Origin of the sequence: Acidovorax sp. NPDC077693 (genome assembly GCF_044542805.1) — a bacterium.
Lineage (GTDB): Bacteria > Pseudomonadota > Gammaproteobacteria > Burkholderiales > Burkholderiaceae_C > Acidovorax.
On sequence record NZ_JBITVD010000005.1, the window covers coordinates 202,873 to 260,030 of the forward strand.

Annotated in this window: 46 protein-coding genes, 2 tRNA genes and 2 pseudogenes (1 of these 50 running past the window's edge); 24 read left to right on the top strand and 26 right to left on the bottom strand. The window is 66.9% G+C overall.

From position 1 onward, the window contains the following. The 7 genes and pseudogenes from cysS to ACIGHN_RS08700 all read left to right on the top strand — a co-directional run. On the top strand, positions 1-1,202 hold a 1,202-nt coding region (gene cysS, locus ACIGHN_RS08670), incomplete at its 5' end, for a cysteine--tRNA ligase (protein WP_396504045.1). Between the two features lie 47 nt (positions 1,203-1,249). Further along, positions 1,250-1,924 (top strand): DNA-3-methyladenine glycosylase family protein, encoded by a 675-nt coding sequence (locus tag ACIGHN_RS08675; protein ID WP_396504046.1) that lies wholly within the window; start codon positions 1,250-1,252, stop codon positions 1,922-1,924. 106 nt (positions 1,925-2,030) lie between these two features. Next, positions 2,031-3,008, top strand: a complete 978-nt coding sequence (locus ACIGHN_RS08680) for an acetyl-CoA carboxylase carboxyltransferase subunit alpha (RefSeq protein WP_056418804.1) — start codon at positions 2,031-2,033, stop codon at positions 3,006-3,008. 169 nt (positions 3,009-3,177) lie between these two features. Beyond that, a pseudogene (locus tag ACIGHN_RS08685) lies at positions 3,178-5,029 on the top strand (methyl-accepting chemotaxis protein). A 189-nt stretch (positions 5,030-5,218) separates the two neighbouring features. After that, positions 5,219-6,184, top strand: coding sequence for a tRNA lysidine(34) synthetase TilS (gene tilS / locus ACIGHN_RS08690; RefSeq protein WP_396504047.1), 966 nt, complete (start codon positions 5,219-5,221; stop codon positions 6,182-6,184). 133 nt (positions 6,185-6,317) lie between these two features. Further along, a pseudogene (locus ACIGHN_RS08695) lies at positions 6,318-6,518 on the top strand (ACT domain-containing protein); the annotation flags it as partial. A 17-nt stretch (positions 6,519-6,535) separates the two neighbouring features. Next, positions 6,536-6,628 (top strand) — tRNA-Ser (locus tag ACIGHN_RS08700). 609 nt (positions 6,629-7,237) lie between these two features. Here ACIGHN_RS08700 and ACIGHN_RS08705 read toward each other — a convergent pair. Continuing rightward, positions 7,238-7,720, bottom strand: a complete 483-nt coding sequence (locus ACIGHN_RS08705; RefSeq protein ID WP_396504048.1) for a transposase — start codon at positions 7,718-7,720, stop codon at positions 7,238-7,240. 227 nt (positions 7,721-7,947) lie between these two features. Between ACIGHN_RS08705 and ACIGHN_RS08710 the strand changes: the two genes are divergently transcribed. Continuing rightward, entirely contained in the window at positions 7,948-12,771 is a 4,824-nt protein-coding gene (locus tag ACIGHN_RS08710; protein WP_396504049.1) for a tetratricopeptide repeat protein, read from the top strand. A gap of 601 nt (positions 12,772-13,372) precedes the next feature. Here ACIGHN_RS08710 and ACIGHN_RS08715 read toward each other — a convergent pair. Continuing rightward, a tRNA-Leu gene (locus ACIGHN_RS08715) sits at positions 13,373-13,457 on the bottom strand. A 40-nt stretch (positions 13,458-13,497) separates the two neighbouring features. Between ACIGHN_RS08715 and cysM the strand changes: the two genes are divergently transcribed. The 3 genes from cysM to ACIGHN_RS08730 all read left to right on the top strand — a co-directional run bounded on the left by cysM (position 13,498) and on the right by ACIGHN_RS08730 (position 15,323). Beyond that, entirely contained in the window at positions 13,498-14,400 is a 903-nt protein-coding gene (cysM, locus tag ACIGHN_RS08720) for a cysteine synthase CysM (RefSeq protein ID WP_056167059.1), read from the top strand. A 94-nt stretch (positions 14,401-14,494) separates the two neighbouring features. Further along, positions 14,495-15,061 (top strand): NUDIX hydrolase, encoded by a 567-nt coding sequence (locus ACIGHN_RS08725; protein ID WP_396504050.1) that lies wholly within the window; start codon positions 14,495-14,497, stop codon positions 15,059-15,061. Between the two features lie 34 nt (positions 15,062-15,095). After that, a complete protein-coding gene (locus tag ACIGHN_RS08730) occupies positions 15,096-15,323 on the top strand; it encodes a sulfurtransferase TusA family protein (protein WP_056167055.1) in 228 nt (75 codons plus the stop codon). A 345-nt stretch (positions 15,324-15,668) separates the two neighbouring features. Here ACIGHN_RS08730 and galU read toward each other — a convergent pair whose 3' ends face one another. Next, complete coding sequence (gene galU / locus ACIGHN_RS08735; protein ID WP_396504051.1) at positions 15,669-16,556, bottom strand: UTP--glucose-1-phosphate uridylyltransferase GalU; 888 nt, start codon at positions 16,554-16,556, stop codon at positions 15,669-15,671. A 99-nt stretch (positions 16,557-16,655) separates the two neighbouring features. Continuing rightward, entirely contained in the window at positions 16,656-19,553 is a 2,898-nt protein-coding gene (locus tag ACIGHN_RS08740; RefSeq protein ID WP_056412907.1) for a valine--tRNA ligase, read from the bottom strand. A gap of 364 nt (positions 19,554-19,917) precedes the next feature. Here ACIGHN_RS08740 and ACIGHN_RS08745 point away from each other — a divergent pair, with 364 nt between their 5' ends. Next, positions 19,918-21,774: a M48 family metalloprotease gene (locus ACIGHN_RS08745; protein ID WP_396504052.1), complete on the top strand. Its 1,857-nt coding sequence runs from the start codon at positions 19,918-19,920 to the stop codon at positions 21,772-21,774. 255 nt (positions 21,775-22,029) lie between these two features. On the opposite strand, the gene ACIGHN_RS08750 is transcribed toward ACIGHN_RS08745, so the two are convergent. Beyond that, positions 22,030-22,650 (bottom strand): VOC family protein, encoded by a 621-nt coding sequence (locus tag ACIGHN_RS08750; protein ID WP_056412913.1) that lies wholly within the window; start codon positions 22,648-22,650, stop codon positions 22,030-22,032. 375 nt (positions 22,651-23,025) lie between these two features. Between ACIGHN_RS08750 and ACIGHN_RS08755 the strand changes: the two genes are divergently transcribed. After that, entirely contained in the window at positions 23,026-24,729 is a 1,704-nt protein-coding gene (locus ACIGHN_RS08755) for an ATP-binding cassette domain-containing protein (RefSeq protein ID WP_396504053.1), read from the top strand. 134 nt (positions 24,730-24,863) lie between these two features. Here ACIGHN_RS08755 and ACIGHN_RS08760 read toward each other — a convergent pair whose 3' ends face one another. The 7 genes from ACIGHN_RS08760 to hemC all read right to left on the bottom strand — a co-directional run bounded on the left by ACIGHN_RS08760 (position 24,864) and on the right by hemC (position 31,704). Continuing rightward, positions 24,864-25,442: a YceI family protein gene (locus tag ACIGHN_RS08760; protein WP_396504054.1), complete on the bottom strand. Its 579-nt coding sequence runs from the start codon at positions 25,440-25,442 to the stop codon at positions 24,864-24,866. A gap of 202 nt (positions 25,443-25,644) precedes the next feature. Then, on the bottom strand, positions 25,645-26,220 hold the full coding sequence (locus ACIGHN_RS08765; protein WP_396504055.1) for a YceI family protein: 576 nt from the start codon (positions 26,218-26,220) through the stop codon (positions 25,645-25,647). A gap of 165 nt (positions 26,221-26,385) precedes the next feature. Next, complete coding sequence (locus ACIGHN_RS08770; protein WP_396504056.1) at positions 26,386-26,967, bottom strand: cytochrome b; 582 nt, start codon at positions 26,965-26,967, stop codon at positions 26,386-26,388. Between the two features lie 387 nt (positions 26,968-27,354). Next, positions 27,355-28,632 carry a heme biosynthesis HemY N-terminal domain-containing protein gene (locus ACIGHN_RS08775; RefSeq protein WP_396504057.1) on the bottom strand — a complete coding sequence of 426 codons (1,278 nt, stop codon included), beginning with the start codon at positions 28,630-28,632 and terminating at the stop codon, positions 27,355-27,357. Between the two features lie 160 nt (positions 28,633-28,792). Then, entirely contained in the window at positions 28,793-29,908 is a 1,116-nt protein-coding gene (locus ACIGHN_RS08780) for a uroporphyrinogen-III C-methyltransferase (RefSeq protein ID WP_396504058.1), read from the bottom strand. After that, positions 29,905-30,726 (bottom strand): uroporphyrinogen-III synthase, encoded by an 822-nt coding sequence (locus tag ACIGHN_RS08785; protein WP_396504059.1) that lies wholly within the window; start codon positions 30,724-30,726, stop codon positions 29,905-29,907. Before ACIGHN_RS08785 ends, ACIGHN_RS08780 begins: the two co-directional genes overlap by 4 nt. A gap of 12 nt (positions 30,727-30,738) precedes the next feature. Next, positions 30,739-31,704, bottom strand: a complete 966-nt coding sequence (gene hemC, locus ACIGHN_RS08790) for a hydroxymethylbilane synthase (RefSeq protein WP_396504139.1) — start codon at positions 31,702-31,704, stop codon at positions 30,739-30,741. Between the two features lie 197 nt (positions 31,705-31,901). On the opposite strand from hemC, the gene ppc reads away from it, so the two are divergent. Next, positions 31,902-34,691: a phosphoenolpyruvate carboxylase gene (gene ppc / locus ACIGHN_RS08795; protein ID WP_396504060.1), complete on the top strand. Its 2,790-nt coding sequence runs from the start codon at positions 31,902-31,904 to the stop codon at positions 34,689-34,691. A 61-nt stretch (positions 34,692-34,752) separates the two neighbouring features. Here ppc and ACIGHN_RS08800 read toward each other — a convergent pair whose 3' ends face one another. Then, complete coding sequence (locus ACIGHN_RS08800; RefSeq protein WP_396504061.1) at positions 34,753-35,046, bottom strand: hypothetical protein; 294 nt, start codon at positions 35,044-35,046, stop codon at positions 34,753-34,755. A 405-nt stretch (positions 35,047-35,451) separates the two neighbouring features. Between ACIGHN_RS08800 and ACIGHN_RS08805 the strand changes: the two genes are divergently transcribed. Further along, the gene (locus ACIGHN_RS08805) at positions 35,452-35,778 is read left to right on the top strand and encodes a hypothetical protein (RefSeq protein WP_396504062.1); all 327 of its coding nucleotides are present in this window, start codon (positions 35,452-35,454) and stop codon (positions 35,776-35,778) included. A gap of 40 nt (positions 35,779-35,818) precedes the next feature. Here ACIGHN_RS08805 and ACIGHN_RS08810 read toward each other — a convergent pair whose 3' ends face one another. Then, the gene (locus ACIGHN_RS08810; protein ID WP_396504063.1) at positions 35,819-37,195 is read right to left on the bottom strand and encodes an AI-2E family transporter; all 1,377 of its coding nucleotides are present in this window, start codon (positions 37,193-37,195) and stop codon (positions 35,819-35,821) included. A 193-nt stretch (positions 37,196-37,388) separates the two neighbouring features. Between ACIGHN_RS08810 and ACIGHN_RS08815 the strand changes: the two genes are divergently transcribed. After that, positions 37,389-38,135, top strand: coding sequence for a hypothetical protein (locus tag ACIGHN_RS08815; RefSeq protein WP_056412948.1), 747 nt, complete (start codon positions 37,389-37,391; stop codon positions 38,133-38,135). Further along, a complete protein-coding gene (locus ACIGHN_RS08820; RefSeq protein WP_396504064.1) occupies positions 38,132-38,710 on the top strand; it encodes a FlgO family outer membrane protein in 579 nt (192 codons plus the stop codon). The genes ACIGHN_RS08815 and ACIGHN_RS08820 overlap by 4 nt, the downstream gene beginning before the upstream one ends. Before the next feature lie 181 nt (positions 38,711-38,891). Here the strand turns inward: ACIGHN_RS08820 and flhC are convergent, their stop codons facing one another. The 5 genes from flhC to ACIGHN_RS08845 form a co-directional block, all read right to left on the bottom strand. After that, positions 38,892-39,458: a flagellar transcriptional regulator FlhC gene (gene flhC / locus ACIGHN_RS08825; protein WP_396504065.1), complete on the bottom strand. Its 567-nt coding sequence runs from the start codon at positions 39,456-39,458 to the stop codon at positions 38,892-38,894. A 55-nt stretch (positions 39,459-39,513) separates the two neighbouring features. Further along, positions 39,514-39,840 (bottom strand): flagellar transcriptional regulator FlhD, encoded by a 327-nt coding sequence (gene flhD / locus ACIGHN_RS08830; RefSeq protein WP_008902803.1) that lies wholly within the window; start codon positions 39,838-39,840, stop codon positions 39,514-39,516. 319 nt (positions 39,841-40,159) lie between these two features. Continuing rightward, a complete protein-coding gene (locus tag ACIGHN_RS08835) occupies positions 40,160-41,065 on the bottom strand; it encodes a sulfurtransferase (RefSeq protein WP_396504066.1) in 906 nt (301 codons plus the stop codon). A gap of 70 nt (positions 41,066-41,135) precedes the next feature. Next, the gene (locus ACIGHN_RS08840; RefSeq protein WP_056412959.1) at positions 41,136-42,047 is read right to left on the bottom strand and encodes a DMT family transporter; all 912 of its coding nucleotides are present in this window, start codon (positions 42,045-42,047) and stop codon (positions 41,136-41,138) included. A gap of 264 nt (positions 42,048-42,311) precedes the next feature. Further along, entirely contained in the window at positions 42,312-43,442 is a 1,131-nt protein-coding gene (locus ACIGHN_RS08845; RefSeq protein WP_396504067.1) for an aromatic ring-hydroxylating dioxygenase subunit alpha, read from the bottom strand. Positions 43,443-43,775: 333 nt separating this feature from the next. On the opposite strand from ACIGHN_RS08845, the gene ACIGHN_RS08850 reads away from it, so the two are divergent. From ACIGHN_RS08850 to ACIGHN_RS08870, 5 genes are all read left to right on the top strand, one after another. Continuing rightward, positions 43,776-44,018 carry an exodeoxyribonuclease VII small subunit gene (locus ACIGHN_RS08850; RefSeq protein ID WP_056412963.1) on the top strand — a complete coding sequence of 81 codons (243 nt, stop codon included), beginning with the start codon at positions 43,776-43,778 and terminating at the stop codon, positions 44,016-44,018. After that, positions 44,015-44,989: a polyprenyl synthetase family protein gene (locus tag ACIGHN_RS08855; protein WP_056412966.1), complete on the top strand. Its 975-nt coding sequence runs from the start codon at positions 44,015-44,017 to the stop codon at positions 44,987-44,989. Before ACIGHN_RS08850 ends, ACIGHN_RS08855 begins: the two co-directional genes overlap by 4 nt. Positions 44,990-45,080: 91 nt before the next feature. After that, a complete protein-coding gene (dxs, locus tag ACIGHN_RS08860) occupies positions 45,081-46,970 on the top strand; it encodes a 1-deoxy-D-xylulose-5-phosphate synthase (protein ID WP_396504068.1) in 1,890 nt (629 codons plus the stop codon). A gap of 354 nt (positions 46,971-47,324) precedes the next feature. Further along, complete coding sequence (locus tag ACIGHN_RS08865) at positions 47,325-48,407, top strand: TRAP transporter substrate-binding protein (RefSeq protein ID WP_396504069.1); 1,083 nt, start codon at positions 47,325-47,327, stop codon at positions 48,405-48,407. A 337-nt stretch (positions 48,408-48,744) separates the two neighbouring features. Next, complete coding sequence (locus ACIGHN_RS08870) at positions 48,745-49,827, top strand: TRAP transporter substrate-binding protein (RefSeq protein ID WP_056412974.1); 1,083 nt, start codon at positions 48,745-48,747, stop codon at positions 49,825-49,827. Positions 49,828-49,916: 89 nt separating this feature from the next. Here the strand turns inward: ACIGHN_RS08870 and ACIGHN_RS08875 are convergent, their stop codons facing one another. The 7 genes from ACIGHN_RS08875 to ACIGHN_RS08905 all read right to left on the bottom strand — a co-directional run bounded on the left by ACIGHN_RS08875 (position 49,917) and on the right by ACIGHN_RS08905 (position 55,677). Further along, the gene (locus tag ACIGHN_RS08875; protein ID WP_396504070.1) at positions 49,917-50,483 is read right to left on the bottom strand and encodes a dihydrofolate reductase family protein; all 567 of its coding nucleotides are present in this window, start codon (positions 50,481-50,483) and stop codon (positions 49,917-49,919) included. A 152-nt stretch (positions 50,484-50,635) separates the two neighbouring features. After that, a complete protein-coding gene (locus tag ACIGHN_RS08880; protein WP_082485763.1) occupies positions 50,636-50,845 on the bottom strand; it encodes a hypothetical protein in 210 nt (69 codons plus the stop codon). Between the two features lie 32 nt (positions 50,846-50,877). Beyond that, positions 50,878-51,291 (bottom strand): hypothetical protein, encoded by a 414-nt coding sequence (locus ACIGHN_RS08885; RefSeq protein ID WP_396504071.1) that lies wholly within the window; start codon positions 51,289-51,291, stop codon positions 50,878-50,880. 278 nt (positions 51,292-51,569) lie between these two features. After that, positions 51,570-52,061 carry a hypothetical protein gene (locus ACIGHN_RS08890; protein ID WP_235503937.1) on the bottom strand — a complete coding sequence of 164 codons (492 nt, stop codon included), beginning with the start codon at positions 52,059-52,061 and terminating at the stop codon, positions 51,570-51,572. Between the two features lie 37 nt (positions 52,062-52,098). Continuing rightward, complete coding sequence (locus ACIGHN_RS08895) at positions 52,099-53,637, bottom strand: TRAP transporter large permease subunit (RefSeq protein WP_396504072.1); 1,539 nt, start codon at positions 53,635-53,637, stop codon at positions 52,099-52,101. A 122-nt stretch (positions 53,638-53,759) separates the two neighbouring features. Then, positions 53,760-54,299 carry a TRAP transporter small permease subunit gene (locus ACIGHN_RS08900; protein WP_396504073.1) on the bottom strand — a complete coding sequence of 180 codons (540 nt, stop codon included), beginning with the start codon at positions 54,297-54,299 and terminating at the stop codon, positions 53,760-53,762. Positions 54,300-54,552: 253 nt separating this feature from the next. After that, on the bottom strand, positions 54,553-55,677 hold the full coding sequence (locus tag ACIGHN_RS08905; protein ID WP_396504074.1) for a substrate-binding domain-containing protein: 1,125 nt from the start codon (positions 55,675-55,677) through the stop codon (positions 54,553-54,555). 55 nt (positions 55,678-55,732) lie between these two features. Here ACIGHN_RS08905 and ACIGHN_RS08910 point away from each other — a divergent pair, with 55 nt between their 5' ends. Continuing rightward, complete coding sequence (locus ACIGHN_RS08910; protein WP_056412989.1) at positions 55,733-56,470, top strand: ABC transporter permease; 738 nt, start codon at positions 55,733-55,735, stop codon at positions 56,468-56,470. Between the two features lie 29 nt (positions 56,471-56,499). After that, positions 56,500-57,158, top strand: the 5' portion of a protein-coding gene (locus ACIGHN_RS08915; RefSeq protein WP_396504140.1) for a phosphate ABC transporter ATP-binding protein. It continues 94 nt past the right edge of the window; only the first 659 of its 753 coding nucleotides appear in the window; it begins with the start codon at positions 56,500-56,502; its stop codon lies off the right edge, out of view.

Genomic DNA, 57,158 nt, shown 5'->3' on the forward strand with positions numbered 1-57,158 from the left:
TGCGCGTGACCTACGTGCGCAACATCACCGACATCGACGACAAGATCATCAAGCGCGCGCTGGAGCGGGGCATCACCATCCGCCAGCTCACCGACGAGATGATTGCGGCCATGCACCAGGACATCGGCCTCTTGGGCATCGAGCCGCCCTCGATCGAGCCCCGCGCCACCGAGTACGTGCCCCAGATGCTCTCGCTCATCGGCCAGCTGGAAGGCAAGGGCCTGGCCTACCGCGCGAGCAATGGCGACGTGAACTACTCCGTGCGCAAGTTCGACGGCTACGGCAAGCTGTCGGGCAAGTCGCTCGATGAACTGCGCGCCGGCGAGCGCGTGGCCGTGCTGGACGGCAAGGAAGACCCGCTCGACTTCGTGCTGTGGAAGTCCTCCAAGCCCGAGGAGCCGCCCGAGGCCAAGTGGGACAGCGAATTCGGCTCCGGCCGCCCCGGCTGGCACATCGAGTGCTCGGCCATGTGCGGCGCCACGCTGGGCGAGACCTTCGACATCCACGGCGGCGGCGCCGACCTGCAGTTCCCACACCACGAAAACGAGATCGCCCAGAGCGAGGGCGCCACCGGCAAGCCGCTGGCCAAATTCTGGGTGCACAACGGCTTCGTGCGCGTGGACAACGAGAAGATGTCCAAGAGCCTGGGCAACTTCTTCACCATCCGCGACGTGCTCAAGACCTACGACGCGGAGACGGTGCGCTTTTTCATCGTGCGCGCCCACTACCGCAGCGCGCTGAACTACAGCGATGCGCACCTGGACGACGCCCGCCAGGCCCTGAAGCGCCTGTATACGGCATTGAGCCTGGTGGCACCTGCACAAGTCCCCGCCATCGACTGGACGAACCCCTACGCCGCCCGCTTCAAGGCAGCGATGGACGAAGACTTCGGTACGCCCGAGGCAGTGGCCGTTCTGTTCGACCTGGCCAGCGAGGTCAACAAGACCCGGTCGGCCGAACTGGCCGGTCTGCTCCAGGCCCTGGGCGCTTGCCTGGGGATTCTGCAGGGCGACCCCAAGGACTTCCTGCAGGCGGGTGCCGGTGCCAGCGGTGCCGACATCGAAGCGCAGATCGCCGCCCGCGCCGCCGCCAAGGCTGCCAAGAACTTTGCCGAGGCGGACCGCATCCGCCAGGCGCTGCTGGCGCAAGGCATCGTCCTCAAGGACTCCGCCGCCGGCACCACGTGGGAAGCAGCGCAGTGAGCCCGTGTCTGATGCGAAATATGCGCCTGTCGCACGTGGGGTAAGCGGTGGCAGCTACTAAAAAGATAGCGGCGGATGCCGCGGCGCCGCCGTTGGTGCTGGCCACGCCGGATTACTGGGCCGAGGCCTGCAAGCACCTGGTGAAGAAGGACCGGGTGATGAAGCGCCTGATCCCGCAGTTCGGCGACGCCGCGCTGCGCACGCGGGGCGACGCGTTCGTCACGCTGGCGCGCTCCATCGTGGGCCAGCAGGTGTCCGTGACCGCGGCGCAAGCCGTCTGGGAGCGTTTTGTGGCGCTGCTGCCGCGCGGCATGAAGCCCGCCAGCGTGCTCAAGCTCAAGATCGACGACATGCGCGCCGCGGGCCTGTCGGCCCGCAAGGTCGACTACCTCGTGGACCTGGCCATTCACTTCGAGAGCGGCAAGCTCCACGTGAAGGACTGGGCGGCCATGGACGACGAGGCCATCATTGCCGAGCTGGTCGCCATCCGCGGCATCGGGCGGTGGACCGCCGAGATGTTCCTCATCTTCTATCTGATGCGGCCCAACGTATTGCCCCTGGACGACCCGGGGTTGATCGCCGGCATCAGCCACAACTATTTCTCGGGCGATCCGGTCAGCCGCAGCGATGCGCGGGAAGTGGCCGAAGCCTGGAAGCCCTGGAGCAGCGTGGCAACTTGGTATATTTGGCGGTCGCTCGACCCCCTGCCGGTGGCTTATTGAACGGCTGACGCCGCCTGACGCGCTTATGCAAACTCGTTACATGTCGGTTACAGTGCGGGCCATTCGTGGCCGCCGCTCACCGGCGTGAGCCCTTAGGAGAACAACGTTGGCGAAAAAGACCTTTCTGGATTTCGAACAGCCCATCGCGGAACTCGAGTCCAAAATTGAAGAACTGCGCTACGTGCAGACCGAAAGTGCCGTCGACATCTCGGAAGAGATCGACCAGCTCAGCAAGAAGAGCCAGCAGCTCACCAAGGACATCTACAGCGAGCTGTCGCCCTGGCAGATCACCAAGATCGCCCGCCACCCCGAGCGTCCGTACACACTCGACTACGTGCGCGACATCTTCACCGACTTCGTCGAGCTGCACGGCGACCGCCACTATGCGGACGACCTGTCCATCGTGGGGGGCCTCGCGCGCTTCAACGGCCACGCCTGCATGGTGCTGGGCCACCAGAAGGGGCGCGACACCAAGGAGCGCGCTGCGCGCAACTTCGGCATGAGCAAGCCCGAGGGCTACCGCAAGGCCCTGCGCCTGATGAAGACGGCCGAGAAGTTCAAGCTGCCCGTGTTCACCTTCGTGGACACGCCCGGCGCCTATCCGGGCATCGATGCCGAAGAGCGCGGCCAGTCCGAGGCGATCGGCCGCAACATCTTCGAGATGGCGCAACTGGAAGTGCCCATCATCACCACCATCATCGGCGAAGGCGGCTCCGGCGGCGCGCTGGCCATCAGCGTGGGCGATCAGGTCGTGATGCTGCAGTACGCGATCTACTCCGTCATCAGCCCCGAAGGCTGCGCGTCCATCCTCTGGAAGACCAGCGACAAGGCCCAGGAAGCGGCCGACGCGCTGGGCATCACCGCCCACCGCCTGAAGGCCCTGGGCCTGGTGGACAAGATCGTGAGCGAGCCGGTGGGCGGCGCCCACCGCGACCACAAGCAGATGTCGGCCTTCCTCAAGCGTGCTTTGGGCGATGCCTACCGCCAGGTGGCCGACCTCAAGGTCAAGGACCTGCTGGACCGCCGCTACGAGCGCCTGCAAAGCTACGGCCGATTCAGCGACACCAAGGCGGACAGCCGCTGATCCCCCGGTGCAGCGCCGCGCGGCGGCGCCCCGCAAAGACGGCCCTTCGGGGCCGTCTGTCGTTTGGGGCCAACGCGGTCTGTAGGTGCGCGTGTAACCTCTGGCGCGGAGGTTGCAACCGGATGTAGCATGGTAATGCCCCCCACCACCGGGGGATGCAGGAGTGTCCATGTCGCTGCTCAAGTCGCTCAAAGGCCAGATTCTTGCACTGTCGTCGGCCTGCCTGGTGCTGGCGCTGCTGGTGCTGACCGTGGCCAATTTCCTGGTGGCGCGCAGCCAGGCGCGGGACAGCCTTATCGAAGAGAGCCTGGCTACCGCCAAGAGCCACGTGGAAACCATCGAGGAGTGGGGGCGTGGCAAGGCATTGATCGTCGCGGCCTCCGTCACTGCCTTCGACGAGCCCGAACCGGTCAAGACACTGGCCTTGCTGCGCGACGCGGGCAAGTTCTCCACCTTCTACTTCGGCTTTGCCGACAAGAAATACGTCTTTTCGGAAACGCGCAACCTCCCGGCCGACTATGACCCGACCGCCCGGCCCTGGTACAAGCAGGCCGCTGCGGCTGGCGGCCCGGTCATCACGCCGCCCTACATCTCCGCATCCGACGGCAAGCTGGTCGTCACCTTCGCATCGCCCGTGGGGGCGGGGTCGGCCCTCAAGGGGGTGGCTGCGGGCGATGTGTCCATGGAGTCCGTCGTGGCCACCGTGGCATCGGTGCGGCCCACGCCCCCAGAGCTTCGGCTTCATGGCGTCGAGCGACGGCAAGATCATTGCCCACCCTGATGCAGCGCTCACACTCAAGCCCCTGAGCGACCTGGCGCCCGCCCTCACGTCCGACAAGCTGCAGGCCGCCGCCAAAAGCCGGGAGCTGCTGGGCATCGACATCGGCGGGCGCCAGCGGCTGCTCACCGTGGTGCCCATTGCGGGCACGAGCTGGATGCTGGTGGTGGCGCTCGATGAAAGCGAAGCCATGGCCCCCATCCGCGCCATGCTGACCACGTCCGTCGTGTCGAGCATCGTGGTGTTGGCCATTGCGGTCGCGCTGCTGGCAGCGGTGCTGACGCAGCGCCTGCGCCGCCTGACGCAGGTGCGCGATGCCATGCACGAGGTGGGCGAGGGCGACGGTGACCTGTCGCGCCGCATCGACACCCACGGCGAGGACGAGCTGGCGCAGATTGCGTCGAGCTACAACAACTTTGCCGGCAAGCTCTCGGGCGTGCTGGGCCAGATCCGCGAGGCCAGCGGGTCGGTGCGCGTGGCGGCCGAAGAGATCGCCACCGGCAACCAGGACCTGAGCGGGCGCACCGAACTCACCGCGTCCAGCCTGCAGGAGACCTCGGCGTCGATGCAGCAGCTCACCGAGACCGTACGGCAGAACGCCGATGCCGCCCGCCAGGCCAACCAGCTCGTCGCCCAGGCATCCAGCGTGGCCCAGCATGGCGGTGCGGTGGTGGGCAACGTGGTGACCACCATGGACAAGATCAACGCGGCCTCGCGCAAGATCAACGACATCATCGGCGTGATCGACGGCATCGCCTTCCAGACCAACATCCTCGCGCTGAATGCGGCCGTGGAGGCCGCGCGTGCCGGCGAGCAGGGCCGGGGCTTCGCCGTGGTGGCGGGCGAGGTGCGCAGCCTGGCGCAGCGCAGCGCCGAGGCTGCACGCGAGATCAAGACACTGATCAACACGTCGGTCGAGCAGGTCGAAAATGGCTCGCGGCTGGTGCACGACGCCGGCACCACCATGACCGACATCGTGACCTCGGTGCAGCGCGTCACGGACATCATGGCCGAGATCACTGCGTCGACCAACGAGCAGAGCACCAGCATCGGCGAGGTCGGCCAGGCCGTGGCGCACCTGGACCAGATGACGCAGCAGAACGCCGCCCTGGTGGAGCAGAGCGCCGCCGCCGCGCAAAGCCTCAAGGACCAGTCGGTGCGGCTGTCCGAAGTGGTGGGTACCTTCCGGCTGTCCACCGATTCGGCGCACGCAGCGCCGCGCCTGGCGCCTCCGGGCGGCTGACGGCTGCCGAGGGCTGCTGCAGTCCACGGCTGGCAGCGGCTCGCGCCGTCGGCGTTTTGCTGCGTTCGTGCTGCGGTGCACTGGGCACCGTGATAATTCGACCATGGATGGCTGTCGTGTGAATCGTGGTGTCGTGGGCTGTGCTGGTCGCCGCGGGTGTACGGCGGCTGCACCGGCCAGGGGCTGGGCGTGACCTTGCCCTTCGACGCTGCGATGCAGGCCTTCGCGCCTGCGCTCCCCGTGGCCGTGGGCCTGAGCGGCGGTGCCGATTCCACGGCCTTGCTGCTGGCGTGCGCGCGGCGCTGGCCGGGCCAGGTCCGCGCAGTCCATGTCCACCACGGGCTGCAGGCAGCGGCCGACGGTTTCGAGCACCACTGCGTGGCCCTGTGCCAGGACCTGAACGTGCCGCTGACCATCTGCCGCCTGGATGCTCGGCCCGCGCCCGGCCAAAGCCCCGAAGACGCTGCCCGGCAGGCCAGGTACAAGGCTTTGGATGCGGTAGCGCTGGATGCACAAGCGCCAGCAGCTATTAAATCAATAGCATTGGCGCAGCATGCGGACGACCAGGTCGAGACCGTCCTGCTGGCCCTGTCGCGCGGCGCCGGTGTGGCAGGGCTGGCGGCCATGCCTGCGCAATGGGAGCGGTCGGGCCTGCAGTGGCACCGCCCGCTGCTGCAGGTGTCCGCGGCCGATGTCCGCCGCTGGCTGCGCGCCCAGGGCCGCACCTGGGTGGAAGACCCCACCAACACCGACGAGCGCTTTACCCGCAACCGCATCCGCGCCCAGCTTCTTCCCGCCCTCGAGGCCGCCTTCCCCGCGTTTCGCGACACCTTCGCGCGGTCTGCATCGAACGCAGCGCAGGCCGCAGAGCTGCTGGACGAGCTGGCTCTCGAAGATGCGCAACGGGTGGGCACGCCGCCCTCGATCCAGCTGTTGCAGGGCCTGGGTCGGGCACGCCAGGCCAACGTGCTGCGGCACTGGCTGCGTACCGTCCACCAGACCACGCCCGCCGCGGCGCAGCTCCACGAGCTGCTGGGCCAGGTCGCGGCCTGCACCACACGGGGCCACCGCATCCACATCAAGGTAGGGCGGGGCTTCGTGGTGCGAAACGGTGCCCACCTCGATTGGTGCAGTCCCCAGGTGTTGGTCCGCTGATCTGTCCAAAAAGCGGCGGCGCGCCAAAACCTGTTCTTCCCCAACCACTGCGCCGTGTCCCCGGATTCGTCACACCCCAAAATCCAGCGGCATTTGATCTTTCACAAACACGGCCGCACTTCGATGGGCTCTGCTGCGCAGCCACGTGGGCGTGCCGGCAAGGCGTTCTGCGTGCTGAGCGAAGAAGGCATCAGCATCCAGATGATCTCCTCCGCCAACATCAAGACCTTGGTCGTGATCGACGAAAAGTACGTGGAGCTGGCCGTGCAGCCTGCACAAGGCCGTCGAGCTGCACCCGCACACGCCTGATCCGCCAGAACCGCCTCCGAAATGAGGCATAATAGTGGGATTGGAAACGTGACCGAGTGGCCGAAGGTGCTCCCCTGCTAAGGGAGTATGGGGTGTAGAGCCTCATCGAGGGTTCGAATCCCTCCGTTTCCGCCAACCCAGAACCCCAAGTGATTGATTCACTTGGGGTTTTTTGTTTTCTGGCTCAATTGGTATGCCATTCGGTATGCCATGGCATGTTGGCTTTCGTTGAACGTCACTGGACAAGTGGGTCGCTTGATCACAAGTGCTCCCGCGACTGGTCGCCTCAAATTTTCGGGCGGACTGTGTTGGCGATTGTGAACAGTCACTGTACGTTGCTGACGCCTGAAGTCTGCGTGATCCCTTTATAGGGCGCATCAACTGCGATGACCCATCCTGTGCTTAGATACTTGGGTCGGTCAAGTGCGTGAGCACGGAGCCTCAAAGCTGATCTACCGTCATGCGCTCAAGCCATTTTGGGCATGCCTTCCGTCCTGACCTCTTCGAGACGGAAATAGCGCCCCCCTGACTTAAGTGCCGGGAATGCCTCGCATACTGCGTAGGGTTCGCTATAAAAAGTGAGGCTTCCCTGAACATTGAAGACGACCTTTCCAGAACCAGGTCGGGGCTCGTACTTGAGTTCTTCAAGCGACCCTGACTCACCGTGCCACTTGGCCATCTGGACAACTAAGTTGCGCAGTGTCGGCACTTTGAATCGCCCCGGTTTGAATCGCCCCGGCTTATCTAGACACTTTTGAGCCATTGGGAATGTCGCTGTTCGAACTCTACAGGGGATAGTCCTGCCGCCGATGAATGACGGCGCTGTGAGTTGTAGAACATTTCGATGTAGTTGAAGACGTCCGCTCTCGCGTCATCACGGGTTGCATAGACCCGCCTGCGGATGCGTTCGCGCTTGAGCAGTTGGAAGAAGCTCTCGGCCACAGCGTTGTCGTGGCAGTTGCCACGCCGGCTCATGCTGCTGACCAGATTATGGTCACGCTCCTCGGTCACGCGCTTGAGTTCAGCCTTCAGCCGTCGCAGCTCCTCGGTCTGGGACGTCTGCATCTGTCGTTCTGGCGCAGGCACCGAATAGACCTTGATCCACTTGTACAGGCTGTGCTGGCTCACGCCGATCCGGGCGGATACATCGGCTACTCGGTGGCCTCGCTCCGTTATCTGCTTGACCGCTTCGATCTTGAACTCTTCGGGATATGGCTGCTTTGTCATAGTACCTCCTATTGGGCCTCAGGTTTGAGGCTCGAAGGTGTCTAGTTCAGCCGGGGCGATTCACTGCAACCGGCCCGTCAAGAATCGCTAGCGGCCGACCTCAATCTGCTCGGCCGTTTTACTCCAAGCGCAGCCCTAGCGCTCCGTGGCTGTCCGGGGTCTCGCCGAGGCCCGCATCAACCTGCCAGTACGATGTCAGCGAAAACTAATCGAGAGGAGAGTTGACGATGGCGCAGCCAAATGCATGCTTGGTGGCACTGGCCACAGCCTGGGGCCCGCGGTACGGCGGCATCAACGCGTTCAATGTCGAATGGGTGAGGTCGCTGGGCATCGCCGCGCGCCGTGACTACCAGTTGGTTTGCGTGGTTCCGCAGGCCGATGCCGACGACCAGGAGGACGCCCGACGCCACCACGTCAGCCTGGTGCCGCTGGGCAACGCCACACCCGATCTACTCGCCGACCAGGCCGATGCCGTGCTGGCGAAGGTGCGCTCCGCATCTGGTGTAGCACTCAATCCCGGCACCGTGCTGTGGCTCGGACATGACGACAAGACCGGCGGGCTGGCGCTGGCGCTTCGCGCTGCTCTCCCTGGCAGTTTTGCAGTGCTGGTCCACCACATGGCTTTCCGCGCCTACCAGGACGTGAAGAAGGATGGCGACGGTGCGGCAGATAAGCAAAAGACACAGCGAGAACTGTTTCACCAGGCCGACCTTAGCCTGGCCGTCGGCCCCATGCTGGCCGATCACCTGCGCGACATTCTGCCGCCCGCCAAACACTCGTCGGTGACGATGCTGGTGCCGGGCCTAGCCGAGCCGGACCCGCTGCAGGTACCCATCAGCGACCAGGCGCCGGCCAACTTCATCGCCTTCTTGGGAGGACGGCTCGGCAGCGACGACGAGCGAATTAAGCAGGCCATGCTGGGCGTGCGCGGCTTTGGTCGTGCCGTAGGCCAATGCAGGTCGGGGGCCAATGATCGCCATGCAATGAACCGCTCACCCAGCCTGCGCATGAGGGGCGTGCCAACCGAACAGCGTGATCAAGTGGTGAAAGAAGCGGAGGACGAAGCCCGATGCATGGTCGAGTGCGACGTGCAGCCCTATACCGAAGACCGACTGCAGTACCTCAGCGATCTGGCCGGAAGCAGCGTGGCGTTGATGCCGTCGTGGCACGAGGGCTTCGGGCTGGTCGCGTGGGAAGCCATCGCCTGCCAAGTGCCCGTGGTCATCGGCCAGCAGTCGGGCGTCTACCGGCTGCTGCAGGGGCATTGGCAGGGCGCCGGCCTGGGCCGCAGTGTGCGCGCGGTGCCGGTGGACGGCCGACGCAGCCGAGATGGCGCCGCGCCCCACACCGACAGCGACGTCACCGCGGTGGCCAATGCCTTACTTGAGCTGGGAGATCGCATGGCCGATGCCAAGGCCGATGCCGTCCTGCTAGCCCAACGCTTGCGGCTCAGCCACACTTGGAAGGACTGCGCCGAAGCCACGCTGCAAGCGCTGGAGCGTCATTTGAGCGTGCGGCTACTGCGCACCTTGACTGGGCAGGACGCGCCGCCGGATGAGGCTAAGCTGCAGGCTGCGTGGGTGCAGCAGCGGACACCCAAGTCACCCGCAAGTGCGGACGCGGGCTGCGCCCCAGGGGATACCGATGCCCCTGATTTTTTGCAGCTGCCCAAGCCTCAGGCGGCGATGCATGTGCGGCAGCTCGGCCCGGCGGCACTGTTGGCGGCGCAGGATCAGGTTGTGCGCTTTCACCCTGCGCGAGATGCGTTCATCGAAGGCGTTCTGGCCGCTGTTACTGCACCTGGCCTGCCGCGCCTGACAACGCAAGTCATTCATGGCCCCGGGGGCGTGGGCAAAACTCGCAGCGCACTTGAACTGCTGCAGCGCACCGTGCCGCGCGGTTGGCTTGGCCTGTGGCTGCCTGCCAAACCGCCCGCCGAAGCTCTGGACGCATGGCAAAGGTTGCTGTTAGGTCACGGGCATCCACTGCTGCTTGTGGTCGACTACGCCGAGGGACGGCAGCCCGAGCTGCTGCGCTGGCTGCGAAAGGCGCTCGACGACGCATTGAAGCGGCCGGATGGCCCGCGGGTGCACATGCTGTGTCTGGCGCGCAGCACTGACTGGTGGGATCAGCTGTTACGCCAGCCGGAATGCGACACTGAACTGGCCGCGCTGCTGGCTCCTGGGCCTGCCAACCTGGGCCTGACCGCCGTGCCCGACTGGCCCAATGCGCCGGAGGAACGAGCCCAGGCGTTCGACGCCGCCGTGTCCGACTACGCCACGGCGCTCGGCGAGTTAGAGCCTAACTATCCCTGGCGGCCCGACCTCACATCGACCGATTTTGCCCGGCCGCTCTACCTGCATCTGGCCGCTCTAGCCGCACTTTCCGGCGAACGGCCGGGCCATGACCATGCGCTGCTGGCAGCCCTGTTGCGTCGTGAATGGAGACACTGGCAGCGCAACGCCCCGCCCGCGCTGGCTATAGCCAGCGCCTGGGACGACTGGGCCGATGCCTTGGCACTGCTGGCGTTTTCGCAGGGGCTGGAATCGGCCGAGCTTGGTGCAGCGCTCGAGCAACTGGCATTTGCCCAACCCGAAGAATGGGTGCGCGCCTTGGCGCGCATTTACCCAAGTCAGGGTAGCAGCATAGGCCCCCTTACTCCCGACTTGCTGGCTGAGCACCTGCTCTTCGAACGCCTAAGCGCCAATCGCGCCCCGGTCTGGCTGGCCCTGGTCTTTGGACATGGAGAAGCGCGGCGCACCCGTGCAATAGCGGTGCTGGCGCGCTTGTGGCCGCGCGCGTGGCCTGAGGCGCTGGACTTGGCGAAGCTTGACCTTGGCGCACAGCGCTTGGTGGCTGCCCTGGCTGCCCTCTGGGCCGATTACGGTCAACAGCTCATCTCTGCGGTACACCAGCACGGCATGGTTCTGACCATCCCGATAACAGAGGCTTGGCGGACGCTGCCACAGCAGGTGCAACAGGCCATTGCACCCAGCCTGCACCTGCCCGACTATTCGACGCCGCTGCTGGCGCTGACGGTCGATATCCGGCGCAGCAAAGTGGATGCCGCCGTCAATGAGGCCAGCCGCGCCGGCGCGCTTAATAACCTGGCCATCGGGCTCTCGGCCCTTGGCGATGCCGCTTCGCGGGCCGAGGCGTTGCGCTGCGCACGCGAGGCGTTGGAGACCTACCGCACGCTCGCGCAGGCTCAACCCGCGGCTTATCAGCCAGACCTAGCCATGTCGCTCAACAACCTTGCTATCCGCTTGTCCGAGCAGGGCGACGCCGCTTCGCGGGCCGAGGCGTTAAGATGCGCCCGCGAGGCGGTGGAGATTCGCCGTACGCTCGCGCAGGCCCAGCCAGCGGCTTATCTGCCTGTCCTGGCTATTTCGCTCAACAACCTTGCCAACCGCTTGTCTGGGCAGGGCGACGCCGCTTCGCTGGCCGAGGCGTTGAGATGCGCCCGCGAGGCGGTTGATATTCGTCGCACGCTCGTGCAGGCCCAGCCTGCGGCTTATCAGCCTGCCCTGGCCGGGTCGCTCAACAACCTTGCCAACCGCCTGTCTCAGCAGGGCGACGCCGCTTCGCGGGCCGAGGCGTTGAGATGCTCACGCGAGGCGGTGGAGATTCGCCGCACGCTCGCGCAGGCTCAGCCCGCGGCTTATCGGCATGACCTGGCCATGTCGCTCAACAACCTTTCCAACCACCTGTCCCAGCAGGGCGACGCCGCTTCGCGGGCCGAGGCGTTGCGCTGCGCACGCGAGGCGGCGGAGACGTATCGCACCCTCGCGCAGGCCCAGCCAGCGGCTTATCAGCCTGCCCTGGCCGGGTCGCTCAACAACCTTGCCAACCACCTGTCCCAGCAGGGCGACGCCGAGTCGCGGACCGAGGCGTTGAGATGCGCCCGCGAGGCGATGGTTATTCGCCGCACGCTCGCGCAGGCCCAGCCAGCGGCTTATCAGCCTGACCTAGCCGGGTCGCTCAACAACCTTGCCAACCACCTGTCCCAGCAGGGCGACGCCGAATCGAGGGCCGAGGCGTTGAGATGCGCCCTCGAGGCGGTGGATATTCGCCGCACGCTCGCGCAGGCCCAGCCCGCGGCTTATCTGCCTGACCTGGCCGGGTCGCTCAACAACCTTGCAGTCCGCCTGTCCGAGCAGGGCGACGCCGAATCGAGGGCCGAGGCGTTGAGATGCGCCCGCGAGGCGGAGGAGACGTACCGCACGCTCGCGCAGGCTCAGCCCGCCGCTTATCAGCCTGACCTGGCCATGTCGCTCAACAACCTTGCCATCCGCCTGTCCGAGCAGGGTGACGCTGAATCGAGGGCCGAAGCGTTGAGTTGCTCACGTGAGGCGATGCAGACGTACCGCACGCTCGCGCAGGCCCAGCCCGCGGCTTATCAGCCTGACCTGGCAGGGTCGCTCAACAACCTTGCCAACCGCCTGTCCGAGCAGGGCGACGCCGCTTTGCGGGCCGAGGCGTTGAGTTGCGCACGTGAGGCGATGCAGACGTACCGCACGCTCGCGCAGGCTCAGCCCGCGGCTTATCCGCCTGACCTGGCCGGGTCGCTCGACAACCTTGCCAACCACCTGTCCCAGCAGGGCGACGCCGAATCGAGGGCCGAGGCGTTGAGATGCGCCCTCGAGGCGGTGGATATTCGCCGCACGCTCGCGCAGGCCCAGCCCGCGGCTTATCTGCCTGACCTGGCCGGGTCGCTCAACAACCTTGCAGTCCGCCTGTCCGAGCAGGGCGACGCCGAATCGAGGGCCGAGGCGTTGAGATGCGCCCGCGAGGCTGCGGAGACGTATCGCACGCTCGCGCAGGCCCAGCCCGCGGCTTATCTGCCTGACCTGGCCGGGTCGCTCAACAACCTTGCAGTCCGCCTGTCCGCGCAGGGTGACTCCGTATCGAGGGCCGAGGCGTTGAGATGCGCACGCGAGGCAGTGAAAATCTATACCGCGCTGTTCGAGCGCCAGCCCGCGCGATTCCACCGAACCCTCGACATTGCCAAAGCGACGCTCGATCGAATTGCCGACCAGCCTAGAATTTGACGCGGGCCGTTTTGCCGCCTCGATTCTGTCCGCCAGGATGTGCTGCAGATGGTTGCGCCAGCGGGCTGGGTTGGTGCCCGTGCGGTGGCCATGGGCTGTGGCCCAGTCCAACACCTGCTCGATGTCTTCAACGTTCAGGTGCCCGGTGTGGGGTTAAGAATAGGTGGCTAGGGTGCTGCGCCACGTGCTTTCGTACTCATTGATGAAGGCTTGGCCCACGTCATCAAATCGCACCTGCCGCGAAGTGAAACCGCTGCCGCGTGCAAATACTGGTCACGGCACCCAAGGCGGTGGGTGAGCCGGGTGGGTCCGACCGTCCAATCGCGCGCAAGTTTTTTTGCGTGACTTTCGGAAAGCGGACCGAGCTGCGGTGCTGAGCGCTCGTTTCGAGGCTGTTTTGGCTTCGCCGCTGGGGGCACCTGCGGGGGGCGCGTGCTGCCTATAAATGTGCCCCCAATTTGGGAAAACATGCCCCCAAATGTGCCCCCAAATCGCGCGGATGCGTGGGGACTAGCTGGGACGGCTGTGGACAGCTAAGATGCTGATTCCAAAGGAGAAATAAAAAAGTCCGGAAGAGTGTGGACTCTTCCGGACTAGTCGATGGTGCCCGGGGCCGGAATCGAACCGGCACGCCTTGCGGCGGGGGATTTTGAGTCCCCTGCGTCTACCAATTTCACCACCCGGGCTGGAATTCGTGAAGCCGCAAATTATGGCACAGTAGGGCGCATGAAATATCCGACGATTGAAGATGCGGTTGGCAACACGCCGCTGGTCGCGCTGCAGCGCATTGGGGCTCAGGACAACGCCGCGCGCGGCAACGTGGTGCTGGGCAAGCTGGAGGGCAACAACCCGGCGGGCTCGGTCAAGGACCGGCCGGCCCTGTCGATGATCCGCCGGGCCGAAGAACGCGGCGACATTCGGCCCGGTGACACGCTGATCGAGGCCACGTCGGGCAATACTGGCATCGCGCTGGCGATGGCGGCGGCGATCAAGGGCTACCGCATGGTGCTGGTGATGCCCGAGGACCTGTCCATCGAGCGCGCCCAGACCATGAAGGCCTTTGGCGCAGAGCTGGTGCTCACCCCCAAGAGCGGCGGCATGGAGCATGCGCGCGATCTGGCCGAGGCGATGCAAAAGCGCGGCGAGGGCAAGGTGCTCGACCAGTTCGGCAACCCGGACAACCCGCGCATCCACTACGAAACCACCGGCCCCGAGATCTGGGAGCAGACCGGCGGACGCATCACGCACTTCGTGAGCGCGATGGGCACCACGGGCACCATCACCGGTGTGTCGCGGTTCCTCAAAGAGAAGAACCCGGCCATCCAGATCATCGGCGCGCAGCCGGAAGAGGGCTCGCGCATCCCCGGCATCCGCAAGTGGCCGCAGGAGTACCTGCCCAAGATCTACGACGCGAGCACGGTGGACGAGCTGGTGTACGTGAACCAGGACAACGCCGAAGACATGTGCCGCCGCCTGGCGCGCGAAGAGGGCATCTTTGCGGGCATTTCTGCCGCCGGGGCTTGCTGGGTGGCGCAGCAGATCGCCGCGCGCGACAGCAACGCCACGATCGTCTTCGTGGTGTGCGACCGGGGCGACCGTTACCTGTCCACCGGCGTTTTCCCCGCCTGATCTGGAAGAAGGCCGGCTGCGTGACCTTCTTTTTAATGAAAATGGCCGCTACCGCTGGATGAACGTGCGCCAACAGCTATCAAAATAAGAGCATATGCACTACGAAACCCGCTTCTGCACCCACTGCGGCACTGCGCTGCAGCCGATCACCCTGGCCGAAGACGGTGGCGACAAGGAGCGTCTGCGCTGCCCCGCCTGCGGCTGGACGCACTGGAACAACCCCACGCCGGTGCTGGCCGCCATCGTGGAGGTGGATGGCCGGGTGCTGCTGGCGCGCAACGCGGCCTGGCCGGCCAAGATGTTTGCGCTGATCACCGGCTTCATGGAAGCGGGCGAGTCGCCGCAGGAAGGCATTGCGCGCGAGGTGAAGGAAGAGACCAACCTCGACGTGCTGTCCACCACCATGGTGGGGGCGTACGAGTTTCTGCGCATGAACCAGGTCATCATTGCCTACCATGTGGTGGCGCAGGGCGAGGTGCGGCTGTCGCCCGAACTGGTGGATTACCGGTTCTATGACCTGGGCGAGCTCAAATGCTGGCCTGCCGGCACCGGCTATGCGCTGGCCGACTGGCTGCGTACGCGCGGGCACGCGCCGGTGTTCTTCACGGCCGAAGAAAATGAAGAACGCCGCCGAGGCCTGAACCTGCCGCCCAAAGACTGAAGCACAAGACAAGACAAGATACGGACACAACACCATGGACATCCACAAAGAAGTCGACACGCGCGGCCTGAACTGCCCCCTGCCCATCCTCAAGGCCAAGAAGGCGCTGGCGGACATGGCCAGCGGCCAGTTGCTCAAGGTGGTGGCGACGGACAGCGGCTCGCTGCGGGACTTCCAGGCGTTTGCCAAGCAGACGGGCAATGAGCTGGTGGAGCAGCAGACGGTGGGCGAGGAATACATCCACGTGCTGCGTCGGCGTTGACGCCCTGACGGGCGCACGCACGGAGGCACCGCAGGCGGTTCACGCCGCGGGGCGTCCTGTGCAGGGCTGGGGGCCACGGGCGCACGCCCGGCCATTCAAAAGAAACCCTCTCGCAGCGTTTGCTGGGAGAGGGTTTTTTGTTGTGCAGGCACGGTGTTGTGACTGGGCGCCGGTCAGCTTTCGCGGCGCGGGGCAGGTGCGGTATCCGGCTTCGACAGGCTCAGCCCGAACGGGCGGGGGGGATGGTGCGCCGGTGGGCGATCTCTGATCCCCGAGTCCTGATCCCTGGAGCCCGATCCCTGGAGAACGATCCTCGGGGCCTGATCCCCGCGGTCGCGCTTACGCTTACAGCTCCAGCGCCTTCAGGTATTCACGGAAGTGCGCACCCACCTGCGGGTGGCGCAGCGCCAGTTCCACCGTCGCTTCCAGAAAGCCTTCCTTGCTGCCGCAGTCATAACGCTTGCCCTGGTACTGGAACGCGTACACGGCCTCGTTCTGCATCAGGCGGGCGATGCCGTCGGTGAGCTGGATCTCGCCGCCCACTCCGCGTGGCTGGTTGCGGATCTCGTCGAACACGCCGGGCGTGAGGATGTAGCGGCCGGCCACCCCCATGCGGGACGGGGCCACGTCGGCCTTGGGCTTTTCGACGATGCGCTCGATGCGGATCAGCGGGCCCCCGGCGGATTCACCGGCCACGATGCCGTACTTGTGCACCTGGTCTTCCGGCACTTCCTGCACGGCGATGACCGAGCGGCCCTGCTGGCGAAAAGCCGTGGCCATCTGCGCCAGTACGGGCTGGCCGCCCTGGGGGCCGACCATCAGGTCGTCGGCCAGCAGCACGGCAAAGGGCTCCTTGCCCACCAGCGGCTCGGCGCACAGCACGGCGTGGCCCAGGCCCAGCGAGCGGGGCTGGCGCACGAAGGCGCAGTCCATGTCCTCGGGCTGGATGGAGCGCACCAGGTCCAGCAGTTCCTTCTTGCCGGCGGCTTCGAGTTCGGCTTCCAGCTCGTACGCGGTGTCGAAGTGGTCTTCGATGGCGCGCTTGCTGCGGCCCGTGACGAAGATCATGTGGCGGATGCCGGCGGCGTAGGCTTCTTCCACCGCGTACTGGATCAGCGGCTTGTCGACCACGGGCAGCATCTCTTTCGGAGATGCCTTGGTGGCGGGCAGAAAACGGGTGCCCAGGCCGGCAACGGGGAACACGGCTTTGCGGACGGTGGTGGCAACGGTCATGGAAGAGGTTCCTTCGGGGATGTGAAGCAGTGAAATCGGGTGGTGGTGGGGGGCGCCGCCAGGGCGGGCCCGCCAGCCCGAAGAGTATGGCGTCGGTGGTCAGCCCAGTCGTGTCAGTTGATCGCGCAACCGGCCCAGCGTGGCGCCGAAGTCGGCGATGCGCTTCTTTTCCTGGTCGATCACGGCAGGGGGGGCCTTGGCCACGAACGCTTCGTTGGAGAGCTTGTTGTGGGCCTTGGCGACCTCGCCCTCGATGCGGGCGATTTCCTTGGACAGTCGGGCCTTCTCGGCCGCCACGTCGATCTCCATATACAGGCACATGCGGGCATCGCCCACCACAGCCACGGGCGCGGCCTGCGCGGCGGCGGCCCAGGCGGCTTCGTCGTCGAACACCTTGACCTCGCTGAGCTTGGCCAGCGCCTGCAGCACCGGCGCCACGCCGCGCATGAACTCGGTGTCGCCCACCACGAACATGGGCAGGCGGGTGGAGGGCGAGACGTTCATCTCGCCACGCAGGGCGCGGCAGGCGTCCACGAGGCCCTTCACGCGGCCCATGTGGGCGATGGAGGCCTCATCGATCTTGGCGGGTTGGGCCTCAGGGTAGCGGGCGATGCTGACCGACTCGCCGGGGATACCGGCCACGGGCGCCACCACTTGCCACAGGGCTTCGGTGATGAACGGGATGATCGGGTGGGCCAGGCGCAGGATGGCTTCCAGCGTGCGGATCAGCGTGCGGCGCGTGGCGCGCTGCTCGGCCTCGGTGCCGTTCTGGATCTGCACCTTGGCGATCTCCAGGTACCAGTCGCAGTATTCGTTCCAGACAAAGTCGTAGATCGTGTTGGCCACGTTGTCCAGGCGGTACTCGGCAAAACCCTTGGCCACCTCGGCCTCGGTCTTTTGCAGCAGCGACGTGATCCAGCGGTCGGCCTGGCTGAAATGCATGTAGCCGTGGGCGGGGCCGCCGGGCTGGCATTCTTCCTTGGTGTGCTCTTTCAGGCCGCAGTCCTGGCCCTCGCAGTTCATCAGCACGAAGCGGCTGGCGTTCCAGAGCTTGTTGCAGAAGTTGCGGTAGCCCTCGCAGCGCTTGCTGTCAAAGTTGATGCTGCGCCCCAGGCTGGCCAGCGCCGCAAAGGTAAAGCGCAGCGCATCGGCGCCATAGGCCGGGATGCCCTCGGGGAATTCCTTTTGCGTGTTCTTGCGCACGGTGGGGGCGGTCTCGGGCTTGCGCAGGCCGGTGGTGCGCTTGTCCAGCAGCGGGTCGAGCGCAATGCCGTCGATCAGGTCCACCGGGTCGAGCACGTTGCCTTCGGACTTGGACATTTTCTTGCCCTGCGCGTCGCGCACCAGGCCGTGGATGTACACATGCTTGAACGGCACGCGGCCGGTGAAGTGCGTGGTCATCATGATCATCCGGGCCACCCAGAAGAAGATGATGTCGTAGCCCGTCACCAGCACGGTGCTGGGCAGGTACAGGTTGAAGTCGTCGGTGGGTGCGTCGCCTTGTTCAGGCCAGCCCATGGTGCTGAAAGGCACGAGCGCGGACGAGTACCAGGTGTCGAGCACGTCCTCGTCGCGGCGCAGCGTCTTGCCGGGCGCCTTGGCCTGCGCCTCGGCTTCGCTCCGGGCCACGATCACGGTGCCGTCCTCGTCGTACCACGCCGGGATCTGGTGGCCCCACCACAGCTGGCGGCTGATGCACCAGTCCTGGATGTTGTTCATCCACTGGTTGTAGGTGTTGACCCAGTTCTCGGGCACGAACGTCACCTCGCCCGTGGCCACCGCGTCGATGGCCTTTTGCGCGATGCTCTTGCCCGTGGGGTCCTGGTCGCTCACCTTGCTCATGGCCACGAACCATTGGTCGGTCAGCATGGGCTCGATGACCTGGCCGGTGCGGGTGCAGATGGGCACCATGAGCTTGTGCTTCTTCACCTCGATCAGCGCGCCGAGGGCTTCGAGGTCTGCGACCACGGCCTTGCGGGCCACGAAGCGGTCCATGCCCTGGTATTTGGCCGGGGCGTTCTCGTTGATGGTGGCCTGCAGCGTGAGGACCACGATCATGGGCAGCTTGTGGCGCTGGCCCACGGCGTAGTCGTTCTGGTCGTGCGCGGGGGTGACCTTCACCACGCCCGTGCCGAATTCCTTGTCCACGTAGTCGTCGGCGATCACCGGGATCTGGCGGTCGCACAGCGGCAGGTTCACCATCTTGCCGATGAGGTGGGTGTAACGCGCGTCCTCCGGGTGCACCATCAGGGCCACGTCGCCCAGCATGGTCTCGGGGCGGGTGGTGGCCACCGTGAGGCTGCCCGAGCCATCGGCCAGCGGGTAGGCAATGTGCCACAGCGAGCCGTCTTTTTCTTCACTCTCGACTTCCAGGTCGGACACGGCCGACTGCAGCTTCGGGTCCCAGTTCACCAGGCGCTTGCCGCGGTAGATCAGGCCCTGTTCGTACAGCTTTACGAAGGTGTCTGTCACCACCGTGGAGAGCTTGTCGTCCATGGTGAAGTATTCACGGCTCCAGTCCACGCTGTCGCCCATGCGGCGCATCTGCGTGGTGATGGTGTTGCCCGACTTTTCCTTCCACTCCCACACTTTGCTCACGAAGTTCTTGCGCGCCTCGGGCGGGGTCGGGCCCATGTCGTAGCGGCTGATGCCCTGTTCTTGCAATTGGCGCTCCACCACGATCTGCGTGGCGATGCCCGCGTGGTCGGTGCCCGGCACCCACGCCGTGTTGAAGCCACGCATGCGGTGGTAGCGCGTGAGGCTGTCCATGATCGTCTGGTTGAACGCATGGCCCATGTGCAGCGTGCCTGTCACGTTCGGGGGCGGCAGCTGAATGGAGAACGCGGGCTCGCCCGCCTGGGCGGCGCCGGTGCCCCGGAAGCCCGCTACGCCGTAGCCACGGCGCTCCCATTCGGGGCCCCAGTGGGCTTCCAGGGCGGCAGGTTCAAAAGACTTGGACAGGCTGTCGAGGCCGGTTTGTTGCAGGGGCGAGCTCATGGGGTATGGGGCGGTGGGACCCGGCGGCCACGCTGTGCGGCGCCGGGTCGGACAAGATGGACCGGGCATTTTACGGGAGCGCAGCCACTGCCCCGGCGCCGTGGGGCTGCGGGCTGTCCGACCGTTCATCCAGCGTTTCTATCCAATTGTTACCTTGTGCCTGCACCTTCAGCCACAGCGGTGCCGATAATCGCCGCCCATGGAGCGAGGGAAGGCCGCAGTGAAGCAGGCCGGGCTCCATGCAAGAGAGCACGCGCGTGCTCTTCGGATCACTACATACAACACGGTGGACTACCGGCCCGAAAGGCGGCGCGCAAAAGCGCCGGTTTCGGGCATTGGGCCGCCATAACACACGTCCGAACCCATGTCAGCAGTTCCATCTTCTTTCCGCACGGCCCTGGGCAAGGTCTTCGTGTACGCGCTGCTCGCGCTGTTCCTGGTGCCGGCGGGTACGTACTTCTTCAGCGGCTACGCGCAGCGCGACCAGGACGCGGGTTTCGTGGCCGGCATCAGCCAGCGCATCGACGCCGAAAAGGGCATGCCCGCGGCCGAGAAGCAGGCGCGCAAGGACTACTACCGCCTGAACCCGCCGTCCACCATCTGCGGCAGCACCGACCCCGAGGCGCAGGACTACCGCGCGGCGCTGTGCGAGCGGTACTCGGACGTCTGGCAGTTCAACATGGCGCGCAAGGCGTCATTCTGGACCCTGGTGGCCAGTGCCCTGCTGCTGGTGAGCGTGCTGGGACTGGGCGCGCTGGCCTTTGCCGACCGCACGCTGCAGTACAGCAGCTTCGTCACCGGCTGGCGCCTGACCACCTGGGCCAGTGCGGCGGCGCTGGTCGTGCAGGGGGCCATGGCGGTCTGGCTGTCTTTCTGGGTCACTGCCTTTTTCTTTCACAAGTACTCGCCCAAGCTCATCATCGTCGTCGGCCTGGCCGTGGCGGCCGGTGTGTTCGTGGCGGTGGCGGGCATCTTCAAGCGGGTGCATTCCGAAAGCCGGGCCGTGGGCGAGCTGGTGTCCGAAGAAGATGCGCCCCTGCTGTGGAAGCGCATCCGCCACATGGCCGAGCGCTTGAAGACCGAGCCGCCGCAGCACATCGTGGCCGGCATCGACGCCAACTTCTTCGTCACCGAAGCCCCGCTGGCCGTGGGCGACAAGCTCCTGACGGGCCGCACGCTGTTCGTCAGCCTGCCGCTGCTGCGCATCCTCGACCAGTCCGAGGCCGACGCGGTCTTCGGCCATGAGCTGGCCCACCTGCGCGGCGGCGACACCAAGAGCAGTGCGCTGCTGGGCCCCAAGCTCGTGCAGTACGACCACTACCGGCACGCGATGCGCACCGGCGGGCTCACCGCCATCGTCTCGCCCGTGCTCGACCTGTACCGCATGATCTTCGAGATCGCGCTCGCCCGCGACAGCCGCGAGCGCGAGTTCAAGGCCGACCGCATCGCCGCCAAGCTCATCACCCCCGCGGCGATCGCGCAGTCGCTCGTCAAGATCGCGGCGTACGCGCAGTACCGCCACAAGATCGAGGACGAACTCTTCGGCCGCAACGAGCGGCACGACCAGGCCACGCTGGGTATTGCCAGCTTCGTGGCCCAGGGCCTCGCGCCGTATGCCGCGTCGGACGATTTCCTGGCCGCGATGAAGACCGCCAACGTGCCCCACCCCTACGACTCGCACCCCGCCATGCCCGAGCGGCTGCGCAATGTGGGCATGGCCGTGAAGGAGCAGGACTGGGGCAGCATCGCCGTGCGCGTGCCTGCGGCCACCTGGGTGCAGCAGATCCTCACGGCCGACGCCATCGAGCAGCGCCTGTGGAGCGACTACGAGCAGCAGTTCGCGCAGGACCACGAGCGCAGCCTGGCCTACCGCTACGAGCCCGCCAACGACGCAGAGCGCGCCGTGGTGCTGCAGTACTTTCCGCCCGTGGTGTTCGCGCTCAAGGGCGATGACACCGTGGAGATCAGCATCGACGGCATCCGCACCAGCGCCGACGAAACCACCGTGTTCTGGGACGCGGTGAAGGCGCTGGAGTACAAGGAAAGCAGCTTCGGCAATGCGCTGATCGTGACCCACCCCGACAAGGGCGCGCTGGGCACGGCCAAGACCACGAAGATCAAGCTCGGCGGCCTGGCCAAGCAAAAGGACGAGTTCAACGCCGCCGTGAGCCACTACTGGCAGCGGCACCAGATCATGCGGGCGCATCAGCAGGGCGGCTGAGGCACCACGGAGCGCCTGCGGGAGCGCCCCATTGCCCGTTAGAGGGGAGGCGCTTTTGGACGGCTGGGAATGTGCCGGCGAGCGCGGGCTGTGGGTGCAGCTCGTGTCTTATCAGCTGTAGCCGCCAGCAGCCTGTCCGCGCCGGACGTCGATTTTGTTTGCTACGCTTTTTATAGCTGGTAGCGCTTGCCTACCAAGCGGTAGAGCACTTTTTCATCACAAGCGCGTGCCAGCCTGGCGCCCCCGGCCGTGGCATCAGCCCTGTGCGTACTCCGGCCGGTCGTTCTGCTGCGGCTTCAGGGGCTGGGCCGCAGTGCCTTCGGCGCGCTCCTTGCGCCATTGCTCCTTGCGGGCCGTCCACTCCTTCAGGCGCGCATGGGCCACCGTGCTGTCCTTTTCCATGGCTTCCTCATTGGCCAGCTGGGCCGACAGCTCCAGGCGGATGCCGTTGGGGTCGAAGAAATAGATGCTCTTGAAGATGTGGTGGTCCGTCACGCCCAGCACCTCGATGCCGTGGGCCTGCAGGCGCTGCTTGGTGTTCTCCAGCTCTTCGATGGTGTTCACGCGGAAGGCGATGTGGTTGACCCACAGTGGCGTGTTGGGCGAAGGCTCGGCCTTCACGTCGTCGCCCAGGTCGAAGAAGGCGATGAACGAGCCGTCCTTCAGGCGAAAGAAGAAGTGCGTGTACGGGCAGTACTCGCCGGTGCTGGGCACGTGGTCGCTCTGGATGATGTGGTACAGCGGCAGGCCCAGGATGTCCTCGTAGAAGTGGCGCGTTTCCTCGGCGTCGCGCGCCTTGTAGGCGTAGTGGTGCAGTTGCTGGATGGCAGCGGGCGCGGGCAGGGTGGCGAGGTCAGGCTTCAGGACGGCATTCATGCGTTGTCTCCTCAGATGGATGGTTGCAATTCTACTATTCGTAATCAATTTACGTTAAGTTAATTTTTGGGGGTGGCGAGTTTGCGGTACAGTCCGCATCCGTCCATTGCCCACCCACCGAGGCCCGACTCCCATGCGCCTGTAAGCCCCTTCAAGCCGTTCCCTCTGCCTGTCTTTGCAGTGCCAGGGGGCTCTCTGTCTTGTCTGGAGTGCTTTTGCATGGCGACACCTTCACGGGGCGCATCCGCCCCCGGCAGCCGCAGCGCTGCCGCATCGACCCCCGGCAGCCGCAGCGCTGCCGTATCCACCCTCAGCAGCCGCAGCGCGGCCGCAGCTTCGGCTGCTCATCCTTCGTCGGTTTCCCCTTCTTCTGCCGTGTCCGCCGCTTCTGGTGACGGTGGGGCGCCGTCCCCACCGTCGCACCCGCGTGCCGGTGCGGGCGCCAGCGTGCTGCAGTTTCACGACGTCACCTGGGGCCCGCCCGGCGGGCATGCGCTGTGGGCGCGCCCCCTGACCGTGGCCGTGGGCCGCGGCGTGACGGGCATCGTGGGTGCCAATGGCAGTGGCAAGAGCGTCTTCCTTCAGTTGGCGTCGCGTGCGCTACAGCCGGCCAGCGGCGTGGTGCTGGGCCAGCCCTCGGTGCACGCGGTGGCGCAGGAGGTGGACGCCGCGCCGCAGGCCACAGTGGCAGACATCGCCGGCCTGGGGCCGGTGCTGGGCGCGCTGGCGCGGCTGGCGGCCGGGGAGGGGTCTGCCGACGATGTGCTGGCGGTCGATGGGCGGTGGGACCTGCCCGCGCGCTGGCAACAGGCGCTGCAGGCACTGGGCCTGGCCCACCTGCAACCGGGGCATGCGGCCCGGCAGCTGAGCGGCGGTGAGCGCATGCGCGTGGCGCTGGCGGGCGCTTTCTTGTCGGGTGCGGACCTGCTGGTGCTGGACGAGCCCACCAACCACCTGGACCGCCCCGCCCGCCGCTGGCTCTTGGAGTCCCTCGGCCAGTGGCCCGGCAGCGCACTCGTGGCCAGCCACGACCGCGAGTTGCTGGGGGCGGTGGGCAGCATCGTGGCGCTGTCCCCGGCCGGGCTGCAGCGCTATGGCGGCAACTGGGCCCTGTACCAGGCGCAGCGCCAGGCCGACGCCGCAGCCGCCCAGGCAGACCTGGACCACGCGCGCACCGAGCGCGAGCGGGCCTTGCGCACGCTGCAGCGGGACCACGATGCACAACTGCGCCGCGCGGCCCGGGGCCGCGAAGTGGGGCGCACGGCCAACCAGGCGTCCGTGCTGCTGGACCGCCAGAAGAACAACGCCCAGGCCCACGCCGGCCGCGAGCACGAGCGCCAGCAGCAGGAGCGGATGCGCCTGAACGACGCGGTGCGCGAGGCGGCCTCGCGCCTTCCCGCACAGGCACCGGCCACGCTGGTGCTGCCGCAAAGCGCTGTGCCCGCGGGCAAGCAGGTGCTGGCGTTCGAACAGGTGGTGGTGCCCCATGCCGCACCCGGCCAGCCGCCGCTGGACGGCGTGTGGAGCGGGCCGGTGCGCATCGCGGTCATGGGGCCGAACGGCTGCGGCAAGAGCAGCCTGCTGCGGCTGATCGCGGCGCCGGGCGAAGTCGCGGGCGACATGAATGGGGGCCGCGTGTTGCGCAGCGTGCGGGCCGCCTGGCTGGACCAGCACAACACCGACATGCTACCGCCCGGGCGCAGCGTGCTCGCGCAACTGCAGGCGCTGGGCTCGCCCCTGCCCGAGGCTGCGCTCCGCACGCACCTGGCGCAGATGGGGCTGGGGGCGGACAAGGTGCGGCAGCCTTCGGGGCAGCTCAGCGGTGGGGAACGCATCAAGGCCGCGCTGGCCTGCGCGCTGTGGGCGGGCGAGCCGGCGCAGATGCTGCTGCTCGACGAGCCCACGAACCACCTGGACATGGCCGCCGTGGACGCCCTGCAGTCAGCGCTGCAGGCCTTCACCGGCGCCTGGATCGTGGTGTCCCACGACCACGCCTTTTTGCGTGCACTGCAGCCGGATGTGGTGTGGGCGTGGCGGCCGCAGGGCTGGGACCTGGATGCGTCGCTGGACGTCGCCTGAGCGCACACCGGGCAGTTGGCGCCCCAGATGCCCACGGTGGCGCGCCCCAGAAAAAAGCCACCCGCTGCGCTGACGCTGCGGGTGGCTTCTGGGCCAAGACGCCAGCAGCGCCTTGGAGGCAGTGACGACCGTGATTACTGCTTCACGGCTTCGATCTGCACCACGAGGCGCACGTTCTTCGGGAAGCCCCATTCCACGCCGTAGTTCATGCCCCACTGGGTGCGGTCGATGGTGGTCTCGAAGTCGCCACCGCACACTTCGCGCTTGAGCATCGGGCTGTCGTAGCAGTTGAACTGCGTGGCCTTCAGCGTCACGGGGGCGGTCTTGCCCAGCAGCGTGAGCTGGCCGGTCACTTCGCTGACCTTGTCGCCGTTGAAGCTGAACTTGTCGGACACGAACTTGATGGTGGGGTGCTTGGCCGCATCGAACAGGTCTGGGCTTTGCAGGTGCTTGTCGAACGGAGGCGTGCCCGAGTTCACCGAGGTGGTGTCGATGGAGATCTCCACCTTGCCGGTCTTGGCCGCGCGGTCGAACTCCACCGTGCCTTGCTTCTTGTCGAAGCGGGCGCGGTTGGTGGACGCGCCGAAGTGGCTGATCTCGAACGTCACGAAGGTGTGCGTGGGGTCGATGGCGTAGGTGGCGGCCTGGGCGGCGCCAGCGGTCATGGCAGTGGCGGCAGCGACGGCCAGCAGGGAGAACAGGGACTTGCGCATGCGAAAACTCCTTAAAAGGAAAGGTTCAGGGATGAAGGAACACGAATAAGTTTGAGTTGTCAGCTCACGCCCGAAACAGGCATGGCCGAGGCCAGCGCTCCCGCGCAAGGGCCGCCCCGCCGCGCTGGGAGCGTCCCCCTCCCGCATTGCGCAGCAATGCGAGAGAGGGGGAAGGCGCGGAGCGACTCAGGGGGAGCTTCATTCAAATCTTGCCCACGCCGGTGAGAGCGAGCTTGAACTTGACGGTCACGTCGTCGGCCACCATCGAGGTGTCAGCCCACTCGTTCTCGCCGATCTTGAACGCCAGGCGCTTGATGGGCAGGCTGCCCGTGGCCGTGGTGGTGGGGCCGCTCTGCGTGAGCGTCACGGGCACGACCACGTTCTGGGCATTGCCCTTGATGGTGAGCTTGCCGGCCACTTCGAACTTGCCGCCGCCCAGCGCCTTGATGGCGGTGGACTCGAACTGCGCCTGCGGGAACTTGGCCACGTTGAACCAGACGGGCTTGGGCAGCTCGGCATCGGTTTCCTTGGAGCCCAGCGTGGCGCTGCCAGTGTCCACCGTGAGCGCGATCTTGCTGGTGGCCAGCTTGGCCGGATCGAACGCCACCTGGGCGCTGAACTTCTTGAAATGCCCATCCAGCGGCACACCCATCTGGCGCGCGGTGAACTGCACCTCGCTCTGGGCGGGCACAAGCTGCTGCTGGGCCATGGCAGCCTGGGCGCTCACGACGAAGGCGGCGCCCAGCACGATGCGGGAGAAGGCGGAAGACAAGTTCATTCGGAAACTCCGATCAAAGATTGTTGGAAAAGAGAGCAGTGCCGAGATGTGCCACTGAGGTATGACTGGGGCGAGCACTCGCCAGCGCACCCGTGGATCCGGCTTTGCCGGTCCACCGGGTGCGTCCCCCTTCGGGGGAAGACGCGAAGCGGCTCAGGGGGGCCTTCATCCTCCACCAGGCAGCATGCGTCGGAGCAGGCCATCGCGGTCGATGATCTGGTGCTTGAGCGCTGCCGCCACATGCAGCACCACCAGGCCCGCCATCGCGAACGCGGTGTACTGGTGCCACGGCTTGATGGCATCGGCCAGCTCCTTGCTCACCGGCACGAAGTCGGGGAGCTGCCACAGGCCCAGGAACACGATGGGAAAGCCCGCCGCAGAACTGTACGCCCAGCCGATCAGCGGCACGGCGAAGAACAGCAGGTACAGCAGGTGGTGCGTGCCGTGGTGCGCCAGTTTTTGCCACCGCGGCATGGCGTTGTCGACAGCGGCAGGCAATGCTGGGGGGCGGTGCGTCAAGCGCCACAGCAGGCGCAGCACCGACAGCACGAGGATGGTCACGCCCGCCCACTTGTGCCAGTTGTAGAACTTGAGCCGCTGGGGCGAGAACGGCAGGCCGGTCATGTACAGGCCGAAGCCGAACAGTCCGATCAGCGCCAGACCCAGCACCCAGTGCAGGAGGATGGCGGTGCGCGTGTAGCGGCGTGGTGGTGCTGCGGCAGCAGGGGCTTGGGCGGTTGCAGTCATCAAAAAGGTGGCTCAGGAATGTGGGCGCCGGCGCGCTGCAGCGGGTGCTGGTGCGCGTCCGGTGATAGGGCAGTGTAGGAAGCCAGGGGCAAGCCCGGCTTCAGGCAGATTGACCACTCAGTTCAAAAAAAATGAATTGAGGGGGCCTGAGCAATCAAAGTTCCCCAATGCTTGGGGTAACCCTGTGCGGTCAGGGGGCATCGGGTGAGGCGATGGATGAAGAGCGCTCGGGGTCTGGCCGGACCGCGCCGGTCGGACTGTGAAGCGGCGGCATGGCGGCAGGTCGCTCTGTCATGCAGCGCGTCCTGGCGGCTCTTTCAAACGGCGTGCTCGGGCAGCTAGTTCAATCCGCCGGTGCGCGGGTTGCGCGGATTGCGCGGCGCAGGGTTACCGGCCCAGCGCGGCTTTCTTCCACGCCTCGGCCGCGACGGCTTCGTCGCCCCGCTGCTCGGCGAGTTCGGCCAGGTGGCGCCATGCACTGGCGCGCAGGCCGGCGTCGGCCAGCTGCTGCGCGGCCTGCGTGAGCAACTGCTGGGACTTGCCCCACAGTTGCCGCTTGAGGCAGGCCATGCCGGCCAGGTACTGCAGCCGCGCGTCGCGCGGGTTGGCCTGGTGGGCGGATTCGATGCGGGCCAGCCAGGGCGCGTCCAGTGCATCCAGGCCCGCTTCGAGTGCCCGCACCAGCTTCAGCGCGTGGTGTTCAGCCAGTGCGTCGGGCAGGCCGACCATGCGCTCCCACACCGGCAGCAGCCAGGCGCGCACCTGCGTGGCGTCACCACCCAGTGATGCGAGGCGCTGCGCGGCCTGAATCGCCAGCTCGGGCATGTTGCGTTCGGACGATTCCAGCGACAGCCAGATCTGCTGCAGCTGCGCGGTGTCGTGCGCGCTGTGGATGAGTTCGGTGGCCAGGCCGCGCACGATGCTCTGCGCCGCGCTGGGCGAGAAAGCGCGGTGCTTGCCCAGCAGGCGCGCGGTGTCGAGTGCCTCTTGCGTCTGCCGTGCCAGCCGCGTGGCCTTGAGCTTGATGCGCAGGGCCAGCGTGCGACGCGCCGCGCCCTGGGGCAGGGCGGCCAGGCGTTCGAGCGCTGCGCTCGGGTCGCGATCGTCCAGCGACCAGCGGGCGGCGCGCATCTGCGTGCCTTCGCGCATTTCCTGCTCGTTGACGGAGCCGCGGGCCGGGGCCTCCTGCAGCGCGTCCTGCAGATGGCTTTCGCGCGTCGCACGGTCTTGCAGGGCATGCGATGCCTCGGCCGCAATCATGTGCGCCAGGGCGCGCAGCTGGCCTCCGTGCGGCACGCCTTCGCCGGAGGCGGCCAGCGCGCTCTCTTGCGACAGCGCCGCCACCGCCGCCTTGCGCGAGCGGATGAAACGGCCGCCCAGCATGTGGGTCAGTGCATCGAGCAAGGCCGCGTGCATGGCGCGCTCCTTTTGCTGCACGCGCCAGCGGCGGGCCTGGTGCGGCAGCTCCAGCAGCGCAGCCAGGGCACGCAGCGCGGCATAGACGGTGACGAACCCGCCCACCAGCAGCAGCACCACCATGTTCAGCGACAGGTCGATGCGGTACGGCGGCCAGTACAGGGTGACGGTGCCCTGGTTGTTGCCCGCGAACAGCGCAGCCGCCACGGCCACGCCAAACAATGCCAAAAGCCAAAGTGCTGCGCGCATTTCAATATTGCTCAGTGATCCGCTGCACTGCGCGCCTGCCCGTGAAACTGGCGCGGCCAGAGGCGAGTGCCACCGTGGAACTGGCTTCGCCAGGCCACCGGTGGCGTCCCCCTCCCGCACGAGAGGGGGAAGGCGCGAAGCGACTCAGGGGGTGATTCATTTACCTTCCAGCTGCTGCGGTGGCCAGGGCGGACAAGGTTTCGTCCAGCCGCGGCTGCTCGGCCGCCTTCATGCTGGCCTGCGCGGTCTGCAGCGTGCTGGCCGCGTTCTGGGTGCGCCGCGATGCGGGGTCGAAGTACTTGTTCAAGGCCACGGTGGCGGCGGTCAGGTCGGCGCGGGCCGATTCGAACTGCCGCGCGAGCACGCCCAGCCGGGCGTTGAGCAGCTTGAGCTTGAGGTTCTCGCGCAAAAAGAAGGTCTGCTCGGGCGCCAGCAGGATCGCCTCGGGCTGGTCGATACGGCTCACGCGCACCAGGCCCCGGGCCTCGTCGCGCACCACTTCCCAGCTGCGCTGCAGGGTGGCTTGCCACCACGCCATGCCCTCGGTGGGGGCGGGTGGGCTGCCGGCAGCGGCCGGGCCGGTGGACAGGCGTTTGGTGGATGCTGTCTGGGCCACGGCGTTCAGCACGGGCAGCTCGTCCACCTGGCGCACCAGGTCGTCCAGGCGGGCCAGCAGGCCGGCGGTGTCGGTGACGGCGGCACGGGTCAGGCGGTCCAGGTCACGGCCGATGGCGCGCTGCACGGGGGCCAGGCGGGGTTGGGCTGCGCGCTCGATGCGCTGGTTGGCGCTCTTGAGGGCCGCCACCAGCGGCTCCAGGCTGCCGGTGAGCTGGGCCTGCTGCTGGGCCAGGCGGATGGCGGACTCGATGTCCACCACCAGGTTTTCATCGCGCGACCGCGACAGGCTTTGCATGAGCTCTTCGAGCTGGCTGCGCTGCAGTGCCACTTCGCTCACGCGGGCTTCGGCCACCGACAGGCGGGCGGCGGTGTCGCGCACCAGTTCTTCGGCCTGGCGGGCCATGGTGCGGGCCTCGATGGCCTGCGCGCCGGAGTCCGCGGACTGCCGGGCCAGTTGCTCCTGGATGGCGCTCAGCCGCTGCCACAACAGGCCGCTGCTGATCAGCGCGGCGGCGGCCACCGTGCCGAGCAGCAGCGTCACGGCGCCGCCGCGGCCTGTGGCGGCGGGTGCCGGTGCAGGGGCTGGAATGGCCGCCGGTGCGGCCACGGGCGCGCCGGCGTGGGCTGGAGGCAGGTCGTGGGAAGGCGCGGAACTCATGCGCCCGATTCTATCGACGCCACCACGTCGGCCAGCGCTGGCCGGCATTCCCGCACCGTGCCAAAGCCCACTGCGCGGGCGGCCTGGGCGATGCGCGGGTGGGTGGTCAGCGCCTGCGCCGCTGCCCAGGTTTGGCCTGGCAGCGCCTGCGCCAGATGGGCCACGGCCTCGGAGCTGCTCAGCAGCCACACCGAGCCGTCCTGCGCCGCCCGCTGCGCCAGCGCCCTTTCCGCCGCATGGAAAGTGGGTGCGCCGCGTTGGTATGCCACCACAAAGTCCACCTGCCCGCCGGCGGCAGTGATCTGCTGTGCGAGCCAGTCGCGCCCCGTGCCCTGCACCGATTCGTGCGCGCCGTCGGGCTTGGCCGAGCGCCCGCGCACGATGAGCACACGGTCACCGGCTCCGATCTGGCCGTGCACCTGTTGCCACAGCGATTCGGAGTCGAACTGCGCGGCATCGGGCGCCGGGCCGTCGATCTGGCTGGGTGGCACGCCCGCCTGCACCAGCGCGGCTGCTGTGCCCGGGCCGGGTGCCCATGCTCTTGTTTTGATAGCTGGTAGCGCTTGCCTACCCAGCGGTAGGGGCTGTTTTGATGCAAAAAAGTAGGTGGCGGCATTGCCGCTCACGAACATCAGCGCGCGGTATCCGGCCAGCCGTGCGCGCGCCTGCGCCAGCACCAGCTGGGCTGCGGGGTCGGTGCAGGGGCCGATGCCGATCAACGGCAGCGCCACGGCATCGAGGCCGTGCGCAGAAAGCTGATCCACCCAGTGCGCGGCCTCGCGGGCCGGCCGCGTGACGATCACCCGGGGCAGGGGCATGGCCGCCTCGGCTCAGTCTTGCGGGCGGGACGCGGGGTCCACGCCGCGCGCGCCGCCAGCGCGCAGTCGCTCGGCCACCGCGGTGCCCAGTGCTTCGGCCTGCGCCAGCGTGGCCACGGGGCCGTGGGCCTGCGCGCGCACCAGCGGGGCCTGGCCGTCCGGGTCGCCCCAGGCAGCGTCGATGTGCAGCACGCCGCCGCTCATCGTGCCGTGCGCCGCCAGCGGCATGGAGCAGCTGCCGCCCATCGCACGGCTGACCGCGCGTTCGGCCGCCACGGTGAGCCAGGTGGCCTGGTGCGCCAGCGGTGCCAACGCGTCCACCAGGTCCTGCCGCTCGCCGCGCACCTCGATGCCCAGCGCGCCCTGGCCCGCTGCGGGCAGCATGGTGTCGGGGTCGAACGCGGTGCGGATGCGGGACTCCAGCCCCAGGCGCTTCAAGCCTGCGGCCGCCAGCACGATGCCGTCGTACTGGCCTTCGTCCAGCTTGCGCAGGCGGGTGTCGAGGTTGCCGCGCAGCGGCTCTATTTTCAGGTCCGGCCGCAGGGCCTGCAGCAGCACCTGGCGGCGCAGGCTGGAGGTGCCCACCACCGCGCCCTGGGGCAATTCATCCAGCGACGCATAGCGGGGCGAGACGAACGCGTCGCGCGGGTCTTCGCGTTCCATCACGCAGGCCAGCACGAAGCCTTCGGGCAGCTCCATGGGCACGTCTTTCAGCGAGTGCACGGCGATGTGCGCGCGGCCTTCTTCCAGCGCCACTTCCAGCTCCTTCACGAACAGGCCCTTGCCGCCCACCTTGGACAGCGAGCGGTCCAGGATCTGGTCGCCCTTGGTGGTCATGCCCAGCAGCTCCACCGTGTGGCCCTGCGCGCGCAGCAGGGCCTGCACATGCTCGGCCTGCCACAGCGCCAGACGGCTCTCGCGCGTGGCGATCACGATGGAAAGCGGCGGGGTTGCCGCGGGGCTGTGCCCTTGCGGCAAGCGAGACTCCTGGGGGGGCAGCGACCCGGTCGGCGAGGCGTGGGGGGCGTCTTTGGGGGTGCTCAAGTTCGTAACCTGTTTGTAATCTTTCAGGGGCGGGCGATGCTAGCATGCGCCCGCACCGGGGCTGTGGTGTGGCCTGGCGCAGACCGGGCGGGCGGCCCCCGGCCATCCCATCCATTCCCGGAGACACCTGCATGAAACGATCCGACAAGGACCAGCCCCTGATCGACGACATCCGCCTGCTCGGCCGCATCCTGGGCGACGTGATCCGCGACCAGGAAGGCGTGGCCGCCTATGAGCTGGTCGAGCAGGTGCGCAAGCTCTCGGTCGCCTTCCGGCGCGACGCCGACCAGGAGGCCGACCGGGCGCTCAAGAAGCTGCTCAAGTCCCTGTCGGGCGACCAGACGGTGAGCGTGATCCGCGCCTTCACCTACTTCAGCCACCTGGCCAACCTGGCCGAGGACCGCCACCACATCCGCCGCCGCGCCGTGCACGAGCGCGCCGGCGACACGCAAGAGGGCAGCATCGAGGTCGCCCTGTCGCGCCTGCGCTGGGCCGGCATTGCGCCCAAGACCATCTCGCAGACGCTGGCCGGCAGCTACGTGGCGCCGGTGCTCACGGCCCACCCCACCGAAGTGCAGCGCAAGAGCATTCTGGATGCCGAGCGCGACATCGCCCAGCTGCTGGCCACGCGCGACGACATCCAGGTGCGCGCCCAGCTGTACAACACTGCCAAGGACGCGCTCACCCCGCGCGAGCTGGCCGCCAACGAGGCCCAACTGCGCGCCCGCGTGGCCCAGCTGTGGCAGACGCGCCTGCTGCGCTACAGCAAGCTCACCGTGGCCGACGAGATCGAGAACGCGCTGTCGTACTACGAAGCCACCTTTCTGCGCGAGATCCCCAAGATCTATGCCGACCTGGAAGCCGAGCTGGGCCAGTACCCCGTGCACAGCTTCCTGCGCATGGGCCAGTGGATCGGCGGCGACCGCGACGGCAACCCCAACGTCACCGCGCAAACTTTGCAGTACGCCCTGGGCCGCCAGGCCGAGGTGGCACTGCGCCACTACCTGACCGAGGTGCACTACCTGGGCGGCGAGTTGTCGCTGTCGGCACGCCTGGTGCAGGTGTCGGCCGAGATGGAGGCGCTGGCTGCGCGCTCGCCCGACACCAACGAGCACCGGGTGGACGAGCCGTACCGCCGGGCGCTGACGGGCGTCTATGCGCGCCTGGCCGCTTCGCTCAAGGAGCTGACCGGCGGCGAGGCGGCGCGCCATGCGGTCGCCCCGCAGAACCCGTACGTGAGTGCCGAGGCCTTTTTGGCGGACCTGCGCGTGATCGAGGCGTCGCTCAAGTCCCACCACGGCGAAGCCCTGGCCGCCGAGCGCCTGCACCCGCTGATCCGCGCGGTGCAGGTCTTCGGCTTTCACCTGGCCACGGTGGACCTGCGCCAAAGCTCCGACAAGCACGAAGAAGTGGTGGCCGAGCTGCTGTCCACGGCACGCATCGAGACCGCGTATTCCACGCTGTCCGAGACCGACAAGCGCGCGCTGCTGCTGCGCCTGCTCAACGACGCGCGCCCGCTGCGTGTGGTGGGCGCCAGCTACTCGGACCATGCCCGGGGTGAGCTCGCCATCTTCGAAGCGGCCCTGGCCATGCGCCAGCGCTACGGCCACCAGGCCATTCGCCACTACATCATCAGCCACACCGAAACCGTGAGCGACCTGCTGGAGGTGCTGCTGCTGCAAAAGGAAGTGGGGCTGATGCGCGGCACGCTGGACGGCGATGCCCGCAACGACCTCATCGTCGTGCCGCTGTTCGAGACCATCGAAGACCTGCGCAATGCCGCGCCCATCATGCGCGAGTTCTATGCCCTGCCGGGTGTGGCAGGCCTGGTGCACCGAAGCGGCAGCGAGCAGGACATCATGCTCGGCTACAGCGACAGCAACAAGGACGGCGGCATCTTCACCAGCAACTGGGAGCTGTACCGCGCCGAGATCGCGCTGGTGGAGCTGTTCGACGAACTGGCCACCAGCCACGGCATCCAGCTGCGCATGTTCCACGGCCGCGGCGGCACCGTGGGCCGTGGCGGCGGCCCGAGCTACCAGGCCATCCTGGCCCAGCCCCCCGGCACCGTGCGCGGCCAGATCCGCCTGACGGAGCAGGGCGAAGTCATCGCCTCCAAGTACGCCAACCCCGAGATCGGCCGGCGCAACCTGGAGACACTCGTCGCCGCCACGCTCGAAGCCACGCTGCTGCAGCCCACCAAGCCTGCGACCAAGGCGTTCCTCGATGCCGCAGCGCAGCTGTCGCTGGCCAGCATGGGCAGCTACCGCGCACTGGTGTACGAGACGCCCGGCTTCACCGAATATTTCTTCAACTCCACCCCCATCCGCGAGATCGCCGAGCTCAACATCGGCTCGCGCCCCGCGAGCCGCAAGGCCAGCCAGAAGATCGAAGACCTGCGCGCCATCCCCTGGGGCTTCAGCTGGGGTCAGTGCCGCCTCACGCTGCCCGGCTGGTTCGGCTTCGGTTCCGCGGTCGATGCCTTCGTCAACGCCGAAGGCAAGGACCCCAAGAGCCAGCTGGCACTGCTGCAAAAGATGTACCGCCAGTGGCCGTTCTTCCGCACCTTGCTGTCCAACATGGACATGGTGCTCGCCAAAAGCGACCTGGCCCTGGCCTCACGCTACAGCGAACTGGTGACCGACGCGCGGCTGCGCAAGAAGGTCTTCACCGCCATCGAAGCCGAATGGCTGCGCACGGCCGAGGCCCTGACCCGCATCACCGGCGACAAGCACCGCCTGATGCACAACGCGGCGCTGGCCCGGTCCATCAAGCACCGGTTTCCGTACATCGACCCGCTGCACCATTTGCAGGTCGAACTCGTGCGCCGCTGGCGCGCGGGGCAGGGGGATGAGCGGGTGCAGACCGGGATTCACATCTCCATCAACGGGATTGCGGCGGGGTTGCGCAATACCGGCTGACGAGGGCCGGGAAGGGGCGCGGCTGCCCCTGCATGTGGCGTATGGCGTATGGCGTATGGCGTTAATCGCGCAGCAACTGGGAGTGCCGCAAGCATCCCCACGCCACGCCCAACGCGATGCCGATGCCCAGCCCCCAGGCCACCGGCAGGCCGATGCCGAAGATGAGCAAGGCCGTCACCCCCAGGCTCGCCAGCGCGATCCAGAACATCGTGACGAGGTCGAAGTGGGCGACTGCCACAGCATCCTCGTCCACGCTGCGCTTTGAGCTGCCGCGCGTTTCGCGTTGGCGCCTGAATACGAAGACGTCCGCGATGAACTCCGCGATGCCGGAGAGAAGATCGGTCACGATGCTCATGGCAAGTTCACACCTTTGCTGCAGTGGTCGTTCTTGAAGTGGCAAGTGGCTGCCGCCGCACACATACGGGATGTGCAGGTGCGGGGCAGATCCAAGCGGAATGTAGTGCCAACGGCGACGCCAGCATTTCATCAGCGGTCAGTGCGTCAAATCCACACCTTGGTTGGTATCGCAGCTTCAGTCCGGCATGAATCCCGGCAGCCCTCCACTACCATTTCCTCGGTCGTGGGCCTTCGGTTTTGTGTGGCTTGCAAGGCAGGCCGTCACGGCTGGCTGGTGTGCTGCATCTGTGGCAGCGTGGATGGCTCCGGCGGGGGGCTTGCCTGCGGCGGAAGGCACCGTCCACACGAACGTCGCGTCCGGCTCGGGGGGAGCCGGCGGGGCGCAATCATTCAGTAGATATCTATGGCGAGTTCTTCACAAATAAGAAACTACATGCTCAGGCGCGTGGCCTGTTGGCTGCTTGCGTTGGCCGGGTGGTTCGCCGTCGGGGCGCCTGTGGTCCATTGGGTGACCTGGAACTCCGCCGAACAGGAAATTGCGATTCTGGAGACGGCCGGCGAGCGCGACGAAAGAATATCGCCCGTGGTGCTCTACAGCACCATTCGCCGGTGGGAGGCGCAAGCCGCCCAGCTGGAAATTTGGCTGACGGCCGCCGGGGTCGTGACCCTGTGCTTCATCGCCAACGCGATCGAATGGGCCTGGGCGCGGCGTACCCAGCGCAGCCCATAACGGGCGTGACCCGTGGCCAGGGCCGGGCGACAGCGCTGACTCAATCGCCCAGCAACTCCCCCACCGCCTTCAAATCCTCCACCCGGTCACAAATGGCCTTCACCGCCATCATCACCGGGATGCCCAGCAGCAGGCCCCACAGGCCCCACAGCCAGCCCCAGGCGAGCACGCTCACGAACACGGCGACGGGACTCATGCTGCTGGTGCGGCTTGTGAGCCAGGGGGTCAGCAGGTTGCCGATGAGGGTGTGGATGACCAGCGACGCACCGCCGATGGCCAGGGCCATGTCGATGGTGCCGAACTGCAGGAAGGCGACCAGCGCCGATGAACCCGTGACCAAGGCCGAGCCGATGTACGGCGCCAGGTTGAGCACCCCGGCCACCACGCCCCACACGGCAGCGTTCTGCAGGCCCAGCGCCCAGTACGCCAGGCCCGTGGCCACGCCCACGAGCACGCTGGTGAACACCTGCACCAGCAGGTAGCGCTGGATCTGGTTGGTGATGTCTTCCAGCACGTGGATGGTCACCTTGCGCCGCTCCAGGCTGGTGCCCGCGATGCGCAGCAGCTTGTTGCGAAACAAGTTGCCGGAGGCCAGCGCGAAGAAGGTGAGGAAGATCACCACCGTCAGTTGCCCGAGCGCCGACATCAGACCCATGGTGCCGCTCCACAGGTAGTCGCGCACGTTGAAGGGCGGGCGCTCCACGATCACGCGCTGCACGCCGCGCCGGGCGGGGGCGGCGGCCGTGTTCTCGTTGGCGGCCTGTTCGATCTGGGCTGCGGCCTGTTGCACGGTGTCCAGCGGGCTGGCGGAGGTGGCGCGCGAACGGATGTTGTCGCGCACCTTCTTGGCGGCTACCGGCAGGGAGTCGACCAGCTGTGCAGCGCCGTCGCTCAGCGACCAGGCGGCGGTGGCCAGGCTGCCGACGATGGCGATCAGCAGCACGCCCGCGCCCAGCCAGCGCGGAACGCGGGCGCGGTGCAGCATCTCCACGGCAGGCCGCAGCGCCGTGGTGAGCAGCAGGCTCAGCATGATGGGGATGAACACCGCGCTGGCCCAGTGCAGCAGGGCCACGCTGGCAAACAGGGCCAGCAGGGCGAGCGACAGGTTGCGCACGTCCACGGGCATGTGGAGCATGAGCGGGCCGTTCAAGGCAGAGGGGGAAGCTGAAGACAGCGCGGCTTCTGACAGGGAGGTGGCCGCAGTGCCGGACTCTGCGGCTGCGGCTGCAGCTGCGGCTTGAGGGGTGGGGGTGGGGCTGATGAGGCTGTCTGCGGTCGTGGCGGATGCGGGGGCTTGCGCCGGGGGGGCTGCTGCGTGCGGCGTTTTCTGCGTTTCGCTGCCTGCCGGTTCGACGGGAATGGCGTCCGCAGGGGTTGCGGGGGCAGGGGGCAGGGGGTCGGCAGTGAGCGCAGTCATGCGCAGATTGTGCTGCAGCCACCGGGCTCCCTGTGTAGGCGGCCACGCCAGCGCTGGGATGGTGCGCAGGGAAGAGCGGCGCAAAACCCGCGCTTATTGCCCGATGGCCGCACCCCGCTCATCGCTAGGATGGCGCGATGCCATTGCATTGCCTGCATTTCCACCACCACACGGCGACAAAGGGGTCGTGCGCATGAAAAACCAACGACATCCAGCGGTAGGGGGCGTGCTCTGGCGCGCCGCGGCGGCCTCGATCGTCCTGCTGTTGGCGGGCTGCTCGTCCCTGGATGTGCCCCGTGCCGACAACTACCCCGCCACCGACCAGAAGAAGGCCCGCGCCGTGCACCACTGGGACGTGCTGGCCGACGATGTGGCCAGCCGGGTCGCGGGCAAGATCAGCGCCTGGCCGCCGGGCGAGTACCCCATCTACGTGGCGCCGTCTGCGGGCGACACCAGCTTCAACAACGGGTTTCGCAAGCTCCTCATCACGCGCCTGCTGGACCGGGGCGTGACGCTGTCCACCCAGCCGACGGCCGTGACGCTGACGTTCGAGACGCAGCTGGTGCAGCACGAGGCGCGGGTCGTCAGCATGGGCCCGATGCCCTGGACCCGCCTTGCGCTGGGCGTGGGTGTGGCGCGGGACTGGCACCTGTACCACCAGAGCGCGGGCTCGATGCTCGGCGGGATCGTGGCCCTGGGCGCGATCACCGACCTGACGCAGTACGCCATCAGCGGCGCCGCCGCGGGCGGGCCCACGCGCACCGAAGTGCTGATCACCACCTCGCTGGAGAGCGCCGACCGCTATCTGGCGCGCACGGCCGACGTGTACTACATCGAACAAGATGACTCGGGCCTGTACAAGGCCAAGGCGCCGGAGCCGCCACCGCCGATGCCGCCGCCCCCCACGCCCATGAAGACCTGGCGGGTGGTGGCGCCATGAGGCCCCGTCTGCTTGGCGCCCCAACCCGCGCCGTGCACGCGCTGGCCGCAGCCTGCCTGGCCCTGGGCCTGCAGGGCTGTGCCTCGAACCCCATGCACAGCTACTACTATGGCGACCGCGCCGGTGGCGTTTCGCGCAGCGACCTGATCGAGACCAACGAACGCGCCGCCGACGCGCTGCTGCAGTACGCACCGCTGGATGCGAGCCAGCCCGTGCTCGTGGCCACGCTGGTGAATGTGGACCGCCTGACCGAATCGTCCCGCCTGGGCCGCATCTTCTCCGAGCAGATCGCCGGCCGCCTGGTGCATCGCGGGCTGCGGGTGACCGAGGTGAAGCTGCGCGACAACCTGCTGCTGCAGCGCGACCAGGGCGAGTTGCTGCTGTCGCGCGAGGTGCGCGAGGTGAGCCAGGCGCAGGACGCGCAGGCCGTGGTGGTGGGCACATACGCGGTGTCGACGACGGTGGTCTACATCAGCCTGAAGCTGGTGAACCCCGTGGGCAACACAGTGGTGGCGGCGTACAACTATGCGGTGCCGATGGACGAGAACGTGCGGGCGTTGCTGGCTGGAAGGTAGTGAAGCCCCCCTGAGCCGCTTCGCGCCTTCCCCCGAGGGGGACGCCCCCAGCGCGGCGGGGCGGCCCTTGCGCGGGGGCACTGGCTTGGTCCATGCGAGTTCATAGACCAGTGGACTGTTGTCTCCTCCAGAAACACCAAAGCCCCGCCGGTAGTCCGTGCGGGGCTTTTTGCTGGAAAGGTCAATGCAGCATCAGCGCGCCGGCGGTCTTGCTCTTGCCTGCGCGTGCGGGTGGGTTGCACAGGCCGCAGGTGAAGTGGCGGTTTTCGTACAGCTCGGTCACGAACTGGCCGCTGCACTGCGAGCACTTGGTGCGGGTGAGCATGCCGGCGTCCACGAATTTCACCAGGCGCCAGGCGCGGGTGAAGGACAGCAGGGGTTCGATCTCGGCGGTGGCGACCTGTTCGTTGTACAGGCGGTAGGCCTTGGTCAGCAGTTCCACAGAATCCAGGTCCACGCCCTTGGACAGGTATTCGTAGATATTCAAGAACAGCGAGCTGTGGATGTTTTCCTGCCAGGTCAGGAACCAGTCGGTCGAGAAGGGCAACTGTCCCTTGGACGGCGACTTGCCCGCGATCTCCTTGTACAGGCGGATCAGCCGCTCGTACGACAGCGTGGTTTCCGACTCCAGCACCTGCATGCGGGCGCCCATCTGGATCAGCATGGCGGCGCGTTCGATCTGCTTGGATTCGTTCAGAACGCTCTTGGCTGGGGCTTTGACGGCGGCGGCAGGGGTGGTGGACGACATGGCGGGCTTTCGGCGGGGTGGGCGGTGGGGGCGGGGCGGGTGAAGCGCTGCTGTGTCAGAGCACTTCAGACACGCGGCTGGCCATCAGGATGTTGGCGTGCAGCGTGTTGGTGGCTTCGTTGCCCACCTTCTTGGCCGAGTGGTTGGTCAGCAAGCTCCACACCAGGTTGTCGTCCACGCGGAAGCTGCACAGCAGCGTGTTGCGGGAGGCCAGCTTCATCACTTGCGCTGCGGACAGCGAAGCGAGAATATCGGCAGACTCCTCGTTCATGCCCAAGCGGAACACGGCTTCCGCCTTGTCCTGGCGAATCAGGGTCTGGGCCAGCATCAGGTAAGTGAGGTTGGCTTCGCGGATTTCAGCGAGGAGTTGTTCGTTGGTCATGGCGGCTTCCTTTGTTCCATTGCCCGGATCCTGCGTTGTCTGCTGGTTGCAGGGTTTGCGTGATCCGTTGAAATGGATTGTGAAACCGCCCCAATCAGAAATTAAGTCGGGGTTTGGATGTGCCGCGTGTCTGGTTGTGCGGTGGGCCGTGTAGGAATTTGCCTTACAAGAACCTCAGGCGCTGTCCCGCATTTCCATTGGTGCAGGGGTGCTGTGCCTTTGCGCACACCCTGCCCGGTTCTGCTCATGGTTTTGATAGCGCCTGCAAAACCATCTTTTTTGCGGTTTTACATGTCGCGTCGGCACGTTGTGGCGCGGATCAGCCTTTTTCGACGGGGCGGGCGGGGTCTGAGCACCACTCGCTCCAGCTGCCGGCAAACAGTGCGGTAGGGCCCAGGCCGGCGACTTCCATGGCCAGCAGGTTGGGCACGGCGCTCACGCCGCTGCCGCACTGGTGCACCACGGTGGCGGGGTCACGGCCTGCGAGCAGGGTGTCGAACTCCGCGCGCAGCGTGGCGGCGGGCTTGAAGCGGCCGTCCGCGCCGATGTTCTCGGCGAACGGGCGGTTCAGCGCGCCGGGGATGTGGCCCGCCACCGGGTCCAGCGGCTCCACCTCACCGCGAAAGCGGGCGCCGGCACGGGCGTCGATCACGTTCTGCGCAGGGCTGCCCAGGCCGGCCAGCACCTCGTCGGCCGTGGCCAGGCGGCGCAGGGGCTCGCCCAGCTCGAAGTTGGACTGGAAGTGCGCGGGCTCTTCGCCGCTGGTCACCGCGCCACCGGCCGCCTGCCAGGCCTGGAGGCCGCCGTCGAGCACGGCCACCGCATCGTGGCCCGCCCACTTGAGCATCCACCACAGGCGACCGCAGTAGTTGGCGCCCTGGCGGTCGTACACCACGGCCTGCATGGGGTTGGCAAAGCCCACGCTCGAGAGCCACATCGAAAATCGTTCGCGGCTGGGCAGCGGGTGGCGGCCGCCGGACGCGGGCTTGTCAGCCTCTTGCGCGGTCAGGGTGCCGCCCGCACCGGGCGCGCCGTGCTTGGCGCTCAGGTGGTGGTCCAGGTCGGCGTAGACGGCGCCTGGGATGTGGGCCTGGTCGTACTGCTGTGCACCGGCCGAGGGCTGCATCAGCTCGAAGCTGCAGTCGAACACCATCAGCGGCGCGCCGCCGTCGATCAGGGCCTGCAGTTCAGAAGCGGAAATGAGGGTGGTGTAGGAGGTGGTCATCGGAGTGGGATGTCAAAACAACGGGCTCCATTGTGTCCAGTTGCGCGCGGTCCCGCGCATCCACTTCGTATCAATGTTCTTCGGCGGGCGCGCCGGGTGCGGCGCGGGCGCGCAGGATGGTGGCGGCGATGCCGCTGCCCACGATGAGCGCCATGCCCGCCCAGGCGATGGGCGGCAGCTGGTCGCCGAACAGGGCCACGCTGTAGATCGCCGCGAACACGATGCCCGAGTACTGCAGGTTGGCCACGACCAGCGTGCCGCGCTGGGTCTTGGCGCTGGCATACGCCTTGGTCATGCACAGCTGGCCGCCCGCCGCCAGGATGCCGATGGGCAGCAGCCACAGGGCCTGCCAGCCCGGCCACACCGACGTGCCGGTGAACAGCATCGCTGCGCCGCCCGCCACCGCCGAGCCCAGCGCAAAGTAGAACACCGTGCGCGACTCCGGTTCGCCCAGGCGCGACAGCGCCACGACCTGCATGTAGGCAAACGCGGCCGACAGGCCCGACATCAGGCCGATCATGCCGGCGAAGGCCTGGTGCGCATCCAGGCTGGGGCGCAGCATCATCACGACGCCCACGAAGCCGGTGAGCACGGTGGCGATCAGCGTGCCCTGCAGCGCGGGACGCGGGGTGGTGGCCGACGGGCGCCAGGCCAGCAGCGTGCCGCCGATGAGGAAGGCCGCGATCCACACGCTGCTCATGTAGTTGAGCGTCATGGCCGTGGCCAGGGGGAGGTGGGCGATGGCGTAGAACCAGGCCCCGAGGGACACCACACCCACCGAGCTGCGCCAGGCGTGCATGCCCGGGTACTGCGTGGCCAGGCTCACCTTTTGCGAGCGCGCCAGCAGCCACAGGATGGCCATGCCGATGATGCCGCGGTAGCACACCAGCTCGGCCGAGTTGAAGAAGCTGGAGGCGAGCTTCACGCACACGCCCATGCTGGCAAACAGGAACGCGGCCAACACCATCCAGAGGGCTTGCATGGGGAATGAGTCTCGAAAGTAAAAATAGCTGCCGCGCTGGATTACCAAGCGCTGGCAGCTATTGTAATGAGAGCGGTTTCAGCAATTGCCGCTACTCGACAGCATTTACCTCGCTGTTCGAGTGTTCGGGTATTCGGTCACGGCGGCAAGGGGAATGCGTCCACGTCGTGCGAAACCGTCGCGGCCTGATCCAGCGTCCCCGCGCAAGGGCCGCCCCGCCGCGCTGGGGGCGTCCCCCCACCGTGGGGGAAGGCGCGAAGCGACTCAGAGTGGGCTTCCCATGGCTTGGCGGTACCACTCGTGGAAGTGCTGCATGCCGTCTTCCATCGGGCTTTGGTAGGGGCCGACCTCGTTGTCGCCGCGCGCCAGCAGCGCCTTGCGGCCGGCGTCCATGCGTTCGCCGATCTCGTCGTCCTCGACGCAGGTCTCCATGTAGGCAGCCTTCTGCGCCTCGACGAATTCGCGCTCGAACGCAGCGATCTCTTCGGGGTAGTAGAACTCCACCATGTTCATGGTCTTGGTCGGGCTGATGGGGTGCAGCGTGGACACGGTCAGCACGTGCGGGTACCACTCCACCATGATGTGCGGGTACAGCGTGAGCCAGATCGCGCCGTGCTTGGGCGGCTTGCCCTCGCGGAAGGCGAGCAGTGCCTCGTGCCAGCGCTCGTACACGGGGCTGCCGGCCTTGCCCAGGCGGTTGGCCACGCCCACGGTCTGCACCGAGTAGTTCTTGCCGAATTCCCAGCGCAGGTCGTCGCACGTCACGAAGCTGCCCAGGCCCGGGTGGAACGGGCCGACGTGGTAGTCCTCCAGGTAGACCTCGATGAAGGTCTTCCAGTTGTAGTTGCACTCGTGCAGTTCCACATGGTCGAGCACGTAGCCGTCGAAGCTGAGGTCGGCGCGCGGGCCCATCTGGGCCAGGTCGGCAGCCACGTCGTAGCCGTTGTCTTCGAAGAGGAGCCCGTTCCACTCCCGCAGCTTGTAGTTGTTCAGGTCCAGGCAGGGATCGTGCGAGAAGTGGGGCGCGCCCAGCAGTTCGCCCTTCGGGCTGTACGTCCAGCGGTGCAGGGGGCACACGATGTTGCCGCCCGCATGGCCCTTGCCCTGGCCTTGCAGCGAGCCCTTGCCCTTGAGCATGACGGCCTGGCGGTGGCGGCAGACGTTGGAGACCAGCTCGATGCCGCCCTGGGCGTTGCGCACCAGCGCGCGGCCTTCGCCCTCCTGGGGCAGGGCGTAGTAGTCGCCGGCATTCGGCACGCTCAGTTGGTGCCCCACATAGCGGGGCCCGCGCTGGAAGATAGTGGCTAGCTCGCGCTGGAACAGCGCCTCGTCAAAGTAGCTTGAAACTGGTAGTTGGCTTGCGGCCTGCTGCAGTTGAAGACTTAAATCAGACATGGGTGACCTGACCTAAAGACTCCCCACAGGGAAGTGCGGGAGGTGCGCCGAAGCGCATCCAGAAAAAAGAAACCGGCTAGGGAAGCTGAGCCGGTGTGCGGGAATGGGATTATAGGCGGTGGGGTTATTCCCGCATCCCAGCTACGTGTATTGAAAAGCTTCGTTCTAGATGCAGATCAAAATCAAACCGCCCGCAGTGTCCGGGCCCATGGGCGGGTTGGCTGGCCAGCTGGCGCGGTCCGCGGCGCCGCCATTCCCGTGGCCGAGGTCCCCTGCGCCGCAGTGGTGCGCCTAAAATGACCGGTTTTTTCACCCGCGCTCTGCGCCCCCTCCATGCCCAAGGCCCCCGCCACCCCCGCGCCTCCTTCCGAACCCGCCAGCTACGAAGCGGCGCTGGAAGAACTGGAGCAGCTTGTGGCCCGCATCGAGTCGGGCCAGCTGCCGCTGGACCAGATGCTGGCCGGCTACCAGCGCGGCGCCACGCTGCTGGCCTTTTGCCGGCAGCGGCTCGAAGCCGTGCAGGACCAGATCAAGGTGCTGGACGACGGCCAGCTGCAACCATGGAGCCAGGAATGAGTGCAGTGCCCGCGCCAACATCCGCAGCAACGAATCCCGTGCCTTTTGAATTTGAAGCCGGCCCCTGGAGCCACCACCACCTCGCCCGCGTGGAACAGGCCCTGTCCCTCTGGGTGGGCGACGGTGCGCCGGCCGGCCTGGGCGATGCGATGCGCTACGCGGTGCTCGATGGCGGCAAGCGGCTGCGGCCCCTGTTGGTACTGGCCGCGTACGAGGCCGTGTGCAGCGGCCAACCCGCAGCGGCAGCGGCTGCACCGGCCACTGCGGCCGACGACGCCGCCTTGCGGGCCGCGTGCGCGGTCGAGCTGATCCACGCGTACTCGCTGGTGCACGACGACATGCCCTGCATGGACAACGACGTGCTGCGCCGGGGCAAGCCCACGGTGCACGTGCAGTTCGGCGAGGCGCAGGCCCTGCTGGCGGGCGACGCGCTGCAGGCGTTTGCGTTCGAGCTGCTCACGCCCGACGGCAGTGCCATTCCCCCTGCCACACAGGCCACGCTGTGCCGCCTGCTGGCGCGCGCGGCGGGCTCGGCCGGCATGGCGGGCGGGCAGGCGATCGACCTGGCCAGCGTGGGCCTGGCATTGACCGAAGACCAGTTGCGCCAGATGCACCGCCTCAAGACCGGCGCGCTGCTGCAGGGCAGCGTGCTCATGGGCGCCGTGTGCGGCCACGCCGCGCAGCCGGCGTACCAGGCGCTGTCCGACTACGGCGCCGCCATGGGCCTGGCCTTCCAGGTGGTGGACGACATCCTGGACGTGGTGGCCGATTCGGCCACGCTCGGCAAGACGGCCGGCAAGGATGCCGCGGCCGACAAGCCCACCTATGTGTCGCTGCTGGGCCTTGCGCGTGCGCAGGCCTATGCGCAAGAGCTGCTGCGGGAGTCGCAGGCGGCGCTTGAGCGCAGCGGCCTGCCCGACACCCGTGCCCTGGGGGCGCTGGCCGACATGGTCGTGCGCCGCTCCCACTGACTCCCGTTCTTGCACCGCTGGCGCAGATCACGATGAAAACCAGCCCCTGCCGCTTGTCCAGCAAGCGCTGGCAGCTATCAAAAGAATAGTAATGTCAACCACGTCCTTTCCCCTGCTGCAGACCATCAACGACCCGGCAGACCTGCGCCAGCTCTCCCGCGCAGACCTCAAGGCGCTGGCCACCGAACTGCGCGAGTTCGTGCTGCAAAGCGTCTCGCAGACCGGTGGGCACCTGAGCTCCAACCTGGGCACGGTCGAGTTGACGGTGGCCCTGCACCACGTCTTCAACACCCCCGAAGACCGGCTGGTGTGGGACGTGGGCCACCAGACCTATCCGCACAAGATCCTGACCGGCCGGCGCGACCGCATGCAGACGCTGCGGCAGATGGGCGGCATATCGGGCTTTCCGCAGCGGGCCGAGAGCCCGTACGACACCTTCGGCACCGCGCATTCCAGCACCAGCATCTCGGCCGCGCTGGGCATGGCCCTGGCGGCCAAGCTCAAGGGCGAAAACCGCCACGCGGTGGCCATCATCGGCGACGGCGCCATGACGGCCGGCATGGCCTTCGAGGCGCTGAACAACGCCGGCGTGGCCGATGCCAACCTGCTCGTGGTGCTCAACGACAACGACATGTCAATCAGCCCGCCGGTGGGTGCGCTCAACCGGTACCTGGCGCAGCTCATGAGCGGCCAGTTCTACGCGGCCGCCAAGAACGTGGGCAAGACCGTGCTCAAGCCCGTGCCGCCGCTGCTGGAGCTGGCCAAGCGCTTCGAGCAGCAGGCCAAGGGCATGGTGGTGCCCGCCACGCTGTTCGAAAAATTCGGCTTCAACTACATCGGCCCCATCGACGGGCACGACCTCGACTCGCTCATCCCCACGCTTGAGAACATCAAGAGCCTCAAGGGCCCGCAGTTCCTGCATGTGGTGACCAAAAAGGGCCAGGGCTACAAGCTGGCCGAGGCCGACCCCGTGGCCTACCACGGCCCGGGCAAGTTCGACCCCAGCGTGGGCCTGACCAAGCCTGCCACACCGCCCAAGCCCACGTTCACGCAGGTGTTCGGCCAGTGGCTGTGCGACATGGCCGCGCACGACACGCGCCTGGTGGGCATCACGCCCGCCATGCGCGAAGGCTCGGGCATGGTCGAGTTCGAAAAGCGCTTCCCCGACCGCTACTACGACGTTGGCATTGCCGAGCAGCACGCGGTGACCTTTGCGGGCGGCATGGCCTGCGAGGGCGTCAAGCCCGTGGTGGCGATCTACTCCACATTCTTGCAGCGCGGCTACGACCAGCTGATCCACGACGTGGCGCTGCAGAACCTGCCGGTGGTCTTTGCGCTCGACCGCGCGGGCCTGGTGGGGGCCGACGGCGCCACGCACGCGGGGGCGTACGACATCCCCTTCGTGCGCTGCATTCCCAACATGAGCATGGCGTGCCCGGCCGACGAGCGCGAATGCCGCCAGTTGCTGTCCACCGCGTTCGCGCAGAACCACCCCGTGGCCGTGCGCTACCCGCGCGGCAGCGGCGCTGGCGTGGCACCCCTGCCGGGGCTGGAAGGCCTGCCGTTCGGCAAGGGCGAGATCCGCCGCGAGCGCCAGGGCACTGCTGCGCCCGGCAGCACCCCGCGCATCGCCATCCTCGCCTTCGGCACGCTGCTGTACCCGGCCCTGCAGGCCGGTGAGGCGCTCGATGCCACCGTGGCCAACATGCGCTGGGCCAAGCCCATCGACGAGGCCCTGCTGCGCGACGTGGCCGAGCGCCACGATGTGCTGGTGACGCTGGAAGAGGGCGCCATCCAGGGCGGCGCAGGCAGCGCCGTGACCGAGGCGCTCAACGCCATGGGCATCGTGCGCCCCGTGCTGCAATTGGGCCTGCCCGATGTCTTCATCGAGCATGGCGACCCGGCCAAGCTGCTTTCACTGCAGGGCCTGGATGCCGCGGGCATCGAGCGGGCGATCCGCCAACGCTTTCTGGCGTCCTGATCGGCACACCGCCAGGGGGCGGTGGTGCGGCAATGGCTACTGGCATGGGCGGCCCGCACAGGCCGTGCACTGATGGCCGGCCGCGTTCGGAGCGTCGCCGCGTGCGGCGCCATCGCTTCGGCGTCACCTTGCACTGCGATCGGCCAGAGCGGGGCAGTTGCCGCTGCGGCCCTGGACGGCTTCGGCCGGGCGCAGAGATACCTCGCCCGGCGCCCGGGAAAACCTAGAGGGCAGTCCGCACCCCTGCCTTCTACAATTGCGTCAAAAAGCAACGGGCCACCAGCCCGTGCGGGCGCTGCAAGGGTGCCCTGGCTGCTCCCTTCCGGCACTACCACCCCTCTGGAGACTTTTTGTATGGATCGCCGTTCGCTCATCAAGCACTCCGGTCTGGCGGGTGTACTGGCCACAGGCGTTGCGCCGGCCGTGCATGCCCAGCCCACGCTGCGGTGGCGCATAGCATCCAGTTTCCCGCGCTCCTCGGACAACATCTTCGGCGGCGCCGAGGTGTTCGCGAAGGCCGTGCGCACCCTGTCCAACGGCAAGTTCGAGATCTCGGTCCACCCCGGCGGAGAACTCATGCCCCCGTTCGACGTGGTGGATGGCGTGCAGAGCGGCGCGGTGGAGATGTGCCACGCCGTGCCGTATTACTTCTACGCCAAGAACCCGGCGTTCGCGCTGGGTTGTGCGGTGCCTTTCGGCTTCAATGCCCGCCAGATGAGTGCGTGGATGCTGCATGGCAACGGGCGCAAGCTCATGAACGAGTTCTACGCCGGCTACAACATCGTGAGTTTTGCCTGCGGCAACACAGGCACGCAGATGGGCGGCTGGTTCCTGCGCGAGATCAAGACGCCTGCGGACTTCAAAGGCCTGAAGATCCGGGTGGGTGGCGGCTTGGTGGCCGAGGTCATGCAGAGGCTGGGCGCCATTCCGCAGAGCCTGCCGGGCGGCGAGATCTACCAGGCGCTGCAAAAGGGCGTGATCGATGCGGCCGAGTGGATCGGCCCTTACGATGACCAGAAGCTGGGCTTCAACAAGGTGGCGCCTTACTACTATTACCCCGGCTGGTGGGAGGGCGGCCCCGAGGTCGACCTCTATGTGAACAAGAAGGCCTACGAGTCGCTCACGCCAGACTACCGCTTCATCATCGAGGCTGCGGCATCGATAGCGCACACGGACATGCTCGCCCGGTACGACGCGCTCAATCCCAACGCGCTCAAGCAACTGGTGGCCGCCAAGACCAAGGTGCTCCCGTTCTCGCAGACCGTGATGGACGCTGCGTTCAAGGCATCGATGGAAGTCTTTGCGCAGAACGACTCCAAGAGCCCGGAGTGGAAGAAGATCTACGGCGACATGCGCAACTTCCAGCGCGACCAGATCCTGTGGTTCCGGTTTGCGGAAGCGCGGTATGACACGTTCATGTCGGCGCAGAAGATTTAGCTCCCCCTGAGTCGCCTGCGGCGCCTTCCCCCTGAGGGGGACGCACCCAGCGGCCTGGCAAAGCCAGTTCCGCGGGTGCACTCGCATGGGGCGCGCCAGTTTCTGCGGCTGGTGATGGCGCTTGCGCGCTGTGACTCCGCAGAGCCATCGTTGGCGCTCTGAATCGCGATGCTTGCAGAACCCTGAAGCCCGTATGCGCGCGCCGGGCTTTCACGGGAAAACCCCCAAATCCGCGGGGGGGCATGTTCCTACAATCAATCGGGCTAGAAGGTCCTTGGCTGCGGGCGACCCGCTTGCGTGCCAGGGTGTGCAATCACAAGTATTTCGGAGAGAACTCATGGATCGTCGTTCAATCATCAAGCAGGCAGGTATTGCCGGTGTGCTGGCCGCCGGAGTGGCACCAGCAGTGCACGCGCAAGCCGCAGTGCGCTGGCGCCTGGCATCGAGCTTCCCCAAGCCCCTGGACACCATCTACGGTGGCGCTGAAGTGTTCGCCAACGCCGTCAAGGCGATGTCCGGCGGCAAGTTCGAGATCTCGGTCCACGCGGGTGGCGAGCTGATGCCTCCCTTCGGCGTGGTCGACGGCGTGCAGCAGGGCTCCGTCGAAATGGCGCACACCGTGCCTTACTACTTCTACGGCAAGAACCCCGCGTTCGCCATCGGTTCGGCCATTCCTTTCGGTATGAACGCCCGCCAGATGAACGCCTGGATGCTGCACGGCAATGGCCGCAAGCTGATGGACGAGTTCTACGGCGGCTACGGCATGCTCAGCTTTGCGGGCGGCAACACCGGCACGCAGATGGGCGGCTGGTTCCGCAAGGAAATCAAGACCGCAGCCGACCTGAAGGGCCTGAAGATGCGCCTGGGCGGCGGCCTGGTGGGCGACGTGATGACCAAGATGGGCGTGGTGCCCCAGAGCATCCCTGGCGGCGAAATCTATCAAGCGCTGGAAAAGGGCACGATCGACGCGGCCGAGTGGGTGGGCCCGTACGACGACCAGAAGCTGGGCTTCAACAAGGTCGCTCCGAACTACTACTACCCCGGCTGGTGGGAAGGCGGTCCTGAAGTGGACTTCTTCGTCAACAAGAAGGCCTTCGATGCCCTGTCGTCCGAAAACAAGGCCATCATCGCCGCCGCTTCGGCGCAGGCTTCGGTGGACATGCTGGCCAAGTACGACGCCCGCAACCCCGTCGCCTTGAAGCAACTGATCGGCGCCAAGACCAAGCTGCTGCCTTTCAGCAAGGAAATCCTGGACGCATCGTTCAAGGCCTCGCTGGCCGTGTACGAAGAAAACAGCGCCAAGAGCCCCGAGTGGAAGAAGATCTACACCGACTTCGCCGCATTCCAGAAGGACCAGGTGGCATGGTTCCGCGTGGCCGAAGGCCGGTTCGACAGCTACATGCAGACCATCAAGCTCTGATCTGGCGCTGCGCCAGGCATTGCAACAAAAAACCGCGCTTCGGCGCGGTTTTTTTATGGGCGGCGTGAAGAAGCTTCCCCATTCCGCACTCAGTCACGCGCTCGCCGGTAGTGCAGGGCGACGGCGCCGTTGCGCATAGGCGCCGCAGCAATCAACGCCAGCCGTCGCGTGCCAGGCAGCCCGCTGGCGTACAGCGTCGGTCCGTGGCCCGCGATGCGGGGATGCACCAGAAATCGGTACTCGTCGATCAGGTCCAGCGCATCCAGCGCCGCCGCGAGCTGGCCGCTGCCGAGCAGCACGCCAGCAGCTGTCGCGTCCTTCAGCGCCTGCACCTCCTCTGGCAAGTCAGCACCGCCAGCGATGTGGTGGCTTTGGGTCCACGGGAAATCTTTGCGTGTGGACGAGACCACGTACTTCGGCTTGGCCTCCAGCTTCACCGCCCACTCGCGCACGGCCGGCGGCGCCTGCACATCGCCACGCGCGACGCCCGGCCAGTAGCCCTCCATCATCTCGTAGGTGACGCGGCCCCAGAGCATTGCGCCGTGCTCGTCCATGAGCTGGGTGAAGAAGGCGTGTGTCTCGTCGTCGGCAATGCCCTCTTGGTGGTCGGCACAGCCGTCCAGGGTGAGGTTGAGGCTGAAGGTGAGAAGTCCCATGGGATGGCTCCGCGTTGGGTGATCAGGTGTTCAGAGCCGCTGTCTAGCAATTGCGGCCACTGCTGCGCTCTTGTGTCTTTTCCCTCGTTGCTGCACACACCACTTGTGGGTGCTGACCCATCGCTGGTGCCGAGCCGCAGGTTCGGCTGCACTCATTCCTTGAGGCTCACCCCCAGGTTGTCCAGTTTTTTCGCATACGAGTCTCTGCGTTTTACCGCCTTTGCAGCGGTTTCGACCGCAGCTTGGATGGCCCTGGGGCCCTTGTTCTCCGCAGCTTTGATCAATCCGAGCTTGTGAGCGGCATCTGCCTGAGCCCGTCTGAACGTGGCAATGAGTTCGGAATGTGCAACGGATGAATTCACAGTTACTCCCACATCAATCGGCGCAGTTGGCCTCAAAGCTTGACGCTGGTGCGCAGCAAGGCTGTCCTCAACTCGCGAGTCGCAGACTTCGACACATCCACCTGTTGAACGGCCAGGTCGAACGGTGAGCCTGGCTTGATATTCGAAGGCAGTATCTTTTTTGCTGGAAGCTTGGAGGGGTAGGTGCCCTGGCCCGGACACATGCGAACGGAAAACCCGAATTCTTCGAGTACACCCTTGGCATACAGCTCCGCCAATTGTTGGAACGTCACGAAAGTTGAACGTTTGACGTCCTTGTGTCCAGGCTCCTGGATGTCACGAACGATCTCGAATTTACCCAGCGAATCTCGCTGCGTATCGGTGAACGGGTGCAGCAAGAACGTCTGACGAACGCCATCCTTCTTGGACACCAGCGTGTGCTCCACAGCTATATCTGTTAACAGCATTTATTTCCTTGCAAAGCGCCATCAGTCGCCATGGTTGCCTTGGTTGCCAAAGTCGCAGACCCTGTTGAATCAGATCAGCTTGGAGCAGTCTTCGACGCCCAGTCTTTGGCGGACCGCATGGGGCCGATGCGGGAAGTCTACCCACTCACTGTGGCGTTGAGTCAAGACGCAACGGTCCACCATACACCGGCATGCCGCGATCACCCGGCAAGAAAAAACCGCGCCTCAGCGCGGTTGTGGTTTTTCTGAGCCCGGGGCAATGTCCAGTGCTGTTGCGGTCAAAACTGCCGAAACGCCTTCAGCTCCGCCCCGATCCGCTCGAACTCCGCCATGAGCTGCGGTGTCGCGCCGTAGAACACCGTGAACTTGCCCGCCAGCGTCCGCACATATAGCCGCGGCGCAATCAACCAGCTCAAGCCCGGCACGCGGATCAGGCGCACGTAGGCCAGGTCGTCAAAAGCCATGGACTTGTCCCACACCCAGCGCTGGTGCAGGCCGCTGGGGGTGATACGGGTGCGGCTGACCATGATGCTCCACCAGGTCCAGGCCATCAGCAACAGGCCGGCGATGAACCACCCCGTGCCGTTGCTCACGCCGCTGCCCAGGGCGCCGCGCGACCACAGCTGGTAGAACCACAGGGTGCAGCCGCCCACGATCAGCGTGGCAAACGCCCGGAAGGTGGGCGAGAACGCCGCGCCGTTCACTTCACCGTCTTTCGGGGCAAAGCGGAAGGGCTCCATCAGGGGCTGCGGCGTGATGTTCATCAGCATGCGCAGGCCACCTTGGTTCGTGCGATCACGGATGCCATCACTTGGCAGGCTCGGCCGGCGCTGCCGCGGGGTCTGCCGGCGTGGCAGGCTCGGCGGGTGGGGTGGCGGAGTCGCCAAAGGGGTTCTCGCCGCCCGACGATGACTCTTCGCTGCGCATGTCGTCCACCGGCACTTCGATCTGCACCTTGTCGGTGTCGATCACCTCGGCCTTGGGCAGGAACATCGTCACGGTCTGGGGCACGAAGATCACGATGGCCACCAGCAGCAGCTGCATGATCACCCAGGGGATCGCGCCCATGTAGATGTCGCTGGACAGCACGGGCTTGGGAATGCGGCCTTCCTTGAACAGCGTGTTGGCAATGCCGCGCAGGTAGAACAGCGCAAAGCCGAAGGGCGGGTGCATGAAGCTCGTTTGCATGTTCACGCACAGCAGCACGCCGAACCAGATCAGGTCGATGCCGAGCTTGTCGGCCACCGGGCCCAGCATGGGCAGGATGATGAAGGCGATCTCGAAGAAGTCGAGGAAGAACGCCAGGAAGAAGATGAACAGGTTGACGGCGATCAGGAAGCCGACCTGGCCGCCGGGCAGGCCCGAGAGCATGTGCTCGACCCACTTGGCACCGTCCACGCCCTGGAACACCATCGAAAACACCCGGGCACCGATCAGGATGAAGACGACCATGGCCGTGAGCCGCATCGTGCCTTGCATGGCCTCCCACATCAGCGACAAGGTGAGGCGCCTGTGGATGGCCGCCAGCAGCATGGCGCCGACCACGCCCATGGCACCGGCTTCGGTGGGGGTGGCGATGGCGGTGTCGATACCGGGCAGGCCGCCCATGGAGCCCAGCACCGCAAAGATCAGCAGCGCCGACGGGATGATGCCGCGCAGGCACTTGAGCCAGAGCTTGGCGCCCGACATGGTGCGCGCTTCCTTCGGAATGCCCGGCAGGTAGTGCGGCTTGAACACGCCCAGGAAGAAGGTGTAGCCCGCGAAGATCAGCACCTGCAGGATGGAGGGGCCCCAGGCGCCGCGGTACATGTCGCCCACCGAGCGGCCGAGCTGGTCGGCCATGACGATCAGCACGAGCGACGGCGGCACCAGCTGCGTGATGGTGCCCGAGGCGGCCAGCACGCCGGTGGCGTAGCGCATGTTGTAGCCGTAGCGGATCATCACGGGCAGCGAGATCAGCGCCATGGCGATCACCTGGCCGGCCACGGTGCCGGTGATGGCGCCGAGGATGAAGCCCACGATGATGACCGAGTAGCCCAGGCCGCCGCGCACGGTGCCGAAGAGCTGGCCCATCGAGTCGAGCATGTCTTCCGCCAGGCCGCACTTCTCCAGGATCGCGCCCATGAAGGTGAAGAACGGGATCGCCAGCAGCAGCTCGTTGGAGAGGATGCCGAAGATGTTGATGGGCAGGTTGGCCATGAACACGGGCGGGAACCACCCCATCTCGATGGCGAAGAAGCCCGACGCCAGCCCCAGGGCGGCAAGTGAGAAGGCGACGGGGAAGCCGATCAGCATCACCACCACCAGCCCCGCGAACATGATCGGGGCGAAGTTTTCCATGTGCATTTTGTTGTTCCTGAAATTCCGGGAGTGAGAGCGCGGCAGGCCGTCCTAGCAGGCGGGGCCGGGGTGCCGCGGGGTCTTCTTCATGGCGCGTCCTGGAGGGGGCGGCCCAAGGAGCGGGCTGCTTACTGCACCGGCTTTTCGTAGTGGGTGTTCATCTGGTAGATGCCGCGCAGGTAGGCCACGCGCTTGATGATCTCGGCCAGGCCCTGCAGGACCATCAGGGTGAAGCCGACGGGCATCAGGATGATGGCGGGCCAGCGGATCAGGCCGCCGGAGTTGCCCGACATCTCGCCCGACAGGAAGGCGCGCTCGAACAGGGGCCAGCTCAGGTACGCGATGAGCGCCATGGCGGGCAGCAGGAACAGCGCCAGGCCCATGATGTCCACATACACCTGCTTGTTGCCGCGCAGCTTGCCGTAGATGATGTCCACGCGCACATGCTCGTTGAGCATCAGCACGAAGGGCGCGCCCAGCATGACGGTGGCGGCAAACAGGTACCACTGGATCTCGAGCCAGGCGTTGGAGCTCATGTCGATGCCGTAGCGCACGAAGGCGTTGCCGGCAGAGATGAGGGCGGCGGCGAGGACGGTCCAGGTGGCGATCTTGCTGAGCTTGCTGGAAATCCAGTCCATGCCCAAGGCCAATTTGAGAAGTGTTGACACGTTGTGTCTCCTGAGTATGAAAATGGGGCGGGCCCAATGCGCTGCCGGGCCCGAGGGTGTCTGAAAGTAACGCGCATCCTACTCCCCAAGCGCTGAAGAAAGCCTGACGCGCCGACATGGGGTTTTCCTCAGGGTCGGGCCCCTTCATCGGCGCTTTCCGAGGCTTCGCGCGCCGGTATCCCCACACCATTTTCCCTCTTGGCACCACCCCCGCAGCATGCGCTTGTGCGGCATGCGCTGCCTGTATGCGTTCTCAGGCCGCCTGGGCGCGGGAGGCGCGCTTGGGCTTGGCAAAGCGCCACCAGGGCAGCACCCGGCTCATCGCCAGCACCTCGCCGCAGCGCAGCGGCGTGTAGCCCGGCAGCCCGGCCATCTGCTGCAGCCAGTCGGGCGTCTGCAGCAGGGTGCGCAAGGCCAGGGTGGCGGGCTGGTCCAGGCTCGCCTTCAGGCAGGCCAGGTGGTAGCGCTCGCGTACCAGCGGCACAAAGCCCAGGCCGCGCGCCCGCGCCGCCAGCTCGATGCCCACGCCCACATCGGCCGCGCCGGCGGCCACGGCCTGCGCCACCGCGGTGTGCGATGGCTCGTCGGACGCATAGCCGGTCAGCGCGCCCGGTGCCAGCCCGTCCTGCGCCAGCAGCTCGTCGATGAGCACGCGCGTGCCGGAGCCCAGCGGCCGGTTCACGAACCGTGCCCCGGTGCGGGCCACGTCGGCCAGGGTGTTCAACTGCAGCGGGTTGCCCGGCGCGACGATGAGGCCCTGCGTGCGCTGGGCAAAGCCGATGACCTTGTGCAGGCCCGGCTGCAGCAGGGGCTGGTAGGTGCGCGCGGTCAGCGAATCGGCCTGGGCGTTCTCCACCGTGTGGAAACCCGCCAGCGTGCAGCGCCCTTCATTGAGCGCGCGGATCGCATCCACGCTGCCCGTGAAGCGGATGTCCAGGTGCAGCCCGCCGGTGCGCCCCGGTGTGGCCGCATGCGCCCGCAGTGCGGCCAGCGCATCGTCGTGGCTGGCGTACAGCGTGAGCACGTGGGCCTGCGGGTCGAAGGCCACGGCGAACGCGCGCTCCAGGTCCGCATGCAGTGCCGCGATCTGCGGCGCCAGGCGGGCCTGGGCCTGCCGCTCGGCCCACAGCAGCTTGGTGCCGAACTCGCTGAGCTGGGCGGACTGCCCCTTGCCCCAGATGATGAGCTCGCCGCCCAACTGCTCTTCCCAGCGCTTGAGCGCACCCCAGACATGGCGGTAGGACAGGTCGAGCGCACGCGCCGCGCCCGAGATGGAGCCATGCTCGGCCACGGCCTGCAGCAGTTCCGGCAAGGGGTTGCGAATGAGTGCAGTGCCCGCGTCGCGGCTCAGCGTGTAGTGGAGTTGGACCCTATGCACAGGATTTCATATGGCTGGATATTGGCAGGGTGCCTACGATAGCCCAATTCAATATATGTCCACGCTGACCGAAAGCGCGAGCACAGCGCTGCAACTCACCCTCTCCTTCGACCCGGTCCTGTGGGCCATCGTGGGCCGCTCCCTGTCGGTCAGCGCCACAGCCTGCCTGCTGGCCTGCGGCCTGGGGCTGGTGCTGGGCGCATGGCTCGGCGTGGCGCGGTTTGCGGGGCGCGGCGCGGTCCTGGCCGTGCTCAACACCTTGCTGGCCGTGCCGTCCGTGGTGGTGGGGCTGGTGGTGTATCTGCTGCTGTCGCGCAGCGGGCCGCTCGGGTCCCTGGGCTGGCTGTTCAGCTTCAAGGCCATGGTGCTGGCCCAGGCCATCCTGGTGCTGCCGGTGGTCACCGCGCTCACGCGGCAGGCGGTGGAAGACGCCGAGCGCGCGCACGGCGAGCAGCTGCGGTCCCTGGGCGCGGGCACCTTGCTGCGCAGCCTGCTGCTGGCGTGGGACGAGCGCTACGCGCTGCTCACCGTGCTGATCGCATCGTTCGGGCGCGCCATCTCCGAGGTGGGCGCCGTGATGATCGTGGGCGGCAACATCGACGGCTTCACGCGCGTCATGACCACCGCCATCGCGCTCGAGACCAGCAAGGGCGACCTGCCGCTGGCGCTGGCGCTGGGCATGCTCCTGCTGGCCGTGGTGCTGGCGCTCAACGTGGTCATCGCCCTGGTACGCCGATGGCGCGAGCGGGTGGACGGTGCGGCCTCCGGCATGCCGGTGGGGGTGGCCGCATGAGCGCAGTGCACACCACCCAAGGCGTGGAGATGGCCGGCGCGCCAGGCCAGCCAGCCGCCAACGACGGCGCCCCGTGGGTGGACCTGCGCCACGTCTCGGTGCGCTATGGCGCCGTGGTGGCGCTGGCGAATGTCAGCCTGTGCATCGTGCCCGGCGAGCGCGTGGCCCTGGTGGGCGCCAACGGCAGCGGCAAGAGCACGCTGCTGCGCGTGCTGCACGGCCTGGCCGATGCCAACGGCGGCGGAGGCCTGCACTGCAACCGCACGCTGCGCCAGGCCATGCTGTTCCAGCGGCCGCACATGCTGCGCACCAGCGCCCTGAACAACGTGGCGCTGGCCCTGTGGCTGCGCGGCACGCGCTGGCGCGATGCCCGGCTGGCCGCGCTCACGGCGCTGCAGCGCGTGGGGTTGCAGGGCATCGCCGCGCAGAACGCGCGCACCCTGTCGGGCGGGCAGCAGCAGCGGCTGGCGCTGGCGCGCGCCTGGGCACTGCGGCCCGACGTGCTGCTGCTGGACGAGCCCACCGCCAGCCTGGACCCGCACGCCAAGCGCGAGGTCGAGTCCCTGATGGCCGACTTCGCCGCCAGCCACGGCGCTGGCGGTCCCGCCCACCCGGTGACCATGGTGTTCAGCAGCCACAACCTGGGCCAGGTCAAGCGCCTGGCCAGCCGCGTGATCTACATGGAACA

Bases quoted from the DNA above. Each gene is read 5' to 3' on its own strand.
- ACIGHN_RS08815 (WP_056412948.1), top strand. From the start codon at position 37,389: ATGAAAAACCAACGACATCCAGCGGTAGGGGGCGTGCTCTGGCGCGCC.
- ACIGHN_RS08750 (WP_056412913.1), bottom strand. From the start codon at position 22,650: ATGAATGCCGTCCTGAAGCCTGACCTCGCCACCCTGCCCGCGCCCGCT.
- ACIGHN_RS08910 (WP_056412989.1), top strand. From the start codon at position 55,733: ATGTCCACGCTGACCGAAAGCGCGAGCACAGCGCTGCAACTCACCCTC.
- ACIGHN_RS08765 (WP_396504055.1), bottom strand. From the start codon at position 26,220: ATGAACTTGTCTTCCGCCTTCTCCCGCATCGTGCTGGGCGCCGCCTTC.
- ACIGHN_RS08770 (WP_396504056.1), bottom strand. From the start codon at position 26,967: ATGACTGCAACCGCCCAAGCCCCTGCTGCCGCAGCACCACCACGCCGC.
- ACIGHN_RS08840 (WP_056412959.1), bottom strand. From the start codon at position 42,047: ATGCAAGCCCTCTGGATGGTGTTGGCCGCGTTCCTGTTTGCCAGCATG.
- ACIGHN_RS08870 (WP_056412974.1), top strand. From the start codon at position 48,745: ATGGATCGTCGTTCAATCATCAAGCAGGCAGGTATTGCCGGTGTGCTG.
- ACIGHN_RS08895 (WP_396504072.1), bottom strand. From the start codon at position 53,637: ATGCACATGGAAAACTTCGCCCCGATCATGTTCGCGGGGCTGGTGGTG.
- ACIGHN_RS08865 (WP_396504069.1), top strand. From the start codon at position 47,325: ATGGATCGCCGTTCGCTCATCAAGCACTCCGGTCTGGCGGGTGTACTG.
- ACIGHN_RS08740 (WP_056412907.1), bottom strand. From the start codon at position 19,553: ATGAGCTCGCCCCTGCAACAAACCGGCCTCGACAGCCTGTCCAAGTCT.
- ppc (WP_396504060.1), top strand. From the start codon at position 31,902: ATGAAACGATCCGACAAGGACCAGCCCCTGATCGACGACATCCGCCTG.
- ACIGHN_RS08855 (WP_056412966.1), top strand. From the start codon at position 44,015: ATGAGTGCAGTGCCCGCGCCAACATCCGCAGCAACGAATCCCGTGCCT.
- ACIGHN_RS08890 (WP_235503937.1), bottom strand. From the start codon at position 52,061: ATGCTGATGAACATCACGCCGCAGCCCCTGATGGAGCCCTTCCGCTTT.
- ACIGHN_RS08875 (WP_396504070.1), bottom strand. From the start codon at position 50,483: ATGGGACTTCTCACCTTCAGCCTCAACCTCACCCTGGACGGCTGTGCC.
- ACIGHN_RS08810 (WP_396504063.1), bottom strand. From the start codon at position 37,195: ATGACTGCGCTCACTGCCGACCCCCTGCCCCCTGCCCCCGCAACCCCT.
- ACIGHN_RS08775 (WP_396504057.1), bottom strand. From the start codon at position 28,632: ATGCGCGCAGCACTTTGGCTTTTGGCATTGTTTGGCGTGGCCGTGGCG.
- ACIGHN_RS08705 (WP_396504048.1), bottom strand. From the start codon at position 7,720: ATGACAAAGCAGCCATATCCCGAAGAGTTCAAGATCGAAGCGGTCAAG.
- ACIGHN_RS08725 (WP_396504050.1), top strand. From the start codon at position 14,495: ATGCACTACGAAACCCGCTTCTGCACCCACTGCGGCACTGCGCTGCAG.
- ACIGHN_RS08800 (WP_396504061.1), bottom strand. From the start codon at position 35,046: ATGAGCATCGTGACCGATCTTCTCTCCGGCATCGCGGAGTTCATCGCG.
- ACIGHN_RS08730 (WP_056167055.1), top strand. From the start codon at position 15,096: ATGGACATCCACAAAGAAGTCGACACGCGCGGCCTGAACTGCCCCCTG.
- ACIGHN_RS08835 (WP_396504066.1), bottom strand. From the start codon at position 41,065: ATGACCACCTCCTACACCACCCTCATTTCCGCTTCTGAACTGCAGGCC.
- flhC (WP_396504065.1), bottom strand. From the start codon at position 39,458: ATGTCGTCCACCACCCCTGCCGCCGCCGTCAAAGCCCCAGCCAAGAGC.
- ACIGHN_RS08820 (WP_396504064.1), top strand. From the start codon at position 38,132: ATGAGGCCCCGTCTGCTTGGCGCCCCAACCCGCGCCGTGCACGCGCTG.
- ACIGHN_RS08885 (WP_396504071.1), bottom strand. From the start codon at position 51,291: ATGCTGTTAACAGATATAGCTGTGGAGCACACGCTGGTGTCCAAGAAG.
- flhD (WP_008902803.1), bottom strand. From the start codon at position 39,840: ATGACCAACGAACAACTCCTCGCTGAAATCCGCGAAGCCAACCTCACT.
- ACIGHN_RS08760 (WP_396504054.1), bottom strand. From the start codon at position 25,442: ATGCGCAAGTCCCTGTTCTCCCTGCTGGCCGTCGCTGCCGCCACTGCC.
- cysM (WP_056167059.1), top strand. From the start codon at position 13,498: ATGAAATATCCGACGATTGAAGATGCGGTTGGCAACACGCCGCTGGTC.
- ACIGHN_RS08780 (WP_396504058.1), bottom strand. From the start codon at position 29,908: ATGAGTTCCGCGCCTTCCCACGACCTGCCTCCAGCCCACGCCGGCGCG.
- ACIGHN_RS08850 (WP_056412963.1), top strand. From the start codon at position 43,776: ATGCCCAAGGCCCCCGCCACCCCCGCGCCTCCTTCCGAACCCGCCAGC.
- galU (WP_396504051.1), bottom strand. From the start codon at position 16,556: ATGACCGTTGCCACCACCGTCCGCAAAGCCGTGTTCCCCGTTGCCGGC.
- ACIGHN_RS08745 (WP_396504052.1), top strand. From the start codon at position 19,918: ATGTCAGCAGTTCCATCTTCTTTCCGCACGGCCCTGGGCAAGGTCTTC.
- dxs (WP_396504068.1), top strand. From the start codon at position 45,081: ATGTCAACCACGTCCTTTCCCCTGCTGCAGACCATCAACGACCCGGCA.
- ACIGHN_RS08845 (WP_396504067.1), bottom strand. From the start codon at position 43,442: ATGTCTGATTTAAGTCTTCAACTGCAGCAGGCCGCAAGCCAACTACCA.
- ACIGHN_RS08805 (WP_396504062.1), top strand. From the start codon at position 35,452: ATGGCGAGTTCTTCACAAATAAGAAACTACATGCTCAGGCGCGTGGCC.
- ACIGHN_RS08785 (WP_396504059.1), bottom strand. From the start codon at position 30,726: ATGCCCCTGCCCCGGGTGATCGTCACGCGGCCGGCCCGCGAGGCCGCG.
- ACIGHN_RS08710 (WP_396504049.1), top strand. From the start codon at position 7,948: ATGGCGCAGCCAAATGCATGCTTGGTGGCACTGGCCACAGCCTGGGGC.